General features: G+C 71.3%; 52 protein-coding genes (2 of these 52 cut by a window edge). 32 read left to right on the top strand and 20 right to left on the bottom strand.

The genetic code is table 11. The features are described from left to right. The 5 genes from AB0L06_RS10280 to AB0L06_RS10260 all read left to right on the top strand — a co-directional run. Positions 1–1,162, top strand: the 3' portion of a protein-coding gene (locus AB0L06_RS10280; protein WP_500230644.1) for a hypothetical protein. Its footprint begins 659 nt before the window's first position; the window shows 1,162 of its 1,821 coding nt (coding positions 660–1,821); its start codon lies beyond the left edge, outside the window; the stop codon is at positions 1,160–1,162. Between the two features lie 293 nt (positions 1,163–1,455). After that, a complete protein-coding gene (locus AB0L06_RS10275) occupies positions 1,456–3,264 on the top strand; it encodes a fatty acyl-AMP ligase (RefSeq protein WP_500230643.1) in 1,809 nt (602 codons plus the stop codon). 43 nt (positions 3,265–3,307) lie between these two features. Further along, entirely contained in the window at positions 3,308–5,992 is a 2,685-nt protein-coding gene (locus tag AB0L06_RS10270; RefSeq protein ID WP_500230642.1) for an MMPL family transporter, read from the top strand. After that, positions 5,982–7,010, top strand: a complete 1,029-nt coding sequence (locus AB0L06_RS10265) for an alpha/beta hydrolase (RefSeq protein WP_500230641.1) — start codon at positions 5,982–5,984, stop codon at positions 7,008–7,010. Before AB0L06_RS10270 ends, AB0L06_RS10265 begins: the two co-directional genes overlap by 11 nt. A 101-nt stretch (positions 7,011–7,111) precedes the next feature. After that, a complete protein-coding gene (locus tag AB0L06_RS10260) occupies positions 7,112–7,804 on the top strand; it encodes a TetR/AcrR family transcriptional regulator (RefSeq protein WP_500230640.1) in 693 nt (230 codons plus the stop codon). On the opposite strand, the gene AB0L06_RS10255 is transcribed toward AB0L06_RS10260, so the two are convergent. Next, entirely contained in the window at positions 7,771–8,349 is a 579-nt protein-coding gene (locus AB0L06_RS10255; protein ID WP_500230639.1) for a TetR family transcriptional regulator, read from the bottom strand. The genes AB0L06_RS10260 and AB0L06_RS10255 overlap by 34 nt on opposite strands. Before the next feature lie 158 nt (positions 8,350–8,507). On the opposite strand from AB0L06_RS10255, the gene AB0L06_RS10250 reads away from it, so the two are divergent. Beyond that, positions 8,508–9,113 (top strand): hypothetical protein, encoded by a 606-nt coding sequence (locus AB0L06_RS10250; protein WP_500230638.1) that lies wholly within the window; start codon positions 8,508–8,510, stop codon positions 9,111–9,113. Positions 9,114–9,211: 98 nt separating this feature from the next. Here the strand turns inward: AB0L06_RS10250 and AB0L06_RS10245 are convergent, their stop codons facing one another. After that, positions 9,212–9,439, bottom strand: a complete 228-nt coding sequence (locus tag AB0L06_RS10245) for a hypothetical protein (protein ID WP_500230637.1) — start codon at positions 9,437–9,439, stop codon at positions 9,212–9,214. Between AB0L06_RS10245 and AB0L06_RS10240 the strand changes: the two genes are divergently transcribed. Both AB0L06_RS10240 and AB0L06_RS10235 read left to right on the top strand, forming a co-directional pair. Beyond that, positions 9,438–9,833, top strand: coding sequence for a hypothetical protein (locus AB0L06_RS10240; protein WP_500230636.1), 396 nt, complete (start codon positions 9,438–9,440; stop codon positions 9,831–9,833). The two genes, AB0L06_RS10245 and AB0L06_RS10240, sit on opposite strands and share 2 nt — an antisense overlap. A gap of 195 nt (positions 9,834–10,028) precedes the next feature. After that, complete coding sequence (locus AB0L06_RS10235; RefSeq protein ID WP_500230635.1) at positions 10,029–11,918, top strand: Vgb family protein; 1,890 nt, start codon at positions 10,029–10,031, stop codon at positions 11,916–11,918. 60 nt (positions 11,919–11,978) lie between these two features. Here AB0L06_RS10235 and AB0L06_RS10230 read toward each other — a convergent pair whose 3' ends face one another. Together AB0L06_RS10230 and AB0L06_RS10225 are read right to left on the bottom strand one after the other, a co-directional pair. Continuing rightward, entirely contained in the window at positions 11,979–12,461 is a 483-nt protein-coding gene (locus tag AB0L06_RS10230) for an ATP-binding protein (protein WP_500230634.1), read from the bottom strand. Beyond that, complete coding sequence (locus AB0L06_RS10225; RefSeq protein ID WP_500230633.1) at positions 12,458–12,796, bottom strand: hypothetical protein; 339 nt, start codon at positions 12,794–12,796, stop codon at positions 12,458–12,460. Before AB0L06_RS10225 ends, AB0L06_RS10230 begins: the two co-directional genes overlap by 4 nt. Before the next feature lie 153 nt (positions 12,797–12,949). Here AB0L06_RS10225 and AB0L06_RS10220 point away from each other — a divergent pair, with 153 nt between their 5' ends. The 4 genes from AB0L06_RS10220 to AB0L06_RS10205 are packed head-to-tail and all read left to right on the top strand — an operon-like array spanning position 12,950 to position 14,592. Then, complete coding sequence (locus AB0L06_RS10220) at positions 12,950–13,789, top strand: Scr1 family TA system antitoxin-like transcriptional regulator (RefSeq protein WP_500230632.1); 840 nt, start codon at positions 12,950–12,952, stop codon at positions 13,787–13,789. Continuing rightward, positions 13,786–13,989: a DUF397 domain-containing protein gene (locus AB0L06_RS10215; RefSeq protein WP_500230631.1), complete on the top strand. Its 204-nt coding sequence runs from the start codon at positions 13,786–13,788 to the stop codon at positions 13,987–13,989. The genes AB0L06_RS10220 and AB0L06_RS10215 overlap by 4 nt, the downstream gene beginning before the upstream one ends. 60 nt (positions 13,990–14,049) lie before the next feature. After that, positions 14,050–14,322 (top strand): DUF397 domain-containing protein, encoded by a 273-nt coding sequence (locus AB0L06_RS10210; protein WP_500230630.1) that lies wholly within the window; start codon positions 14,050–14,052, stop codon positions 14,320–14,322. Between the two features lie 9 nt (positions 14,323–14,331). After that, complete coding sequence (locus tag AB0L06_RS10205; protein ID WP_500230629.1) at positions 14,332–14,592, top strand: hypothetical protein; 261 nt, start codon at positions 14,332–14,334, stop codon at positions 14,590–14,592. Positions 14,593–14,724: 132 nt separating this feature from the next. Here the strand turns inward: AB0L06_RS10205 and AB0L06_RS10200 are convergent, their stop codons facing one another. Further along, complete coding sequence (locus tag AB0L06_RS10200) at positions 14,725–15,948, bottom strand: glycosyltransferase (RefSeq protein WP_500230628.1); 1,224 nt, start codon at positions 15,946–15,948, stop codon at positions 14,725–14,727. A 9-nt stretch (positions 15,949–15,957) separates the two neighbouring features. After that, positions 15,958–17,571, bottom strand: coding sequence for an MFS transporter (locus AB0L06_RS10195; protein ID WP_500230627.1), 1,614 nt, complete (start codon positions 17,569–17,571; stop codon positions 15,958–15,960). A 215-nt stretch (positions 17,572–17,786) separates the two neighbouring features. On the opposite strand from AB0L06_RS10195, the gene AB0L06_RS10190 reads away from it, so the two are divergent. The 4 genes from AB0L06_RS10190 to AB0L06_RS10175 all read left to right on the top strand — a co-directional run bounded on the left by AB0L06_RS10190 (position 17,787) and on the right by AB0L06_RS10175 (position 27,333). Continuing rightward, on the top strand, positions 17,787–24,329 hold the full coding sequence (locus AB0L06_RS10190; RefSeq protein WP_500230626.1) for an SDR family NAD(P)-dependent oxidoreductase: 6,543 nt from the start codon (positions 17,787–17,789) through the stop codon (positions 24,327–24,329). A 24-nt stretch (positions 24,330–24,353) separates the two neighbouring features. Further along, positions 24,354–25,670: a crotonyl-CoA carboxylase/reductase gene (gene ccrA, locus AB0L06_RS10185; protein ID WP_500230625.1), complete on the top strand. Its 1,317-nt coding sequence runs from the start codon at positions 24,354–24,356 to the stop codon at positions 25,668–25,670. A 136-nt stretch (positions 25,671–25,806) separates the two neighbouring features. Then, positions 25,807–26,349, top strand: a complete 543-nt coding sequence (locus tag AB0L06_RS10180; protein ID WP_500230624.1) for a nuclear transport factor 2 family protein — start codon at positions 25,807–25,809, stop codon at positions 26,347–26,349. 117 nt (positions 26,350–26,466) lie between these two features. Next, positions 26,467–27,333, top strand: coding sequence for an alpha/beta fold hydrolase (locus tag AB0L06_RS10175; protein ID WP_500230623.1), 867 nt, complete (start codon positions 26,467–26,469; stop codon positions 27,331–27,333). Positions 27,334–27,363: 30 nt separating this feature from the next. Here the strand turns inward: AB0L06_RS10175 and AB0L06_RS10170 are convergent, their stop codons facing one another. Continuing rightward, complete coding sequence (locus AB0L06_RS10170) at positions 27,364–27,633, bottom strand: helix-turn-helix domain-containing protein (RefSeq protein WP_500230622.1); 270 nt, start codon at positions 27,631–27,633, stop codon at positions 27,364–27,366. A 340-nt stretch (positions 27,634–27,973) separates the two neighbouring features. Here AB0L06_RS10170 and AB0L06_RS10165 point away from each other — a divergent pair, with 340 nt between their 5' ends. From AB0L06_RS10165 to AB0L06_RS10155, 3 genes are all read left to right on the top strand, one after another. Continuing rightward, the gene (locus tag AB0L06_RS10165) at positions 27,974–28,945 is read left to right on the top strand and encodes a zinc-binding dehydrogenase (RefSeq protein ID WP_500230621.1); all 972 of its coding nucleotides are present in this window, start codon (positions 27,974–27,976) and stop codon (positions 28,943–28,945) included. A 123-nt stretch (positions 28,946–29,068) separates the two neighbouring features. Then, positions 29,069–30,442 (top strand): thioester domain-containing protein, encoded by a 1,374-nt coding sequence (locus tag AB0L06_RS10160; RefSeq protein WP_500230620.1) that lies wholly within the window; start codon positions 29,069–29,071, stop codon positions 30,440–30,442. A gap of 360 nt (positions 30,443–30,802) precedes the next feature. Next, entirely contained in the window at positions 30,803–32,221 is a 1,419-nt protein-coding gene (locus AB0L06_RS10155) for a thioester domain-containing protein (protein WP_500230619.1), read from the top strand. A 111-nt stretch (positions 32,222–32,332) separates the two neighbouring features. Here AB0L06_RS10155 and AB0L06_RS10150 read toward each other — a convergent pair whose 3' ends face one another. Next, positions 32,333–33,169: an NAD(P)H-binding protein gene (locus tag AB0L06_RS10150; RefSeq protein ID WP_500230618.1), complete on the bottom strand. Its 837-nt coding sequence runs from the start codon at positions 33,167–33,169 to the stop codon at positions 32,333–32,335. Between the two features lie 104 nt (positions 33,170–33,273). Here AB0L06_RS10150 and AB0L06_RS10145 point away from each other — a divergent pair, with 104 nt between their 5' ends. Together AB0L06_RS10145 and AB0L06_RS10140 are read left to right on the top strand one after the other, a co-directional pair. Continuing rightward, a complete protein-coding gene (locus AB0L06_RS10145; protein ID WP_500230617.1) occupies positions 33,274–34,206 on the top strand; it encodes an AraC family transcriptional regulator in 933 nt (310 codons plus the stop codon). Positions 34,207–34,377: 171 nt separating this feature from the next. Next, positions 34,378–35,418, top strand: a complete 1,041-nt coding sequence (locus tag AB0L06_RS10140; protein WP_500230616.1) for a dipeptidase — start codon at positions 34,378–34,380, stop codon at positions 35,416–35,418. A gap of 43 nt (positions 35,419–35,461) precedes the next feature. Here AB0L06_RS10140 and AB0L06_RS10135 read toward each other — a convergent pair whose 3' ends face one another. Further along, a complete protein-coding gene (locus AB0L06_RS10135) occupies positions 35,462–36,049 on the bottom strand; it encodes a TetR/AcrR family transcriptional regulator (RefSeq protein WP_500230615.1) in 588 nt (195 codons plus the stop codon). Positions 36,050–36,131: 82 nt separating this feature from the next. On the opposite strand from AB0L06_RS10135, the gene AB0L06_RS10130 reads away from it, so the two are divergent. Together AB0L06_RS10130 and AB0L06_RS10125 are read left to right on the top strand one after the other, a co-directional pair. Then, positions 36,132–37,025: an NmrA/HSCARG family protein gene (locus tag AB0L06_RS10130; protein WP_500230614.1), complete on the top strand. Its 894-nt coding sequence runs from the start codon at positions 36,132–36,134 to the stop codon at positions 37,023–37,025. A gap of 218 nt (positions 37,026–37,243) precedes the next feature. Continuing rightward, positions 37,244–38,665, top strand: coding sequence for a thioester domain-containing protein (locus AB0L06_RS10125; RefSeq protein WP_500230613.1), 1,422 nt, complete (start codon positions 37,244–37,246; stop codon positions 38,663–38,665). A 137-nt stretch (positions 38,666–38,802) separates the two neighbouring features. Here the strand turns inward: AB0L06_RS10125 and AB0L06_RS10120 are convergent, their stop codons facing one another. Continuing rightward, a complete protein-coding gene (locus tag AB0L06_RS10120) occupies positions 38,803–39,279 on the bottom strand; it encodes a GNAT family N-acetyltransferase (protein ID WP_500230612.1) in 477 nt (158 codons plus the stop codon). Positions 39,280–39,477: 198 nt separating this feature from the next. Between AB0L06_RS10120 and AB0L06_RS10115 the strand changes: the two genes are divergently transcribed. Continuing rightward, positions 39,478–39,888, top strand: a complete 411-nt coding sequence (locus AB0L06_RS10115; protein WP_500230611.1) for a DUF4259 domain-containing protein — start codon at positions 39,478–39,480, stop codon at positions 39,886–39,888. Positions 39,889–39,995: 107 nt separating this feature from the next. Here AB0L06_RS10115 and AB0L06_RS10110 read toward each other — a convergent pair whose 3' ends face one another. The 3 genes from AB0L06_RS10110 to AB0L06_RS10100 all read right to left on the bottom strand — a co-directional run bounded on the left by AB0L06_RS10110 (position 39,996) and on the right by AB0L06_RS10100 (position 41,306). Further along, complete coding sequence (locus tag AB0L06_RS10110; protein WP_500230610.1) at positions 39,996–40,178, bottom strand: DUF397 domain-containing protein; 183 nt, start codon at positions 40,176–40,178, stop codon at positions 39,996–39,998. Between the two features lie 130 nt (positions 40,179–40,308). Next, entirely contained in the window at positions 40,309–40,494 is a 186-nt protein-coding gene (locus AB0L06_RS10105) for a DUF397 domain-containing protein (RefSeq protein WP_500230609.1), read from the bottom strand. Continuing rightward, entirely contained in the window at positions 40,491–41,306 is an 816-nt protein-coding gene (locus AB0L06_RS10100; RefSeq protein WP_500230608.1) for a helix-turn-helix domain-containing protein, read from the bottom strand. Before AB0L06_RS10100 ends, AB0L06_RS10105 begins: the two co-directional genes overlap by 4 nt. 105 nt (positions 41,307–41,411) lie before the next feature. Here AB0L06_RS10100 and AB0L06_RS10095 point away from each other — a divergent pair, with 105 nt between their 5' ends. After that, positions 41,412–41,849 carry an ATP-binding protein gene (locus AB0L06_RS10095; protein WP_500230607.1) on the top strand — a complete coding sequence of 146 codons (438 nt, stop codon included), beginning with the start codon at positions 41,412–41,414 and terminating at the stop codon, positions 41,847–41,849. Positions 41,850–42,083: 234 nt separating this feature from the next. Next, positions 42,084–43,022 carry an SDR family NAD(P)-dependent oxidoreductase gene (locus AB0L06_RS10090; RefSeq protein ID WP_500230606.1) on the top strand — a complete coding sequence of 313 codons (939 nt, stop codon included), beginning with the start codon at positions 42,084–42,086 and terminating at the stop codon, positions 43,020–43,022. Here the strand turns inward: AB0L06_RS10090 and AB0L06_RS10085 are convergent. Next, on the bottom strand, positions 43,010–43,555 hold the full coding sequence (locus tag AB0L06_RS10085) for a TetR family transcriptional regulator (RefSeq protein WP_500230605.1): 546 nt from the start codon (positions 43,553–43,555) through the stop codon (positions 43,010–43,012). The two genes, AB0L06_RS10090 and AB0L06_RS10085, sit on opposite strands and share 13 nt — an antisense overlap. 85 nt (positions 43,556–43,640) lie before the next feature. Between AB0L06_RS10085 and AB0L06_RS10080 the strand changes: the two genes are divergently transcribed. Together AB0L06_RS10080 and AB0L06_RS10075 are read left to right on the top strand one after the other, a co-directional pair. Next, positions 43,641–44,177, top strand: coding sequence for a hypothetical protein (locus AB0L06_RS10080; protein ID WP_500230604.1), 537 nt, complete (start codon positions 43,641–43,643; stop codon positions 44,175–44,177). 26 nt (positions 44,178–44,203) lie between these two features. Then, positions 44,204–44,848, top strand: a complete 645-nt coding sequence (locus tag AB0L06_RS10075; protein WP_500230603.1) for a hypothetical protein — start codon at positions 44,204–44,206, stop codon at positions 44,846–44,848. Positions 44,849–44,918: 70 nt separating this feature from the next. On the opposite strand, the gene AB0L06_RS10070 is transcribed toward AB0L06_RS10075, so the two are convergent. Beyond that, positions 44,919–45,338: a MarR family transcriptional regulator gene (locus AB0L06_RS10070; protein ID WP_500230602.1), complete on the bottom strand. Its 420-nt coding sequence runs from the start codon at positions 45,336–45,338 to the stop codon at positions 44,919–44,921. Positions 45,339–45,409: 71 nt separating this feature from the next. On the opposite strand from AB0L06_RS10070, the gene AB0L06_RS10065 reads away from it, so the two are divergent. Then, positions 45,410–46,777, top strand: coding sequence for a DHA2 family efflux MFS transporter permease subunit (locus AB0L06_RS10065; RefSeq protein ID WP_500230601.1), 1,368 nt, complete (start codon positions 45,410–45,412; stop codon positions 46,775–46,777). Positions 46,778–46,817: 40 nt separating this feature from the next. Beyond that, complete coding sequence (locus tag AB0L06_RS10060) at positions 46,818–47,288, top strand: GNAT family N-acetyltransferase (RefSeq protein ID WP_500230600.1); 471 nt, start codon at positions 46,818–46,820, stop codon at positions 47,286–47,288. Positions 47,289–47,295: 7 nt separating this feature from the next. Here AB0L06_RS10060 and AB0L06_RS10055 read toward each other — a convergent pair whose 3' ends face one another. Beyond that, complete coding sequence (locus tag AB0L06_RS10055) at positions 47,296–47,940, bottom strand: hypothetical protein (protein WP_500230599.1); 645 nt, start codon at positions 47,938–47,940, stop codon at positions 47,296–47,298. Between the two features lie 617 nt (positions 47,941–48,557). Between AB0L06_RS10055 and AB0L06_RS10050 the strand changes: the two genes are divergently transcribed. Continuing rightward, the gene (locus AB0L06_RS10050) at positions 48,558–49,079 is read left to right on the top strand and encodes a helix-turn-helix domain-containing protein (protein ID WP_500230598.1); all 522 of its coding nucleotides are present in this window, start codon (positions 48,558–48,560) and stop codon (positions 49,077–49,079) included. A 26-nt stretch (positions 49,080–49,105) separates the two neighbouring features. Here the strand turns inward: AB0L06_RS10050 and qcrB are convergent, their stop codons facing one another. Next, positions 49,106–50,773 carry a cytochrome bc1 complex cytochrome b subunit gene (qcrB, locus tag AB0L06_RS10045; protein WP_500230597.1) on the bottom strand — a complete coding sequence of 556 codons (1,668 nt, stop codon included), beginning with the start codon at positions 50,771–50,773 and terminating at the stop codon, positions 49,106–49,108. 284 nt (positions 50,774–51,057) lie between these two features. Between qcrB and AB0L06_RS10040 the strand changes: the two genes are divergently transcribed. Further along, positions 51,058–52,332: a PucR-like N-terminal domain-containing protein gene (locus tag AB0L06_RS10040; protein ID WP_500230596.1), complete on the top strand. Its 1,275-nt coding sequence runs from the start codon at positions 51,058–51,060 to the stop codon at positions 52,330–52,332. 90 nt (positions 52,333–52,422) lie between these two features. Here the strand turns inward: AB0L06_RS10040 and AB0L06_RS10035 are convergent, their stop codons facing one another. The 3 genes from AB0L06_RS10035 to AB0L06_RS10025 all read right to left on the bottom strand — a co-directional run. Next, positions 52,423–53,475, bottom strand: a complete 1,053-nt coding sequence (locus tag AB0L06_RS10035; RefSeq protein ID WP_500230860.1) for a sensor histidine kinase — start codon at positions 53,473–53,475, stop codon at positions 52,423–52,425. 2 nt (positions 53,476–53,477) lie between these two features. Then, entirely contained in the window at positions 53,478–54,167 is a 690-nt protein-coding gene (locus AB0L06_RS10030) for a response regulator transcription factor (RefSeq protein ID WP_500230595.1), read from the bottom strand. Between the two features lie 188 nt (positions 54,168–54,355). After that, positions 54,356–55,774, bottom strand: the 3' portion of a protein-coding gene (locus AB0L06_RS10025; RefSeq protein WP_500230594.1) for a glutamate-cysteine ligase family protein. The gene runs 63 nt beyond the window's last position; the window shows 1,419 of its 1,482 coding nt (coding positions 64–1,482); the start codon falls outside the window, past its right edge; its stop codon occupies positions 54,356–54,358.

Raw genomic sequence — 55,774 nt, 5'->3', positions numbered from 1 at the left:
GCGTCTGGACGGAACCAATTCCGGCCCGACCATAAAGGGGGAGAGCCAGCGGGTGCCGAACGCGCCGGCCCCTGGGAGCGCGGACGACTCCGCGCCCGGGCCGAGCGCCACCGAGGCGCCGGCCGGTGGCGCGACGACGACCGTCGTCCCGGCCGTGCCCGATCGGCCGGAGAGTTCTCCGGCCTCGCAGGCACCCAACTCCGCCGGCCAGCCGAGCGGTACGTCTCCGCAGGTCACAGCCCCGAACGGGGGCGGTGTTCCGCAGGCGGGCGGGCCCGGTGCCGTCGCTCCGCCCCTCGTCGGCGCGCAGAGCGTGAGGCCGCGCGGATCGCGCCCGCATGTCGGTGGTTCGCATGCCGGTGGTGGCCACAATGGTCGGCCGCGCGCCGTCGTCCCGGACGCCGGTGAGGTTCGGCCGCGTGCGTTGCGCGGGGGCGTTCCGCAGGTCGGTGGGATGGGGGCCGTGAGGCCGCCGTTCGCGGGTCCGCGTCTTAGGGGGCATCACGGGCGGCATAGCCGGTGGGTGCGCAAGGGGCGTGTCCCGGCTCTGTACGGGCCGCACACTGTGATGCCCCAGGGGCCGGGGGCCGCCATGCTGCAGGGGCCGGGGGCCGCCATGCCCCAGGGGCCGCAGGTCCAGATCCCGGGGCCGGGGACGCCGCCCGCGCTGGGGCCGCAGGCTCCGATGCCGCATGAGAACGTGAAGCCGCTCGTTCCGCAGGCGCCGTTCGGTCCGGCCGGGCCGCCCGCTCTGGGGGTGCCCACGCCATCGACTGCGCCGTCCGGGATTCCGATGCCGACGCCGCCGTCCCAGCAGGGCCCGATGGACATGCCGACGATCGGGGCCGGCGTCCCGCCGCAGGGCGGTGGGCTCCTGTCGACGATCAGGCCCGGGAACGGCCTCGGAGGGCCCGCGGCGCAGAACGACGTGCTGCCGGGGGCCGGGGACTCGCAGATGACGCTCGTCTCGCCGATCAGCGACATCAAGGACGCCCGGGACTGGGCCGTCGTGCTCGGGATCGTCCTGGTCGCCGAGATCGTGCTGCTGTGGGGAGTGGCGTGCCTGTCGCTCCTGCGGCGCCGGATGACTCTCAGCCGTCCCGGCGCGCCTTCGGACGACACGGGCGAGCGGGGTGTTCGGCCCCGCCTTCGCCGGTCCTGAACTGCGGAAACCGCGTCAAGGTGACCGGCCGGTTCGTCCGCGGGTGACATCGGCGTTGCGCACTTTTTGATTAGGCCTGCTTGTCACCGGAGTGACAAAGCCGGTCGGCGGTATGTGCGTCGAGGGTGATGCCCGTGGGGCTACCATCCGGTAGCTTCACGCTGCACGCTCCTTCGCCGCCACGACAACGCGACCGCCGGGACACCGGCGAACCGCCCGGCGGCGCGCACGTCCGCCGACGGCGTTCCGGCCCCGCGGCCGCCGTCCGGCCCATCCCCCCAGGAGTTGGATCCATGGCACTGGGCTCGCTGCTTCCCGAACTCGCGCCCGGAGGCTCCGGCCGGGTCCCGCTGATCGAGCGGGTGGCGCGCTGGGCGAGGGAGAAGCCGGACGCCCCGTCCTGGACGTTCGTGGAGTACTCGTCCGACCCGTCCGGGAACAGGACCACGCTGACCTGGGCGGAGACCGACCGGCGCGCGCGGGCCGTGGCGACCCGCCTGCGGCGGGCGGCGGAGCCGGGGGACCGGGTCGCGCTGCTGCTCCCGCAGACGCTCGACTACATGATGACGATGCTCGGCGCGATGTACGCGCGCGTCGTCGCCGTCCCGCTGTTCTCGCCCGACCTGCCCGGATACGCCGACCGGCTCATCGGCGCGTACGCCGACGCCGAGCCGGCCGTGATCGTCACCTCGCGCGGCTCGCTGCCGCAGGTGGAGCGGTTCCTCGCCGACCACGACGTGCCGCGGCCGAGGGAGATCGTGATCGCCGAGGACGTCGACGCGTCCCTGTCCGGCGCGTGGGCGGACGAGCCGATCGGCTTCGACGACCTCGCCTACCTGCAGTACACCTCCGGCTCGACGCGCCGTCCGGCCGGGGTGGAGATCACGCACGGGAACGTCACCGCGAACGCCAGCCAGATGTGGGCGGGCTGGGCGCCCGAGCGGCCCGATCCGGAGCTGGTCAGCTGGCTGCCGCTGTTCCACGACATGGGCCTGATCGCGACGATGGCGATGCCGCTGGTGTTCGGCGACCACGTGATCTACACCGACCCGATGGCGTTCATCATGAACCCGATGCGCTGGATGCGGCTGATCGCCGAGCGTCCGAACAAGAACGTCTACACGGCCGCGCCGAACTTCGCCTACGAGTACGTCGTCGCGCACGCGACCCCGCAGAAGCTGGAGGGGCTGGACCTGTCCGGCCTCGTGACCTGCCTGAACGGCGCCGAGCCGATCCGTCCGGCGACGCTCACGGCGTTCGCGGACAAGCTCGCGCCCGCCGGGCTGCGGCGGGGCGCGCAGGCCCCCGGCTACGGCCTGGCCGAGGCGACCGTGTTCGTGTGCGCCGCGGCCGGGGACGCCCCGCCGAAGGTGATCACCGTCGACCGGGAGGCGCTCACGCGGGGACGGGCCGTCCAGGTCGCCGAGGGCGCGGCGAACGCCAACCCGCTCGTCTCCTGCGGATACCCCGTCGGGCAGGTCGTCGCGATCGTCGACCCGGAGACCCGCCGCGAGCTGCCGGACGGCGAGGTCGGCGAGATCTGGGTGCACGGACCGAACACCTCGCCCGGCTACTGGCGCAACTCCGAGCGCAGCCAGGAGACCTTCGGCGGACGCCTCGCCGAGCCCGGCGGCCTGCCCGAGGGCCCCTGGACGAGGACCGGCGACTACGGCATCGCGCACGAGGGCGAGCTGTACGTCACCGGCCGCATCAAGGACCTCATCATCGTGGACGGCCGCAACCACTACCCGCAGGACGTCGAGCTCACCACCGAGGAGGCGCACCCGGCGGTCCGCGCCGACCATGTCGCCGCGTTCGCGGTGCCGGGCGGCGAGACCGAGCTGCTGGTGGTCGTCGCCGAGCGGAACCGGCGGGTGCCGCTCGCCCGGCTCGACCTCGCCGAGGTCGAGAACGCGGTGCGCGGCGCGGTCAACGTCGAGCACGAGATGAGCGTCCACGAGTTCCTGCTGATCGAGCCGGGTGGCGTGTCGCGCACCTCGTCCGGCAAGATCGCCCGAGCCGCCACCCGGCAGCGGTACCTCGCCGGGGAGCTGGCCACCACCGAGGCCAGGCTCGCCACGCGGGCGGCCGCGGGCCGATAGCGTCCCCGGAACCGGGGACGCACGAGGAGACTTCAGGAGGGTCATGCTCGGGGGGCTGGGCCGTCTCATCCAACGGCAGCGCTGGACCAGCCTCGTCCTGATCCTGCTGATCACGGTGTTCGCGGCGCTCTGGGGCGCGGGCGTGCTGTCGAAGTTCAAGCAGGGCGGGTTCGAGGATCCCAAGGCGTCCTCGACGACCGTCGCCAAGCTGGGCTCGACCTATTTCGGCAGCACCAACCCCGACGTGCTCGTCCTGTACAAGAGCGACACGATGACCGTGGACGACCCGCGCTACCAGGCGGCGGTGCTCTCCACGGTCGCGCGGCTGCCGAAGGCGAACGTCAGCCAGATCATCTCCTACTGGTCGTTCGAGAAGAGGTCGGACGCCGACAACCTCACCTCGCGCGACCGGCACGAGACGATCGTCTCGCTGAAGATGGCCGGGACGAGCGACACCAGGCGCGGCGAGAACTACCTCGAGGTCAAGGACCACCTCAAGGCGCCCGGCCTCGACACCCGGCTCGGCGGCGCGTTCCCGCTCGGCACCGAGTTCGGCACCCAGGTCGTCACGGACATCGTGCACGCCGAGACGATCACCGCGATCCCGCTGTTCGTCCTGCTCGTGCTGCTGTTCGGCGCGGTCACCGCGTCGCTGCTGCCGCTGGTCGTCGCGATGTTCTCGATCCTCGGCGGCCTGGCCGTCCTGCACCTGGTGACCTACGTCGCGGACGTCACGTCGATGGCGCTGGAAGTCGTCACGATGATGGGCGTCGGCCTCGCCATCGACTACTCGCTGTTCGTGGTGAGCCGGTTCCGCGAGGAGATGGAGCACGGGCAGCTCGCCGCCGGCCTGCCGCCCGGGAAACCCTGGACGCAGGGCGCGACGCGGGCCGACCGGCGGGCGGCGAAGCAGGCGCACCGGGCGCTGCCGCGAGACGAACGGCGGACCGCCCGCAAGGAGTACAAGAGCGCGCTCAAGCCGGTCGTGCGCGGCGCGCTCGGCCGGACGCTCGCCACCGCCGGACGGACGATCATGGTGTCCGGCGTGACCGTCTCCGCCGCGCTCGGCGGGCTGCTGCTGTTCCCGCAGATGTTCCTGCGGACGATCGGCCTCGCCGGGATCGCGACCGTGATGGTCGCGGTGTTCGGCGCGACCGTCCTGCTGCCGACGCTGCTCGCGCTGCTCGGCCCGAAGGTCGAGTTCGGGCGGATGCCGTGGCGGCGGCCGAGCGCCCGCCGCGACCCGGACAGCGGCTTCTGGTTCCGGCTCGGCAGCAGCGTCATGCGGCGTCCGCTGCCGTACTTCGCGGCCGTCGTGGTGATCCTGGGCGTGATGTTCGGGCCGTTCCTGCACGTCCAGTTCGGGGCGGTGGACGCGCGCGTGCTGCCGAAGGACAGCCCGTCCCGCGGGGTGCTCCAGACCGTCCAGAGCCACTTCCCGAACCAGACGGCCGAGCCGATCGACGTCGTCCTGTCCGGGGACCTCGTCCCGCGGCACTGGGCGCCGTCGAAGAAGGGCGACAACATCCCGCCCTTCCTGGAGGACTTCCGCAAGCGGCTCGCCGCGATGCCGGGCGTCACGGACGCCAAGTTCACCGGCTACGCGGGCGACTACCCCGGTGTCCGGATCTCGGTCACGCACAAGTACCAGCCGATGGACGAGCACGCCCAGCGGCTCGTGAAGGACATCCGGCACCTGACCCTGGCCAAGGACGGCGTGCCGATGCGCATCGACGTCGGCGGCAGCACCGCGGGCCAGATGGACCTGATGTCCAGCCTCGTGCGCACCCTGCCGAAGATGGCGCTGTTCGTCGGCGCCGCGACGTTCCTGCTGCTGTTCATGTTCTTCGGCTCGATCGTGCTGCCGCTCAAGGCGATCGTGATGAACGTGCTGTCCATCGGGGCGTCGTTCGGCGCGATCGTGTGGGGCTTCCAGTACGGGCACCTCGCGGGCGTCCTGGACTTCACCCCGACGGGCAGCGTCGAGGCGACCTCGATGATCCTCATCCTGTCCGTCGTGTTCGGCCTGTCGATGGACTACGAGGTCTTCCTGCTCTCCCGGATCCGCGAGGAGTGGGACCGCACCCACGACAACCGCACCGCCGTCACGCGCGGCATGCAGCACACCGGGTCGATCATCACCAGTGCCGCGCTGCTGTTCCTCGTGGTCATCGCCGGGTTCTCGATGGCCGGGATCACCGTGGTCAAGCTGATCGGCGTCGGCATGTTCGTCGCCGTCGTCGTGGACGCGGTGCTCGTCCGGTCGATCCTCGTCCCGGCGACGATGCGGTTCATGGGACGGGCGAACTGGTGGCTGCCGGGCTTCCTCGCCGGGCTGCACGCCGCCCTTGACCTGCGGGAACGGGACGAGCCGCCGGGAGCGCCGCTTGGCACGGCCGCCGCCTCGCGGCCCGAGGCCGCGATCGCGGTCGACTGGAAGAGCACGCCGACTCCCGCCGCGCAGCAGCCCGCGGCGGTCGTGCAGGAGCTCGCGGCGGTCGTGCAGGAGGCCGCGTCGGCCGCGCAGGAGGCCACGCCTCCGGTGCCGCGCCCGGGCACGTCGGAGGCGGCGCCGGACGCGTCCGCGGAAGGCCCCTGGCGGCCCTGGGCGGACGGGCGGCCGGAACCGGGAATCGCTCGTTCGGCCGACACAAAGCGTGAGATAGTGCCCAACCACGATGGTTCGGGCTGGAGCTGGAACACCGTCAAGGAGAACGATGAGTCGTAAGCCGCGTCGCCCTCTCTCCCGCACGATGGCGACGGTGGCCGGGGCCGCCGTCGCAGCCGGTGCGCTTCCCCTGCTCGGCGCGGCCGGGACGGCCGAGGCTGCGACCTTCAAGAAGGCCGACGACGGCGCGTCCATCGCCTCGTACAAGTGGCTGAACACGGGCAAGACCGCCTTCGACTTCACCGTGAGCTCGCCCGCGCTCGGCGCCAAGCGGAACGTCCGCGTGCTGCTGCCGAAGGGCTACAAGTTCTCGTCCACGAAGGCGTGGCCGGTCGTCTACGCCTTCCACGGCGGCAACGACACCTACGTGTCGTGGACGCGTAGTTCCGACATCCAGAGCGTCGCGTCCAAGTGGGGCGTCATCGTGGTGATGCCGGAGGGCGCGAACGGCTCCTACACGAACTGGTTCAACTACGGGAAGGGCGGCACCCCGCGCTGGGAGGACTTCCACATGCGGGAGGTCCGGCAGCTCGTCGAGCGGAACTACCACGCGGGCGCGTCGCGCGCGGTCATGGGCATCTCGTCCGGGGCGCAGGGCGCGTGCACCTACGCCGGACGGTACCCCGGCGAGTTCAAGTTCGCGGCGTGCTTCAGCGGCATCCTGTCGATGAACCTGCCCGGCATCCCGGCGCTGCTCATGTACACCAACACCCGGGAGGGCACCGACCCGTACGCGATCTGGGGCATTCCGCGCATCAACCAGGCGAACTGGGACGCGCACGACCCGGTGAAGCTGCTGTCCAAGGTGCGCGGGACGAAGTTCTACGTTTCGGCGGGCGACGGCTCGCCCGGACCGTTTGACAAGCCGGGCACCGCGCCGTGGGACCTCGGCTACCTCAGCGAGAAGGCCGTCAACCCGACCGTCCAAGACTTCGCGAACCAGGCACGGAAGCTGCACATCCCGATCACGTCGCACATGTACGGGCCGGGACGCCACTCGTGGCCTTACTGGAAGCGCGAGATGCACTCCGCGTGGCCGCAGATCATGCAGTCCATCGGGGCCAAGCCCGTCGCCTGACCTGGGGTCCGGTTCGTCCGCGCGTCTCGGGGGAGCGTGCCTTCGCGTTCGGCAAGTAGGGTGGACGCGACGGCTCGTGAGCGGAGGAGCGCGCGGACGCCATGTTGGGGCTCCCGGAAACACCACTGCCCGGCACCCGGTCGGCACTGGAACCGGGCCGGGCCATCAAGCCCGGACGCCACGGGCTCCCGCCGGAGACGGTGGCGGCCATCCAGCGTGACCGGCTGATCGACGCGTTCGTCCAGGTCGTCGCCGAGCGCGGCTACGCGGGGGCCACGATCGGCCGGATCACCGACGCCGCGGGCGTCACCAAGAAGACGTTCTACACGCACTTCACCGAACTGGACGACTGCTTCCTCGCCGCCTACGAAGGCGGCACGGAGATCGTCCTGGAGGGCATGGCGGCCGCGTTCGCCGCCGAGCGCGGCTGGCCCGAGGGCATCCGCGCCGCGCTCCGGACCGTCCTGCGCATGCTGGCGGACGCCCCGCCGTTCGCGCGCATGGCGATGGTCGAGGTGAACGCGGCGGGCCCGCGCGTCCGGCGCGCGCGGATCGAGTGCATGGAACGCTTCCGCGCGTTCTTCGCCGGTCCCGGCGAGGTGTCGGTGCCGACCGTGGTGGCGGACGCCGTCGTCGGCGGCGTCTACAGCGCCATCTACGTCCAGATCGACAAGGGCGAGACGACCGATCTGCCCGAACTGCTGCCCCAGCTCACCTACTTCGCGTTGATGCCGCTCATCGGACGCCGCGCCGCCGCCCGCTACCTGGAGGCGGCTCCCGAGGTCGCGAAGTAGCCGAGCGCGAACGCGGCGAGCGCGGGAGCGAGGTCGGGGAGTTCCCGCGTCCGGCCCGCGGCGACGCTCGCGTAGACCGTCCCGTAGAGGCCGCCGATGATCGCGTCCCGGACGACGTCCGGCAGCACCCCGGCGCCGGGGCACCGGAGCACCGCGCGCAGGCCGCTGAGGAACCGGACCCGCTCGCGGCGGACGCGCGGACCGGCCGAGCTGACGTCCAGGACGCAGGCGTGCGCGTGCTCGGGGGACGCGGCGATCATCGCGAGCACGGTGGCGAGCGCGGCGGAGAACCCGGCGCGCCAGTCGGATCCGGCCGCCCGGAACGCCGCGTCCGCGCGCGTCCGCAACAGGCCGGTGGAGTGCCGGTACAGCGCGACGAAGCAGTCGTCCAGGTCGGTGAACCGGGCGTGGAAGGCCGCCTCGCTCAGCCCGGCGGCGGCGGCCACGTCGCGGGGGCTCGTCCGGGAGTAGCCGCGCGCGGCCACGGTGCGCGCGAAGGCGCCGAGGAGTAGCTCGTGTTCGTGTTCGTGATCGGGTGTCGTCATCGAGGGCTCCGCTTCGGACCGCCGCTCCCCGGCGTCCGGATCCGGACGCCTTCCTGACTCAGGTTGACATGAAACACCACTTGGTTTCTAGTGGCTCTCAGAACAGCCGCATCCGGCCGGTGCATCCACCCCACCCGTCCCGAGAGAGGACGCAGCACATGCCTTCGCGGATCATCAGCACGGCCCTGGCCACCGCAGCCGCCACCACGGGCCTCGTCGGCCTCGCCGTTGCCCCGGCCTCCGCCGCCGGCGGCATCTCCCCGGTCAGCACTCACATCACGGCCACCAGCACCAACGTCAAGTTCGCCGGATCCCTGGGCGGGCTGTTCAACTTCTCGGTCACCTGCGCCACGGCGACCGTCCAGTTCGACACCCCGGCCTCGGGCTACGGCCCGGTGAACCTGAACCCGGCCACGCCGGGCAACCCCAGCTTCATCAACTGCAAGGACAACTTCGGCGGAACCGCGACCATCACGCCGCACGGCGTCTGGACGATCTCCGCCACCGGTGGGACCTCGCCCACCGTCACCGTCACCATCCCCACCGGAGGGGCGACCTTCACCACCTCCACGCTGCCGGGCTGCACGGTCACCGCCGCGCCGTCCGCGCCGGCGCCGATCAGCGGTCCGTACACCAACCCGCCGACCGCCTCGATGGCCCTCAGCGCCTCGGTGCCCTTCTCCGGGGTCGGCTGCGGTTCCCTCAGTCCGACCGGAAGCGTGACCGGCACCTTCACTACGAGCCCGGCGGTCACCATCACCTGACCCTCGCCTGAACGGGCCGTCCGGCGACCCCGGGCGGCCCGTCCTGCCTTCCGGCATGACAAGCGGCGCCTCCGTGCCATCGGTCCGGCGCCCTCACATCATCTGCTCTTGGAGAGGACACGGGGCATGGCTTCGCGGATCGCTGGTTTCACTATGGCCGTCACCGCCGCCACGGCCGGGACGGTCGCCCTCGCGGCCGGGCCGGCCTTCGCCGGAGGCGGCATCACCCCTTCCAATACCGCGGTCGTGGCGGTGAGTGCCGGTACCACCTTCGAAGCCTCGATGTCGTCCCTCCCGTTCACGATGAGCTGTTCAGTGGCGTCCATGGCGTTCACCACCCCGGGCTCGGGCTACGGCCCGGTCGACATGTCCCTTCCGACCTTCGGCACCAGTACGGCGCCGTGTAAGGACAACTACGGCGGCATCGTGACCGTGACGGCCAGCGGCGCGTGGACTCTGACCGCCGCTCCCGGTGTGCCGGCCACGGTCTCAGTGACCATCCCGCAGGGTGGGCTGGACATCCGGACGTCGACTCTCCAGGCGTGCTGGTTCACCGTCGCCCCGAAGGGGCCGGTGACGATATCCGGCGTCCTCGCCAATGGTCAGATCAGCTTCAAAAATGTCCCGCTGCCCATCTCCAACTCCTGTGCCTCGTCGTTCGGCTCGACCATCACCTTGTCCGGCGGCTACACCACGAGTCCCGCGATCGGCGTTTCGTGAGCCATTCCAGGCAGGGCCGCCCGCCGGTCCGGGGGCCTTGTGTCTGTCTCGGCGGGGCGGACGTGGTGGGGCGGGTGCGGTTGACAGCGGGGTGCGGAATGGCCGGTTGAGGTCGCTGTGCGGTGAATGTCTTGACCTGAGACACCCCCAGGTTTCTATTGGGGCCCACGGATCTTGACTGAAGGAGGCGATGGCATGCGCCGTCGACGCAATCGCGCCGCGGCCGTGGCGCTCACGGCCGTCCTCGGCACGGCCCCCGTGGCCCTGCCGTCCGCCGCCCACGCGGCGGACCCGACCGAGTTCGGGCTCTCCATCCCGGACGTCACGCCGACCGGAATCGCGGCGGCGAGCGGTGGCGGCGCCTGGTTCACCGAGACCCAGGGGGGCATCGGCCGGGTCGACGCGAACGGGAAGATCACCGAGTACCCGGTTCCGAGGAACTCGGCCAAGGGCACCGGGTTCCCGGACGCGATCGCCACCGCCTCCGACGGCGCGGTGTGGTTCACCGACGTGTCCGGCCAGGTGCCGAGGGTCGGACGGGTCGACCCGTCGACCGGCGCGGTGTCGACGTTCGAGCCGTCCGCGGACGCGCTCCCGAACGCGAGCATCAGCGGGATCGCGGCGGGCGCGAACGGCGCCATGTGGTTCGCGACCGGGTACAACGGGTCGATCGTGAAGATCACGGCCTCGGGTTCGGCGGGCGTCCTCACGACCTTCGCCACCGGCCTCACCCCGTACTCGGTGACCGTCGGTCCCGACCAGGCCGTGTGGTTCACCTCGCAGGACGGCCAGATCGGACGGCTCGACCCGGCGACCGGCGCGGTCACCACCTACGCCCCGCCCGGCGCGGTGGGCGGAGCCCCCTCGCTCGGCGAGATCACCTCGGGCGGCGGCAAGGTCTGGTTCACCGAGCCGGGCAACGGCAAGATCGGCTCGGTGGACCCGGCGTCCGGGCAGATCACCGAGTACGCCGTGCCGACCAGCGGCGCGCGCCCGACCGGCCTGACGGTGCGTCCGGACGGTTCGGTCTGGTTCACCGAATCGTCCTCGTCCAACATCGGCATGCTCGACCCGACCAGCGGCCAGATCAGTGAGTACCCGCTGCCCGCCACCCTCTCGGACCCGTTCCGGCTGACGAACGGGGCGGACGGCAAGATCTGGTACACCGCGCCCGGCCGGGGCCGGGTCGGCTACGTGGATCCGGCCGACCCGCCGTCCGGCTTCCCGCACTCGGCGACGCCCGGGTACGGTCCGGGCTTCCCGACCATGGTCTCGGCGACCCAGAACCGCTGCCCGAGCAGCAGCCTCTGCATCTCGCAGGTCACCACGGGCGGCAACACGAAGATCGGGTCGTTCGCGCTGGCCCTGCCTCCCGCGGCGATCCGGATCACCGGGTACATCGGCGCCCCCGACTCGACCGGCAACCCCGTGCTGAACCCGCCGGTGAGCGGCAAGCAGTTCGAAGGCACGCCGGTGGACGTGCCGGGTGGCATGATCGGTCAGCTGCCGCTGATCGGCCCGATCCTCGGCAAGAGCCCGGCGGCGATGTGGGCGGTCAACAAGCTCACCGTGAGCCAGACCCTCGCCGGGCCGGTTCACGTCCTGCAGGTCCCCGGCGGGTTCGGCGCGGACACCAGCATCAACATCCACCTCAACAACGACCTGCTCGGCGCGAACTGCGTGATCGGCCCGGTGCACGCCACGCTCTCCCCGACCTTCACCGGCGGCAGCTTCCTCAACGACCCGCAGCTCGGCTGGGCGGGCGGCCAGATGGAGATCAACGCGCCGATCGCCATCCCCAAGGCGCACGGCTGCGGCCCGTTCAGCATCCTGGACGGCGTCATCAACCAGATGATGGGCCTGCCCTCGCCGGCGGCGAACAACAGCATGAACCTCACCGGCATCCTCACCTTCGGCATCGGCAGCAACGCCTCCAACGTGCCGGACTCGTTGAAGGCCAGCCCGTCCAACCCGACGGTCGCCAAGCTCCGCGCCGCGCTCCAGGCCCAGACCAAGAAGCGCGCCGCCAAGCCCGCGGCCCACATCGCCAAGAAGCACACCTACAAGCTCAAGGCCCGCCACTGACCCAACGTGGCTTCTAGCCTGAGCGAGGGACCAGCCTGCGAATCCCAGGCTGGTCCCTCGCTATGAGGCGGCAGACAGAGAGAGGTCGAACGGGTCGGCGAGCGGCTCGTCCAGCGCGACCTCGATCCAGACCCTGTGCCCGAGCGCCGGGCTGCCTTCGACCCCCATCCGCTGGACCAGCTGCGACACCGTGTACAGGCCGCGTCCGCTCGTGGCGAGCAGGTCCACCGGTTCCAGGACGGTCGGGACGCCCCGTCCGCCGTTGTCGACCACCGCGATGTAGGCGGGATCGTCGTACACCAGCTCAAGACCGAACCAGCCTCCGTCCTCGCAGGTGCGCGTGTGCCGGATCGTGTTCGCGGTCAGCTCGGCGACCGCGAACTCCACCACGTCCATGCATCCCGTTCCGGCGAACATCTGTGCGGCGAAGTCCCGCGCGGCCACCGCCTCCTCCGGACGTCCGGCGAACGTGCGCCGCCACCGCATCTCGTCCGGCCCCCACAGCCACTCGCCCGCCGATCCCCTTCGAACGCTCGCCATCATGCGTCCGGGGTGTGCTCGGCGTGCTTGCCCTTGAGCCACACGAGCACCGACTGAAGATCGTCGGATTCGGCGATCCACTCGCCGCCGTCGCCGTAGAACCACGTCCTGCCATCATCGCCCGCTCGCGTTCCGTGGAAAACGCGGGACGGAGCGCGGCGTCCACGATCGAGCCGGACGTAGAAGTTCCGTCCGTTGTCGCAGGTGCTGATCTCGACGGGCAGCCGGTGAGCGCTCGCCGCGCCGTGCAGCACGACCAGCCGCGGATCCGGTTCGCCGTGAAGGCCGACCAGCGGCGCATTGGATAGCGGATCGTTCGGTCGATCGAGACTGGCCATGGGAAATCTCCGTCCTCGAAAACGCGGAAACCACCCTCAGAGTCTGTGACGGTGTGCCTACGCTCGGCTACGAAGCACAGCAAGGACCGCAGCAAGCGATGCCCGGTGATTCCCAAGCCAGGGCGTCTCTGCCGACTCCCCGGAGGTCACGACGTGCCGAGACGAAGCCCGCCGATCCAGCCCCACGACCTGCCCACCTTCTTCGCCGCGCAGCTCCGGAAACGTCGCAGCAAGGCCGGACTGTCCATGGACGCCCTCGGCGACGAGATGGGCTACACGGGCACCTGGATCTGGCAAGTGGAGAACTGCGCCGAGAAGCCGTCCCGCAAGTTCGGAACGGACTGTGACACGTACTGGCAGACGGACGAATGGTTCGAGGACTTGGCCAAAGCCATCGAACGGCCCGGCGAGCCTGCTCCGGCCCCGGTTCCCGGCTTCGACGAGTTCCAGGCACGGGAGCTTCAGGCTTCCTCAATCCGCAGGTGGGAGGCCGATCTGATCGCGGGTCTTCTCCAGACCGAAGATTATGCGCGGGCGGTTTGTACCTCCGCCCAGCGCACGGCCGCGCAGACCGACGCCATGGTGCGGGGACGCATGGAACGCCAGGCGGCAGTCCTCGACCGCGACAATCCGCCGCGCCTGTGGGTCGTCCAGGACGAGCACGCTCTTCGCTCGGCGGTCGCGCCGCTCGAAGTGATGCGCGCTCAGTGGCAGCACCTCATCGAGCTTGCCAGCCGTCCTCGGGTGCACCTCCAGGTCGTTCCGGACGGCATCGGCTACCACGAGGGAAAGGAAGGCTCGTTCACAGTCCTGAACTTCGAGCACGGCACACACGACGTCGCCTACATGGAAGCGGGCGGCCATGGCCAGTTGCTTGAGGAGGTGGAAACGGTAGCCTCCTATGCGGAACGGTTGGAGTTGATCAGGAACGTCGCGCTGACGACGTCAGCGACGATCGAGCTGGTCACGGCCCTTTGGGAGAGCAGCCAGTGAACACCGACCCCACTCGCACCACGTGGCGTAAGAGCACCTACAGCGGCGGCAGCGGCGGAGAGTGCGTCGAAGTCGCCGACCTGGCACCCGTCATCGGCGTCCGCGACTCGAAAGACCCTCACGGTCCGCATCTGACCCTCGGTCCGGCGCAGTTCGACACACTCATCGATGTTCTGAAATCCGGCCGGTTCGACCGATAGCGGTCAGCCGGTCATCGCCAGGCAGCGACCCAGGTCACCATCAGATCTGGAGGGCAGTCGATGAACATGGATCCAGCTCGTGCAACCTGGCGTAGGAGCAGCTACAGCGGCGGCAGTGGCGGGCAGTGCGTCGAGGTCGCGGACTTGCACGCCATCTGGCGTAAGAGCAGCCACAGCGGTGGTAGCGGCGGAGACTGCGTCGAGATCGCCGACTTGGCGGCCGCTATTGGCGTTCGTGACTCCAAGGACCCCGGTGGTCCGGTCCTGGTGGTCTCCCGGGGCGAGGCGGTTGAACTGATGAATCGCGTCCGGCGTCGTGGTGGGCGAGTCTAGGGTCGTGGGATGAGCAACCTGTGGCGCTGCTACACCTGGCAGGGACCGGTGGACTCGGGACGGGGCGACGCCGAATCGGTGGAGGACTGGAACAGTCCTGAGGGCGCGGTGGAGTTCCTGCGCGGACACCTGTCGGCGCAGGGCGACTACTCCAGCGATGCGCTCGTCGACGCCCTGACCGAGCTTCGCCAGGGTGCTCCGGTGAGGTTGCACCGCGGCCTCAACAACGGGGACACCCTTCATCTGGAAGTGGTCCCGGAGACCGTCTGACCGCTCGTCGTTGGCCCCGTCGCGTTCGCGCGGCGGGGCCGCTTGGTTTGTGGGGGTGACGTTTCACAGCTCGGCTTGGGCGCGAGGGGCGACGGCGGCCTCAACGTCATGGGGCTGCCTGGTGGTGTGTGGCTACAGGTGGTCTAGGAGTTCGACGGCTCGGTCGACGCCGTTCTCGGCGCGGAGGCGGGCGCCCAGGTCGGCGGCGCGGGTGCTCATTGTTTCGCTGGTTGTTGCTTTGCGGATGGCGGCGGCGAGGTTCGGGGCGGTCAGGGTTTTGAAGGGGACGGGGCTTGGGCCTGCGCCCAAGGCGGTTACTCGGTCGGCCCAGTAGGGCTGGTCGCCGAAGAACGGGGTGATGACGGACGGGACGCCTGCGCGGAGGCCGGCGGCCGTCGTGCCTGCGCCGCCGTGGTGGACGACGGCGGCCGTGCGGGGGAAGAGCCAGGTGTGCGGGACGTCCTGGACGGCCAGGATGTCGTCGTCCGAGGTCGCCGGGTCGCCCTGGACGATCCCGCGGACGCCTGCCAGGCGGAGGGCGGTCCGGACCGTGAGGTCGGTCAGGCGGGCATCCTTCGGGACCATGCTGCCGAAGCCGGCGTAGACGGGCGGCGGGCCGTCGGCGAGGAAGGCGGCCAGGTCGTCCGGTGGGGTGAAGCCCGGGTCGTCCAGCGTCCAGTAGCCGGTGAGGTGGACGTGGGCGGGCCAGTCCGGCGGGCGGGGGACGACGTGTTCGCTGAAGCAGGCCAGGACGAGGGGTTCGTCGCGGGGTGCGCCTCGGAGGGGGAGCGGGGGCAACCCCAGGGACTCGCGGCGCCAGGGGTTGAGGAACGGGCGGGAGAGCTGCCAGGCGATCTGGTCGACGGCCGTGAAGCTCGCGCGGTTGCCGGGGCCGCCGAGGGAGCGCGGGACGAAGGGGTGCGGGAACGCGCCGGTCGGGTGGCTCGGCTGGAAGTGGATCAGGGCCCACGGGACGTTCAGGTGCTCGCCGATGTGGCGGGGGAGCAGGCCGAGCGTGGGGCCGAGGAGGAGGTCGGCGTCCTTGGATCCGGCGAGGCACTCGTCCAGGAGGCGGCGGGCGGCGGGGCCGAGGATGCGGCGGAATCCGGTCAGGAAGCGGACCGGGTTGCGGCCGCCCGCGAGGAGTTCCTGGCCCGCGTCCGAGGTGAGGATCTCGGTGGGGTCGACGGTCAGGGGCGCGAGGTCGAGGCCGGCGGAGTGCGCGAGGGGCGCGTAGCGGGCGCTGGCGACGAGGCGGACCCGGTCGCCGCGGGCGGCGAGGGCGCGGCCGAGGGCGACGCACGGCTGGATGTCGCCGCGGGAACCGGCGGCGAAGATGACGATCGTCCGGGGCATCGGTGTCTCCTACCAGGCGTCGCCGCGGGGGATGCGGTGCGGCCCGGTCGCGGTCGCCTCGCCTTCCTCGGGATCGTACGGGCGGTACCAGCCCTCGGGGGGAGGGGGGAAGCCGCGGCGGACGTTCTCGTCCAGGTAGGAGTGCAGCGCGGAGTGACCGCGTCGTGGAGCGGTCTCGTGTCCGAGGCGTGATGGGTTGCCTGCCGCGACCAGCACGTCCTCCTGGACGGGCGCGGACGCCGACTCCCGCAGTTCGTGCTTGCGCGGGAGCGTGGTGGCGCTGATCAGGCCGCCGACCGCGACGAGGGCCGCGCCGAGGAGCAGGCCGGACGAGATGCCGTGGCGGAAGCGTTCCATCGCCGCGGCCGACGCGTGTCCGGGCAGGTCGTGGATCAGGACGCCGACGATCGCGATGCCGAACGCGCCGGACGCCTCGCGGATCACGTTGAGGATGCCGCTGGCGACGCCGGTCCGCTCGTCCGGGATGGCCTTGAGGACGTACATCGCGAGCGGCATGACCAGCGCGGACCCGGCGCCGACGGTCAGGACGCCGGGGAGCAGGTCGGTGTAGCCGTCGCCGCGCCGGATGAGCGAGAACCAGGACATGCCGAGCGCCATCAGGCCCATGCCGGCGCCGATCGTGATCCTCGGGCCGGCGCGTCCGGCGAGCCAGAACGCGACCGGGGTCAGCCCCACGATGACGAACGCGGCGGGCAGCAGGACCAGGGACGACTCGAGCGCCGTGAAGCCCAGGTAGTCCTGCATGAAGGTGGCCGAGTAGAACAGCAGGGCCGTGAAGCCCATGCCCTGGAGCATCTGGGACAGCAGCCCGCCGACGAACACCCGGTTCCGGAAGAAGCCGAGGCTGATCATCGGGTCGGGCGCCCACCGCTCGACCATGACGAAGCAGGCGGACGCGACGACGGCGAGCGCGAACACGCCCAGCACGGGACGGGCCGCCCAGCCGTCCCGCTGGACGGCCTCCAGCCCGTAGACCAGCGCGAACAGCGCCGTCGCGGAGATCAGGACGCCCGGCATGTCCACCCGGGCGTTCGCGTTCTCGGCCTTGGACGTCAGCACCACCGCGCCGAGCACGATCACCAGGATGCCCGGGACGATGTTGACGAGGAAGATCCAGTTCCACGACCAGTAGGTCACGATGGACGCGCCGATCGGGCCGCCGAGGGCGGTCGCCGAGCCGCCCGCCGCGACCCAGACGATCGTGCCGAGCGACCGCTGCCTGTCGGTGCGTCCGACGGTGACCATGACGAGGGTCGCGGGGAGCGCGAGCGCGGCGCCCGCGCCCTGCAGGACGCGCGCGAGGATGAGGATCCCGGCGTCCGGGGCGAAGCCGCAGACCGCGGACGCGGCCGTGAAGATCGCCATGCCGGTGGTGAAGCCGACCCGGCAGCCGTAGATGTCGGTGATCCGGCCCCCGGCGACCATCAGGCACGAGAACATCAGCATGTAGCCGGTCGTGACCCACTCGGCGGCCGATCCGGACATTCCCAGGTCGCGGCGGATCGTCGGGATCGCCTGGATGACCACCGTGTTGTCCATGGTGGTCACGAAGGCGCTGACGGTGACGACGAGCAGTGCCCACCGGTATCGTCCTCGGGTCACGTCGGCCGCCGCTTCCCCCCGTTGAGCGTGAGTGGTATTGGTGCCCAACTATCCCATCTGCCCACTTTGCTTGCCAGTGGGTCTTGTCATCGGCGTGACAAGTGGCCACTGAGAAAAGTGGCCTGTGTGCGCATCGTGAGCCGGTCAAAGTAGGACATCGTGGACCTCCTTCCGTGCCGCACGAACGATCCCGCGTTATTGGGGGAACCCCGCAGATGCACTCCCGTGAGGGAATCGGCGAGGACGCGATCCGCCGGTACCTGGTCGAGCAGATCGCGCTCCGCTCCCACGTCGAGCCCTCCGAGGTGGATCCCGACCGTCCGCTGGAGGAGTTCGGGCTCGCCTCGCGTGACGCGGTCGCGGTCGCGGGGGAGCTGGAGCAGCTGCTCGGCCGCGCGCTGCCCGCGACCCTCGTCTGGGAGCACCCCACGATCAACCGGCTGTCCGCCGCGCTCGCCGGACGCGCCGAGACGCCGGTCCCCGCGCCCGCCGTGGCGGTCCGCGCGGACGAGCCGATCGCGGTGGTCGGCGTCGGCCTGCGGATGCCGGGCGGCGACCGCGACCTGACCGGCGCGGACGACTTCTGGCGGTTCCTCCTCGGACGCGGCGACGCCGTCCGCGAGGTCCCGGACGGCCGCTGGGACCCGTTCGACGACGGATCCCCCGAGGTCGCGGACCTGCTCGCCCGGACGACCCGGCTCGGCGGCTTCCTCTCCGACATCGCCGGTTTCGACGCCGGGTTCTTCGGGATCACCCCGCGCGAGGCCGCCGTCATGGACCCGCAGCAGCGGCTCGTCCTGGAGGTGGCCTGGGAGGCGTTCGAGCACGCGGGCCTCGCGCCCGCCGCGCTGCGCGGCACCCGGACGGGCGTGTTCGTCGGCGTCTCCGCGCCCGAGTACGCGGCGTTCACGGCCTCTGACCTGGCGTCCCTGGAGCCGTTCACGGCGACCGGCGCGGCCCTCAGCGTGATCGCCGGGCGCCTGTCGTACCTGCTGGACCTGCGCGGGCCGTCCATGATCGTGGACACGGCGTGCTCGTCCTCGCTGGTCAGCGCGCACCTGGCCGTCCAGGCGCTGCGGACCGGCGAGGCGGACGTGGCGCTCGCGTCCGGCGTGAACGTGCTGCTCTCGCCGACCGTCACGATGACCTTCGACCTCGCGGGCGGGACGGCGTCCGACGGGCGCTGCAAGGCGTTCGACGCGAGCGCGGACGGCATGGTCCGCGCCGAGGGCTGCGGCGCGGTCGTCCTGAAGCGGCTCTCCGACGCCGAGCGGGACGGCGACCGGGTGCTCGCGGTGATCCGCGGCTCCGGCGTGAACTCCGACGGACGCTCGAACGGCCTGGTCGCGCCGAACTCCGAGGCGCAGAAGGCGCTGCTGCGCGACGTGTACGCCGCCGCCGGGATCGACACCCGCGAGGTCGACTACGTCGAGGCGCACGGGACGGGCACGTTCCTCGGCGACCCGATCGAGGCGAAGGCGCTCGGCGAGGTGCTGGGCGCGGGGCGCGACGCCGATCGTCCGCTACTGCTGGGCTCGGTGAAGTCGAACCTCGGGCACATGGAGGCGGCGGCGGGCGTCGCGGGGCTGGTCAAGGCCGTCCTCGCGCTGCACCACGGGGTGATCCCGCCGTCCAACCACTACAAGGAGCCGAACCCGCACATCCCGTTCGACGACCTGCGGCTCGCGGTCGTCGGCGAGGAGACGCCGTGGCCGCGGCGCGGTCACGCGCGCCGGGCGGGTGTGTCCGGTTTCGGCTTCGGCGGGACGAACGCGCACGTCGTCCTGGAGGAGGCCCCGGCCGCCGAGGTCACGCGCGAGGACGTTCCGGTTCGCCTTTACCCGCTTTCCGACACGTCCGAGGACCGGATCCGCGCGTACGCGTCCGAGCTCCTCACCTGGCTCGATGGACGCGATGTCGCGGACGCCGACCTTGCGCGGACGCTGCGCCTGCGCGACGGACGCGGACGCGCCCGTGCCGCCGTCGCCGCCCGCGACCGCGCCGGGCTCGTCGACGGCCTGAAGGCGCTGGCCGAAGGGCGTCCGCACCCCGGGCTGGTCAGCGGGACGGCCGTCGGGGTTCCGGGACATCCGGTCTGGGTGTTCTCCGGGTACGGCGCACAGCGGACGGGCATGGCGCAGCGGCTCCTGGAGGAGGAGCCCGCGTTCGCCGAGGCCATCGACGACCTGGACGCGCTGTTCGCCGACGAGGGCGGCCCCGAGCTGTGGGCCGTCCTAGAGGAGGGCGAGCCGATCGAGGGCGGCCCGGCCGTCACGATGCCGCTGCTGTTCGCGATCCAGATCGGGCTCGCGCGCATGTGGACGGCGTACGGCGTCACGCCCGGCGCGGTCGTCGGGCACTCGATGGGCGAGGTCGCCGCGGCCGTCGTCGCCGGGAAGCTGTCCCTCGCGGACGGCGTCGAGGTCATCTGCCGCCGCTCCCGGCTGCTGTCCCGGCTGGTCGGCGGCGGTTCGATGGCGGTGCTCGGCGCGTCCGCCGCCGAGGTCGCCCGCCTCGCCGACGGCCTGGACGATGTGCATGCGGCCGTCCACTCCTCGCCGAGGCAGACGGTCGTCACGGGCGACGCCGAGCAGGTCGCGACGGTCGTCGCGCGCGCCGAGGCCGAGGGCCGCCTCGCCCGCCTGATCAAGGCCGAGGGCGCGGGCCACTCCCCGCAGGTCGACACGCTCCTGCCCGACCTGCGCGAAGCCCTCGCCGAGGTCGGCGCGAAGCCCGGGACCCCGTTCGCCGATGGCGTTCGCCTCTACACGACCGCGCTCGACGACCCGCGCGCCGACGTTCCGATGGACGCGGACTACTGGGCTCAGAACCTGCGCAACCCCGTCCGGCTCACGGACGCGATCGCGGCCGCCGCGGACGACGGTTTCCGGACGTTCATCGAGGTCAACGCGCATCCGATCCTCGCGCACGCGGTCGGCGAGACCCTGGACGGCGTCGGCGCGTTCGTCACCCACACGCTGAAGCGCGCGCCCAAGGGCCAGGAGACCGACGACACCCTGACCTTCCACGCGCAGCTCGCCGGGCTCGCCGCGCACGGGTACCGGATCGCGGCGCCCACCGACGGCGCGGTCATGGACGTGCCGTCCGCGCCCTGGCGGCACGAGCGGCACTGGATCGACACGTCCCGGACGCGCCGTCGCGGCGCGGGCCGCGACGAGCACCCGCTGCTCGGCGCGCACGTCGAACTCCCCGGCGAGGAACGGCACGCCTGGCGTGCCGACGTCGGCACGGACGCCCAGCCGTGGATCACGCCGACGCTCGGGCTGAACGTCCTGCCGCCCGCCGCGTTCGCCGAGATGGCGCTCGCCGCCGGAGCCGAGGCGCTCGGCGTCGAGTCCGTGCGTATCAACAGCCTGTGGATAGAGAAGCCGCTCGCGCTCGACGCGTCCACGACGGTCACGACCACGTTCGGCGAGGACGAGCAGCGCGTCGAGATCCACGCGCTCACCCCCGCCGGAACCTGGACCCGCCTGGCCAGCGCCGACGTCGGCGAGGACCACCACACCCCTGCGCCCCCGCTCGACGGCCCGGCGACCGAGATCGCGGCGGCCGAGCGCGGCAGCCGCCACTACCGCCTGCACCCCGAGGTCTTCGAACGGGCACTCGGCGTCCTTTACGCGGAGGTCGACGGCGACGTCCTCGTCGAGACGATCGGCGGCCTGCGCGTGCACGGGCCGACGCACCGCGGCGGGCACGTCCGCGCCACCTTCGACGGCACCCATGGTGACCTGCGGATTCTCGGTCCGGACGGTCAGGTGCTGGTAGAGGCCACGGGCATCACGCTGCGCCGCGTCGAACGTGCCGACCTGCCCGTCCCGCTCTCCGGCAAGCTCGCCGAGGTCGTCTGGGACGCGTCCGAAACCCCCGAAGCGGTCGTGTCCGAAGCGTCCTGGTTGCTGCTCGCGGACGACGCCGACCCGTTCGCGGCGTCCGTCGCGGACGAGCTGGAGCGCCGCGGCCACACCGCCACGCGCGCTCCGATCGGCACCACGCCGTCCGCCGACGTGCACGGCGTCGTGCTGCTGCCCGGCGACCTCGCCGACGAGGACCTCGTGCTGACCGTCGCGCGCACGTCCGTCGCGACCCCGGACGGCCCGCGCCTGTTCGTCGCCACCCGTGACGCGCTGCCCGTCCTGCCCGGCGAGTCCGGAAGTCTCCGGCAGGCCCACGTCCGCGCGATCACGCGCGTCCTCGCGTTCGAGCGGACCGTCCAGCGCGCCACCCTCGTGGACGCCGCCCGCGCGGAAGACCTGGTCACAGAACTCCTCGCCGACACCCCGTCCCGCGAAACCGCCTACCGAGCCGGCACCCGCCACACCGCCCGCCTAGCCCCCGCCCAACTCCCCACCCCCAACGCCCGCGAGGCTGTGGACACCCGCGAGGTTGTGGACGCTCGCGCGGTGGGTGATGCACATGCGGGGGCCGACACGGCCGCCGGGCCCGACGGCCGTGCGGTGGGGCGGAGGCGGCGGCGGGTGGTGCGGCGTGGGGGGGCTTACGTCATCACCGGTGGGTACGGCGGGATCGGGCTGGTCACGGCTCGGATGCTGGCCGAGCGCGGGGCCGCGCGGATCGTGTTGTCCGGACGCTCGGGACCGTCCGCCGACGCCGAGAAGGCGATCGCGCGCATGCGCGAGGACGGCGTGGACGTCGGGGTCGTCCTCGGCGACATCGCCGAGCCGGGCGTCGCCGAGCGGCTCGTCGAGGCCGCCCGCGAGGGCGGGGCGACGCTGCGCGGGGTCGTCCACGGCGCGGGCGCGATCGACGACCGCATGGTCACCGACCTCGGCCCGGACGACCTGCACCGCGTGTGGGCCGCGAAGGTGGAGGGCGCACGGGCGCTGTCCGAGGCGACCTGGGACGCCGATCTCGACTGGTTCGTCCTGCATTCGTCGGCCGCCGCGCTGCTCGGCTCGCCGGGGCAGGCCGCGTACGCCGCGGCGAACGCCGCGCTGGACGCGCTCGCCACGCACCGCCGCGCGCACGGACGCGCCGCCACGACGATCAACTGGGGCACGTGGTCACGGGTCGGCGGGGCCGCCGACCTCGCGGTCGCGGTCATCGAGCCGATCACGCCGGACGAGGGCGTGGAGGCGCTGGAGGCGCTGCTCGCCGCCGACGCGACCGCCGCCGGCGTGCTGCGGTTCGACGCGTCCGCCGCCGTGGGCCTGTTCCCCGAGGTCACGAACATGCCGTTCTTCGCGGCGCTCACCGAGGCCGTCGCGGCGGCCGCCCCGGACGCGGGCGACTGGCCGGGCATCGAGGCCGTCCGGGCGCTCGACCCGGCCGAGGCGCGCGCCCGGATCGCCGCGCAGGTCAGGTGGCGGATCGCGTCCGTGCTGGGCTTCGCGCCCGAGCGGCTCGACCCGGCCGTCCCGCTCACCGACCTCGGGCTGGACTCGCTCGTCGCCGTCCGGATCAAGAGCGGCGTCGAGTACGACCTGGGGCTGACCGTCCCGGCGTCGGTGCTGCTCAAGGGCGCTTCGGTGGACGTGTTCGAGGAGTGGGCCGCCGAGGAGCTCGGCCTCGCCGGCGCCCCGGCGCCCGCCGCCGCGACGGCCGTGTCGAACGCCGAGTCCGGGTACGTGATGGCGCGCGACGCCGCCGAGCGCCTGGCCGTCCGGTTCTTCGAGGACGTCCTCGGCCTCGACCGGGTCTCCGTCGTCGCCGACTTCTACGCCGACCTCGGCGGCACGGCCGAGAAGGCGGACGAGGTCGTCGCCCTCCTCCTCAAGGAGCTGGGCCGGGAGGTCGGTCGGGGTTGGTTGGTCGGGGAAGATGGAGAGGCGACCAGAGGAGAGCTGTTCGCGACGCCGACCGCCGAGCACGTCGCGGAGTACATCCGCGCGGCGGACGAGGAGGCCGCGCGGCAGATCGTCCGGCCGCTGAAGCCGTCCGGGGACCGCCGTCCGATCTTCATCGCGCACCCGGCGGGCGGCACGACCGCCTGCTACCGGCAGCTCGTCGACCTGCTCGGCGACGACCAGCCGGTGTTCGGGCTCGAGCGGTTCGACGACGCGCCCCCGGTCGAGGAGCGCGCGGCCCGCTACGTCCAGCAGATGGTCGAGGCGCAGCCGGACGGCGCGTTCCGGCTGGGCGGATGGTCGTTCGGCGGCGTCCTCGCCTACGAGACGGCGCGTCAGCTGCGCGAGGCCGGACGGGACGTCGAGTTCGTCGCGCTGTTCGACGCGGGCCTGCCGCTGCCCGTGGACGACGAGTCCGACACCCTCGCCCGCCGGTTCGCCGCGTTCACCGAGTACATCAACGAGACCTACGACCTGGACGTGGCGCTCACCTACGAGGAGCTGTCCGGCCTGTCGGAGGAGCAGCAGTTCGCGCTGGTCATGGAGCGCGCGGCGCCGCTCGCCGAGCTGATCCCGCCGGCCGCGCTGCACCACCAGCTCACCTCGCACCAGGACACCCGGTCGCTGGAGGCCTACGAACCCCGGCCCTACGACGGCCGCGTCATCCTCTACTACGCGCCCGAGGAGACCCCCTGGGCCGTGAAGGACGCCCGGTACGTCCTGGACGGGATGAACGGGTTCGGCCCCCTCTGCCCCGCCCTGGAGAAGGTCGTGATCCCTGGGGTGCACCACCTGAACCTGCTCGACCCGCCCGGCGTGGAGATCCTCGCAGCCCACCTGGACGGGCAACTCGCCGCCGACGCAGCCGACGCCGCCGACCCCGTTCCGGGAGGAGCGCCGAGCGGCTCGGCGGACCTGTCCCCGGCCCACTGACCCCCCCCGCGGAGGAATCCCCCCATGTCCGATCTGCTCGAAGCCGTCCGGTCCGGCGCGTCCGGCCGCGAGCTGGCCGAGATCGACCTGCCCACGCGGTACCGCGCCGCGTTCACCCGCAAGGACGAGGTGGGCATCTTCGCAGGGCAGGCCGACAAGGACGTCCGGCGGTCGATGCACGTCGGCGAGGTCGAGATGCCGGAGATCGCGCCGGACGAGTGCGTCGTCGCGGTGATGTCGGCGGCGATCAACTTCAACACCGTCTGGTCGGCGATCTTCGAGCCGGTGCCGACGTTCGCGTTCCTCGAGAAGTTCGGACGGCAGGGCTGGTACGGCGCGCGGCACGACCTGCCGTACCACGTGCTCGGCTCGGATGGCGCGGGCGTCGTGGTCCGCACGGGCGCGGGCGTGAAGCACTGGAAGGTCGGTGACCGGGTGGTCATCTCCCCGTCCTACGTGGACGAGGAGGACCACGGCTCCTACGACGACGGCATGATGTCCGAGACCCAGCTGGCCTGGGGTTTCGAGACCAACTTCGGCTCGCTCGGCGACTTCTGCGTCGTCAAGGCGAACCAGCTCGTCAAGAAGCCCGCCCACCTGACCTGGGAGGAGGCGGGCTCCAACACGCTGTGCGCCGCGACCGCCTACCGCATGCTCGTCGGGACGCACGGCGCCCGCATGAAGCAGGGCGACGTCGTCCTCGTGTGGGGCGCGACGGGCGGGCTCGGCTCGTTCGCCACGCAGCTCGTGCTCAACGGCGGCGGGATCCCGGTGGCGGTCGTGTCGTCGGAGGAGAAGGCGGAGATCGTCCGGGCGCAGGGCTGCGAGCACGTCATCGACCGGACCCGGCTCGACCTCGGTGAGGGCGGGCTGCGGAACCCGAAGGCGGGCCGGATCCTCGGCGAGGCCATCCGCGGCCTGGTCGGCGAGGACCCGGGCATCGTCTTCGAGTACCTCGGCCGCGAGACGTTCGGCACCTCGGTGTACGTCGCCAAGCGCGGCGGCAAGATCGTCACCTGCGGCTCGTCCACCGGGTACCGGCACGAGTACGACAACCGGTTCCTGTGGATGCGGCTGAAGAGCATCATCGGCTCGCACGGCTTCAACTACCACGAGGCCGTGCAGGTCAACCGGCTGTTCGGGCTCGGCATGATCCACCCGACCCTGTCCCGGACGTACGCCCTCTCCGAGGCCGGCGAGGCCACCCGGGCCGTCCAGACCAACGAGCACGTCGGCAAGGTCGCCGTCCTGTGCGGCGCGACCGCCGAGGGTCAGGGCGTCGAGAATCCGGCGCTGCGCGAGCGCATCGGCGAGGAGAAGTTCCACCTCTTCCGCCGCTGATTCCGCCACTGATTCCGTCCCTGAGGCCATCGCCGGGGCCGCCGGTCACCTTCACCGGCCCCCGATCGATCACTTTGTGTCAATCTTCTGCTACTTTCAGTCACTGAAAGGATCATCGCCCGGACGGAGACAGGGCATGGCGCTACCAGAACCGACCGTGGAGGCCCGGCTCACCGCCCTGGCCGACCACGCCGAACTCGTCACGCTCCTGGACCGCTACGCGCGCGCCCTGGACGAACGCACCCTCGATTCCCAGGCCCTCGCCGCCCTGTTCACCCCGGACGCGACCGTCAGGCTGCCCACGGAGGAGTACGCGGGCCTGACCGATGTGTCCCAGTACCTGCTCGCCTCCATGGCCACGTCCGGGACGACCCAGCACATGTACGCGAACCACCTCGTCGAGCTGAAGGGCGACGCGGCGTCCCTGCGCGTGAACTCCAACGCGACGTACGTCATCCTCGGCAGCGAGAGGGTCTACATCGCGGGCTCCATCATCACCGGGACCGCCGTCCGCACCCCCTACGGCTGGCGCCTGAAGTCCCTGGCCTTCACCCCGACCTGGGACACCCTCGCCACCTTCCCGACCGGCGGGGACGCCAGGCCCGCCGAAGCCGACGCGTCCGCCGAAGCCGACACATCCGACGAAGGCGACGCGTCCGACAGAGGCGACAAGGATTAGCTCGTCTGTTTTCCCGCGGGATGTCGATATGACGGCGGCGGCTCCGACCAACGGGTGAAGGGCCCGCCAGGGGCCCGGTGATGGAACCGATGAGTTTCCAAATCCGCAGGAGTCGATATGGACATGACCACGCACACGCTCGAGACGGCCGGAGCGGACCTCGTCTACGACGTCCAGGGCCCGCTTCCCACCGCGGACGGACGCCCGCCGCTGTTCATGATCGGACAGCCCATGACGGCCGAGGGCTTCCGTGCGCTGGCGCCCCACTTCCCCGACCGCACCGTGGTCACCTACGACCCGCGCGGCCTGGGGCGCAGCGTCCGCAAGGACGGCCGCACCGACAACGACCCCGCGACCCAGGCCGGCGACGTCCACGCGATCATCGAGGCGCTGGGCGCGGGCCCGGTCGAGATGTTCGCCAGCAGCGGCGGCGCCGTGACCTCGCTGGCCCTGGTCACGGCCCACCCGGACGATGTGACGACCCTGGTGGCGCACGAGCCGCCGATGATCCCCGTCCTCCCCGACGCGGACGCCGCCGGACGCGCCCGGGCCGCGGTCCAGGACGCCTATGAGGCCAAGGGCTTCGGCACGGGCATGGCCGCGTTCATCGCGATGACGTCCTGGCAGGGCGAGTTCGACGACGCCTACTTCGCCCAGCCCGCCCCCGACCCGGCCGCTTTCGGCATGCCGTCCGAGGACGACGGCAGGCGCGACGACCCCCTGCTGTCCGACGCGTCCTCGGCGGTCATCGGCTACGACCCCGACGTCCAGGCCGTGCTCGCCGCTTCCACCCGCGTCGTGATCGCCGTGGGCGAGGAGACCGGCGACGCGTTCACCGGTCGCACCGCCCGGGCGATGGCCGCCCTGCTCGGCCATGAGGCCGCCGTGTTCCCCAGCCACCACGGCGGCTTCGGCGGCCCTGAGGGCGGCTACCCCGGAAAGCCCGAGGCCTTCGCCCGCAAACTCCGCGAAGTCCTGGCCTGAATCCGAGGCGGCCGCTCCGCTTCGCCGGCCTCAGGCCTCGTCGGTGAACGTGACGGTCAGCCTCGTTCCGAGCACGTGGGCCAGCCGGCTGAGGACCCCGATCGCGGGTATGGGCCCACCGGTCTCGAGGCGGGACAGGGCGGGCTGGGTCATCCCGGCCCGCCCGGCCAGCTCGACCTGTGAGAGCCCGAGTGCCAGCCGCCTTTCGCGGACCGCGCTTCCCAGCTCCTGAGCGAGCCGGGCCTCCTCGCGCCGAGCAGCGAGTTCCCACCTGCTCTGAGGGGCGCGACCACCGTTCATCTTCCTGTCGTCCTTTCGTGCTCCCGCCCGGTTCGCCCAAGCGGGAGAGCCCCGCCCGTGGACGGGGTGTGGGGTGGGTGGGGTTAGAAGGTTCGCCAGAAGTCGTAGTCGTGGGTGTGGTCGAAATCGGTGGGCCGGACGGCGCCGGGGGCCGCCGTCGTCGTCGCGGCGGTCGTCGCCCATCGATTCTTCATCCGTCCTCCTCCGGCCCCTCAGCCTGGCGATGTGGCGACGCCGGCGCCATGGGGCTTTCCCCCAGGTCGGGGGTGGAGTTTCGTCCCCCTTGACCTCAAGTTCTCTTGAGGTTGCAGGCTGGGATCCTCGAGCGAGGGGAGTGGGCATGCGGGTGGCACAGGTGACGCGTTTCGGCGGTCCGGAGGAGCTGGTCACGGCCGAGGCGCCGGACCCGGCGGCCGGGCCGGGGGAGGTCGTGGTCGACGTCGAGGTCGCGGGGATGACCTATGTCGAGACGCAGATCAGGCAGGGTGTCGGCAAGTGGCACGCCAAGCCGTCCCTGCCGTACGTCCCGGGAGGTCTGGTCGCCGGACGGGTCAGCGAGGCCGGCGACGGGGTGGACGCGTCCTGGCTGGGACGTCGCGTCCTGGCGCGCATCGGTGAGAGCGGCGGGTTCGCGGAGCGCGCGGTGGCCCAGGCCGCCGAGCTGTTCCCCGTCCCGGACGACCTGGGCCTGCCGGAGGCCGTCGCGCTGTGCAGCGACGGCCGCACCGCGCTGGGCCTGGTCGAGACGGCCGGGCTCGTCCGCGAGGACGTGGTGCTGGTGGAGGCGGCGGCCGGGGGTGTCGGGACGCTGCTGGTGCAGCTGGCGCTGGCCGCGGGCGCGCGCGTGATCGGCGCGGCGCGGGGGGAGCGCAAGCTGGAGCTGATCCGCGAGCTGGGCGCGGACGCCGCGATCGACTACTCCGAGCCCGACTGGACGAAGCAGGTGCTCGAAGCGACCGGGGGTACCGGCCCGACCCTGGTCTTCGACGGCGTCGGCGGCGAGATCGGACGCGCCGCCTTCGGGGTCACGGCGCGCGGCGGACGGTTCTCCGTCCACGGAGCGGCGAGCGGGGACGCCACGTTCGTCGACCCCGCCGAAGCGGACGCGCGCGGCGTCACGGTGATCGGTATCGAGCAGCTCCGAGGTTTCGGCCCCGACCTGGACCGATGGGCTGGAGAAATGCTGGAAAAGGCCGCAGCCGGAACAATTCATCCGATCATCGGCCAGACATTCCCGCTCGACCGCGCCGCGGACGCGCACGCCGCCATCGAGAACCGAACGGCACTCGGCAAGACACTTCTGATCCTCTGACCGCCCCACGGAATAGCGCGCTCGTCAACGACCGGCCCCCAAGATCGCCAATTGAGGGTGCATGGGACATGATGGGACCGCCCCCCTGAAGATGATCGACGAATCGAATGGGGGATGGTGCTCATGAATGGCCTTTCGCGCCGTTCAGGGTGCGTGATCGCGGCGGCGCTGGTGTTCCTGTCCTTGTGCGTCTCGCCGGCGTCGGCCGGTGTCGATCCACGCCACTGGGACCTGGGGCCGCGCGCCCGTGCGGATCTACCGCCCACGGCGGAGTTCAGCCTCATCGCGCTCGGGCCCGGCGGCGAGATCACGGGCTACGTCGGCCCCGACACGGTCGACCCGCTCAACGGCTACCCGTCCAGCGGGTACGACACGACCGGCTTCGACCGCTTCGACCTTCCGTACGCGGGCATCATCCAGGGCGCCAAAGCGGACGGCACGCGGGTGCGCACCTACTGCCTCGACCTCGAACACGAGGTGTGGGGCCGGATGGCGTACAGGTACGGCACGTGGAGCGAGACACAGGTGGTGAACCTCGGATACATCTCGCGTGCGATCCACGACTTCTACCCGAACACCGACGAGCCCGCCGGGCTCACCGACGAGGAGAAGGCCACGGCCGTCCAGGCGGCGATCTGGTTCTTCTCCGACAGGTACGTCCTCGCCGACACCGACCCTATGTTCTCCGTGACGTCCGCCATCGTCGCGCGAGTCCTCCAGGAGGGGCCGCTGCCGGAGCCGCCGCCTCCGTCGCTGACGATCAGCGGCCCGGACAGCGTCCACGCGGGTGTCGTGTCGGGCCCGTTCAGGGTCGAGACCACCGCGCCGCGGGCCGTCGTCACCATCACCGGCGGTGAGATGTTCGCGGACGCCGCGGGCACGCGGCCGATCCCGAGCGGGACGGAACTGGCGGCTGGCGAGGCCTTCTACGTGCGGTCGCCCGAACCCGGGCAGCTGAGGCTGTCGGCGAGTGCGACCGCCGCCCATCAGGTCGGCAACGCCGCGGTGTACGTGCGGGACGCCGCGGGGCAACCGGACTTCCCGGAGCAGGGCCAGAAGATCATCCTCGCGCAGGACGACCCCGTGGACCTGACCGCCGACAAGGACGTCGAGGTCACCGAGGCTCCGCCGGTCCCACCGGTCCCGCCGGTGCACAGGCCGTCGATCTCGGTGGAGAAGCGGGTGCGTCCGGGCGCCTACCACCGGCCCGGCCAGGTGCTGCACTTCAGGGTCAAGGTGACGAACACCGGTGACGTGGCGCTGAACGACGTCCGTGTCGACGACGGCCTGTCGAGGGTGCGGTGCCCGCGGACGACGCTGGCGCCGGGGCGGTCGATGTACTGCACCGCGACGTACCGCGTCACGCGGAGGGACCTGCGGCGCCGGTCCGTGAGGAACTGCGCCGTCGCGATGGCACGGCCTCCGGAGTCGGAGGGAACCGTCAAGTCCCGCCGCGCGTGCGTGCGGGCGTACGGGCATGTTCCTGTGACCGGCTAGGTCACGCCCGGGGAGGGGCCCATGGTTCATCGACGCCGATGGACCGTGGGCCCTCTTTTCGCACCCGCCGCCGATCTCGTCGTTCGTGCCACGCCCGGGAGTCGAAGACGATCGGTGAAATCCCTGCCGATCCCCCTGTGCCGGCCCCCTGTGCCGCCCTCGGCGAAGTGCGCTCGAGGTAAATCGTCATGGCGGCAAGGCAAAATTATGTTCGGCGTTTCTTCATCATCCGCCCGTCCTGATAGGTGATCGAAGTCGCGCGTGGCAGCATCGCCGCTACCCCCCCAAAGATGATCGACGAATCGACGAAATGAATGGGGGACGATGCTCATGGATGGCCTTTCACGCCGTTCAGGATGCGTGATCGCAGCGGCACTGGTGTTTCTGTCCTTGTGCGTCTCGCCGGCGGGGGCGGGGGTCGAACGGGACCCGCTCCCGACGCGCGGCCGTACGGACCTCCCGGCGCGCAGCCGTACGGATCTCCCGGCCACGGCGGACTTCCGCCTCGCCCGCCTGGGACCCGGTAGCCACCTCAGGGGCTACGTCGGCCCCGAGTCGCTCGACCCGACGAAGGGCTACCTGGCCGCCGGATACGACCGGACCGGCTTCCACCGCCGTGACCTCGCGTACGCGGGCCTCCGCCAGGGGATCAGGGCTGACGGCTCTCGTGTGCGCACCTACTGCTTCGACCTCGCGCACCCCGCGCGGGACCGGATGGCGTACCGGTTCGGCACGTGGGGCGAGGCGAAGGTGCCGAACACCGGCTACGTCTCGCGCATCATCCACAACTACTACCCGAACACGAACCAGCCCGCCGGGCTCACCGCCGGGGGTAGGGCCGCGGCCGTTCAGGCGGCGATCTGGTTCTTCTCCGACCGGTACGTCCTCGACGGCCGCGACCCGCTGTTCCCCGCGACATCCGGAATCGTCTCCCGGGTGCTCAAGGACGGGCCGATGACCGAGCCGACGCGTCCGGGCGTGGCGATCAGCGGTCCGGAGCACATCCGCGCCGGCGCCGTGTCGGGCCCGTTCACGATCAACACCACCGCGGACAAGGAGACCGTCAGGCTCACCGGCGGCGAGATGTTCCTGGACGCCGCGGGCACGCGCCCGATGACGGCCGGGGCGGCGATGAGGACGGGCGCGCCCTTCTACGTGCGCTCCGCCTCACCCGGGCACCTGAGGATGTCGGCGACGGCGAGCATCACCTACCCGGTCGGTCAGGCCGCGGCGTACGTGCGGGACGTGGCGGGGCAGCCGAACTTCCCGGAGCGGGGACAGAAGATCATCCTCGCTCAGGAGGACTGCGTGCCCGTGACCGTCCTGAGGGACATCGTGGTCGACGTGCCGCAGCCGGTGCTGGCGCCGGTACCGCCGGCGCCCGTGCCGGTGCCGGTGCCGGCGCCCGTGCCGGTGCCGGTCGTGCACAGGCCGTCGATCACGGAGGAGAAGACGGTGCGTCCGGGCACCTACCACCGGGCGGGCCAGATCCTGCACTTCCGGATCAGGGTGACGAACAACGGTGACGTCCCGCTCGACCGCGTGTCGGTGGAGGACCACATGCGCGGCCTGTCGGCCGTGCGGTGCCCGCGGACGGACCTGATGGCCGGCCAGTCGATGGTCTGCACGGCGAACTACCGGATCACGATGCGGGACCTGATGAGGAAGTCCGTCAGGAACTGCGCGGTCGCGAGGGGCCGGAACGCCGCGACGGGCGTCTACGTGACGTCCCGCCGCGAGTGCGCCCGGTCCTACGGGAACGTTCCCGTGACCGGCTAGGCACGACACCTCGGTGAGGGTGTCCAGGTTCAACCGAACCTGGGCACCCTCTCTTCTTTTCGCGCCCACCTTCCAGAGCCTCCTAGCCGGACCGCCGGACCCCCGGAGGCGTCACCGCCACAGGGCGGCGTTCTCGTCGGCGTAGGACTTCAGGGACCGGGGCGGGCGGCCGGTGATCCGCTCGACCGTGTCGGTCACGACGGCGTTGCCGCCATCGCGGATCAGCTGGAACAGGCCCTGCTGCCAGGTGATCTGCCCCTCGTTCAGACCGTTCTGCCGCATGGCGTCGCCGAACCGGTCGGGTGTGAGGGGCGTGTAGCGCAGGTCCCGGCCGGCGGCCTCTCCCAAGATCCCCGTCACCTGCCGGAGGGTGAGGACCTCGGGGCCGGTGATGGTGTGGATCATTCCGGCATGGCCGTCCTCGGTGAGCGCGGCGGCGGCGACCTCCGCGACGTCACGCGTGTCCACGAAGCCCACCTCGGCCTCGGCGGCCGGGAGCGCCAGCGCGCCGTCCTCGCGGAGGGAGGTCGCGAAGCCCGCGCCGAAGTTCTGGTGGAACCAGTTCGGCCGCAGGACGGTCCACTCCTTGCCCGAGGCCCGCACGTCCGCCTCCCACGTGGTCATCGGGACCGTGTCGGGCATCCGGTCGACGCCCAGGACCGACATCAGGACGACTCGGCGCAGGTCCGGCGCGGCGGCCACGAACTCGCGGACGAGACCGGGCTCATCGGGCCTCATGTACGGGCCGACCACGTACAGGCCGTCGACGCCCTCCAGCGCCGGGGCCCACGTGGAGCGGTCGGCCCAGTCGAAGCGCACGGGCTCGACACCGGGGACGGCCGTCCCCGGATCGCGGCTCGCCGCGCGCGTCGGCACATCGCGGGCCACCAGCGCGTCCACCACGTCCCTGCCGGTCTTGCCCGTCGCTCCCAGCACCAGAACGGTCATCGTGTTCCTCCTCGGATCGCATCTTCCGAGAAGGACAGTAGGGTTCACGGCCCGGACGATGAATGCCTGCAAGTCCGGGATTCATGTCTTAGAGTCCTGGAGTTGTGGACGTTCTCACTGACGCGCTCGCCGCGATGCGGACGGGCCGAACCCGCGCGGTCCGCACCGACGTGCACGCTCCCTGGGGCCTGCGCTTCTCGGCGGCCGTCGGCACCACCTTCCACGTCGTGCTCCACGGCACCTGCTGGCTGCTGGCCGACGGGACGGACCCGCTCGAACTGGGGCCGGGTGATGTGGTGTTCCTGCGTGAGGGCGGCGGCACGCACTCCCTCGCCGACACCCCGGGAACGCCGCTGACCGACTTCCGTCCCCAACGCACGGAACCCGATTCGCCGATCGGACACGTTCGCGTCGAGGGGCCCGGAGCGCACTCGGTTCTGCTCTGCGGCGCGTACCAGCTCGACCGGACCCGGCCGCATCCGCTGATGAGGGACCTGCCCGAGCTCCTGCACCTGCCCTCGAGGGGCGCGGAGCTCGGTCACCTCGTCGGCCTGCTCGCGACGGAGGTCGACCGCGACCGTCCGGGCCGGGACGGCATCGTCCCCTCGCTGGTCGACGCGATGCTGCTCTACATCCTGCGCACCTGGGCGGACGAGCGGGCCGGCGCGCCCGGATGGGCCCACGCGCTCGCCGACGGGGCGATCGGGCAGGCCCTGCGCGACATCCACGCCCGTCCGTCCGTCCCGTGGACGGTGGAACGGCTGGCCGCACGCGCCGGACTGTCCCGCTCGGTGTTCGCCCAGCGGTTCACCGCCCTCGTGGGCGAGCCTCCGGTGTCGTACCTGACCTGGTGGCGCATGACCAGCGCCGGCCGGATGCTGCGCGAATCGGACGCCTCGCTCAGGAGCGTGGCCGAACGGGTCGGCTACACGTCCGAGTTCGCCTTCGCCAAGGCCTTCAAGCGCGAGTACGGCGTGGCGCCGGGCACCTACCGCCGAACGCGCCCCACCGCCGACCCGCGACCCGCCCCACACTGAGACCGGCGAGCCCCATCGGGGAACATCTCGGTGTGCGCGAAGCGAGGCATGGCGACTCCCCCCGATGGTTCGCCACCATCCTCGTCCGCGCCCTCGCCGGAGTCCTGGGGTGACTCCCGAGCCGGACGAATGGCCATAAGCTGCGGCTATCGGGCGTAGAAGGGAACCTAGATGTTCGCTGAACTCCATCGTCGTGCGGTCGTCGCCGACACCCACAACGACCTCCTGATGGGCGTGGCAGCCCGTCCGCCCGCGATGTGGGCGGGGTTCTTCCGGGAGCGCTGGCTGCCCCAGCTGCGCGACGGAGGCGTGGACCTGCAGGTTCTTCCGGTCTTCATCGACGAGCAGTTCCGTCCGGAGGGGTCGCTGCGCGAGACCCTCCGGATGATCGAGGCCGCGCACGTGCTCGCCGAGGGCAACGCCGACGAGGTCAGCCTGTGCCTGGACGGCGAGGAGGTCGACCAGGCGCTGGCGGACGGGAAGATCGCCCTGGTGCTGGCCCTGGAGAGCGCCCCCGGCCTCGACGCGAACGTCGAGCTGTTCTCCACCCTGCACCGACTGGGCGTGCGGGTGGCCTCGATCGCGCACTGGGGCCGGACGCCCCTGGCCGACGGCAGCGGCGAGGACGCCACCGGCAGCCGCCTGACGGCCGCCGGGGTCGCCGCGCTGGCCGAGATGGAGCGGCTGGGCATGATGTTCGACGTCTCCCACCTGGGAGCCTCGGGCGTCGCCCACGTCCTGGAGCTCGCGACCCGTCCGGTCATCGCCACGCACTCCTCGGCCCGCGCCCTGCGCGACCACCACCGCAACCTCACCGACGACCAGCTCCGCGGCGTCGCCGCGACCGGCGGCGTGGTGTGCGTCAACTTCCTCGCGGGCTTCCTCAGCGCCGATCCCGCCGAGTGGACCGTGGACCGCCTCGTCGACCACATCGAGCACGTCGCGTCCGTCGCGGGAATCGACCACGTCGGCCTCGGCCCCGACTTCGTTCGCGAGCTCCAACTCGAACTCACCCCGCCCTGCTGTGAGGGCATGGTCGCCATGGCCGGTTTCGACGTCAAGGCCGTCGTCCCCGGCCTGGACGGCCCGCGCGGCCTGCCCCTGGTCACCGAGGCGCTCCTCCGCCGCGGCCACTCCGAACCCGACATCCAGAAGATCCTCGGCGAGAACGTCCACCGCCTCTTCCAAAAGGAACTGGGCCGCCCCGCCTGACACCACGCACCGCACCGGCCATGCCGATGGCCGGGGGCAACGTTCAGTCGCGCTCGGACGGTGCGCGGAAGCCTTCGAGAGTGAAGGTGAGGATTCGGTCGGCTTGGGCGGGGGTGCTCTGCTCGCCTGCCCAAGCCGCGGCGTTGACCAGCGCGTACAGGTCGGAGGCCGTGACGTCCGGACGGATCTCGCCTGCCGCTCGTGCTCGTTCCACCAGTTCCTCGCTGGAGGCGAGTACCGCGTTGCACGCTTCGTGGAGTTCGGACGTCTCGTCCTCGATGGCCTCCATGAGCATGGCGCCGAGTCCTCGGTAGGTCGCGGTGTGGGTCATCGCCGTCCGCGCCCAGGAGGCCAGGCCGTCGAAGGCGGACGGGGCGGCGAGGAGTTCGGCGCCGGTCGAGGCCAGGGCGTGCATGCGGTCGCGCATCAGCGCTTCCAGCAGGGCCCGGCGGGTCGGGAAGTGGCTGTAGAGCGTGCCGTTGGCGACCCCGGCGCGGCGGGCGATCTCCTCCAGGGAGAAGTCGGCGCCGTGCTCGGCGAAGGCGTCCGCCGCCTCGGTGAGGAGCCGCTCGTAGTTGCGACGCGCGTCCGCGCGCATGCGGCGCCTGGGGGCGGGCGTGCCGGTGTCCATGAACCCTCGCTGGATAAGTTGAGGCTGTCTCAAGTATGTTTCTTGAGGCAGTCTCATTTTAACTTGTCCGAGGAGTACAGGCATGTCCGTGGAGCATTCGTCCGTCGCCGACGGGACCGTCCTGGTCACCGGGGCCACCGGCAGGCAGGGTGGAGCCGCCGCAGCACGCTTGCTGGCCGACGGCCGTCCCGTCCGCGCTTTGGTCCGGGACCCCGCGGCTATGGCGGCACGTGAACTGGCCACTGCCGGTGCCGAACTCGTTCAAGGCGATCTGGACGATCCGGACAGCCTCAAGGTGGCCATGGCGGACGTCCACGGAGTCTTCGGCGTCACCCCGGACGACCTGGACGCCGAGCGCGAGATCCGGCGCGGCCGCCACCTGGTGGAGGCCGCCGCCGCGTCCGGCATCGCGCATCTGGTCTTCGCCTCGGTCGGCGGCGCCGAGCGGGGCACCGGCATCTCCTACTGGGAGAGCAAGTGGGCCGTTGAGCAGCGCATTGCCGAGCTCGGCGTCCCGGCCACCGTCCTGAGGCCGGTCCGCTTCATGGAGAACCACGCCATCCCCGGGCTGGGGCTGGGCGGCATTTCCGCCGACGGCGTCCTGCGCCATCTGTTCGCGCCGGACGTGCCCGTGCAGCTGATCGCGGTCGACGACATCGGAGCGTTCGCCGCCCTCGCCTTCGCGAACCCCGACGCGTACCTGGGCCAGGCGCTGGAGCTGGCGGGCGACGAACTCACCCCCGAGGCCACCGCCCGCGTGATCAGCGGACGCCTCGGACGCGAGATCACGTATGAGCAGGTCGCGGGCGAGGAACTGAACCTGAGCGAGGACGCCGCCCGCGCCTTCAGCGGACAGCACGGCCTGTGGCGCGCCGACATCCCCGCCCTGCGCGACCGCCACCCCGGCCTCCTGGACTTCCCCTCCTGGCTCGACCAGGGCGGCACCGAATCCATCGCCGCCCTCTTCACCGACTGACCCCGCGCGTCGCGGATCCACCGGTCCGGCCCGATCATCCAGCGGCCGGACCGGCCCACCCGAACCGCCCTCCGCGGGCACCGGCCGGACCTGAGGACGTCGGCACGCAAAGAAATGTGCAGAAGGTGTTGATGATCCTTCCCGCTTGATCGTGAACCGATGCCGTCCGAGGAATAACCGTCGCAGCAGAAAGATGATCTATAGGTCGATGGGGGGCGATGCGCGTGGACGGATTGTCGCGTCGTTCAGGGTGTGTGGTCGCGGCGGTGCTGCTGCTCTTCTCGGTGTGCGTCTCACCGGCGGCGGCCGGCGTCCGTCCCGGCGGTCAGCCGAGGCACGTCCGGGCGAGTCACCCGGCTGAGAGGCACGTCCGGGCGAGGCTCCCGGCCAACACGGACTTCACCATCACAGGCCCGGGAGCCGGCACCGGCGTCGCGGGCTTCATCGGCCCTGATTCGCTCAACCCGCTGGACGGATATCCGACCTGGCCGATCGAGTGGGACCAGTACACCCGCCACGACGTCGATTTCGCGGGCATGATCCTCGGGCAGAAGCACGACGGCACCCCGTTGCAGCTCTACTGCATCGATCTCGATCACGTGGTGCAGTACGGGACGTCGTACAGGTTCGCCCCGTGGAGTGAGGCGGAGGTCCCGAACCTCGGGTACATCTCGCGCATTCTTCACGACTACTACCCGAACACGAACGAGCCCGCCGGGCTCACCCCCGACTATGTGAAGGCCGTGGCCGTCCAGTCGGCGATCTGGTTCTTCGCCGCGAAGTACTTCCTCGCCCCGGTCCCGCCGATCTTCGACGCGACGTCCGAGATCGTCAACCGGGTTATCGCCGAGGGGCCGCTGCCGCCTCCCCAGGTTCCGGAGCTGAGGATCAGCGGCCCGGACGGCATCCAGGCGAACGTCGTCTCGGGCCCGTTCACGATCCACACCACGGCGGCGAGGGCGGCCGTCCACATCACCGGCGGTGAGATGTTCGCGGACGCCGCGGGCACGCAGCCGATCCCGAACGGGACGGAGCTGAGCAACGGCGAGACCTTCTACGTGCGATCCGCCGAACCCGGCCGGGTGAGACTGTCGGCGACGGCGCAGGCCGTCCGTCAAGCGGGCGAGACCGGGCTGTACGTACAGGACACGGACGACCCGGAGGCCCCGGCGGAGGGCCAGAAGGTCATCCTCGCGACCGACGTCAACATGAACCTCGACGCCCACAAGGAGGTCGAGGTAACCGAAGGTCCGCCGGTACCACCCGTACCGCCGGTACCGCCGAAGCACAAGCCGTCGCTCAAGATCCAGAAGTGGGTGCGTCCGGAGGCCTACCACCGTGCGGGCCAGGCGCTGCGCTTCCAGTACAAGGTGACCAACACCGGTGACGTCCCGCTGGACCGCGTGCTGGTGGACGACCCCAAGCGTGGCCTGTCGGCGGTGCACTGCCCGCAAGGTTCACTGCGGCCGGGCCAGTCGATGATCTGCACGGCGACGTACCGAGTCACCAAGAAGGACCTGAGAAACCGGTCCGTCAGGAACTGCGCCGCCGCGAACGGACGAGATCCGGCATCAGGCACACCCGTCAGATCCCGCCGCGCATGCGCCCGCGCCTACGGAGCCATCCCAGTAACCGGTTAGACAAGACACCCAGAGGGGTGTCCGGACCCAAGGTCCGGACACCCCTCTTCACGTACTCAAACGGTCCATCGCTCGGCTGCGATGTTGGCGAGGCAAGGTGACGGGCCGCCCCTGGTCTCCGCCAAAACATGTGTTGCCTAACCGCGTGGTCGGACCGCGTTCTTGATGGCGGACGGGCCGACGAACTCGGCGGGGAGGGCATCCATAAGGATCTCGTCGCAGCGGTCGCCGAGCCAGTACCCGGACTGGCGACGGACCCCGCTCCTCCGGAATCCGGCCTTCTCGTACGCGCGGATCGCGCCGACGTTGGGTGCCAGGACGGCGAGATGGACGCAGGCCAGGTTCGTGACGTGCCAGGCGTAGTCGAGGGTGAGCCGGGTCGCCTCTGTGCCGATGCCACGACCTCGGGCCGGTGCCCCAATCTGGATGAAGAACTCGGCGGTACGGACGTGGTGGTCGACGAGCAGCGCAGTGGCGCCGACAGGGACGGACGGCCCGTCGGCGCTGGTGTCGTAGACGGTGAATCGTGCCTGGTCAGCGGTGCCGCGAGCTTGGTGCTGGTAGCCCTCCCTGCGGTTCTCGAGGGAGTCGGGGGTCTGCCGGCCATAGCCCACGAGGGCCCCTGGATCCTGCTCCCACCGCCAGTACGTGTCGACGAGGTCGGCGCGGAACGGGCCGAGCCCGGCACCATCCCCAACGAGCCACAGGATCGGATCATGCGTCTGGCCGCTGTCGCCGGCTCAGGGATGAGCCTCGCGCTGTCAGAGCCGCCTCCTACGCTGAGCGCGTGCCGAGGTGATCAAGGAGCAGTGGTGGGAACTTGGGGTGCGGGGCCGTTCGAGAACGACCAAGCCGCCGACTTCGGCGGCGACCTGGATGATCTGGCAGAGCGGGATCGTCCGGCGGCGATTCGGGCCGCGTTGAATGCGGTGGCGATGGAAGTCGAATACTTGGACGCGGACGACGGAACCGATGCCGTCGCGGCTGCGGCGATCGTGGCCGCACAGTGTGCCGGTGGCGCGACGGTCGGCCTTGAGCACTACGGCCCGAAGGGGACGATCCCGCCGCTGCCCGCTGAGCTGCGTCCCCTGGCGGTCCAAGCCCTTGACCGGGTGGCCGGTGAGAACTCCGAGCTGGCGGACCTGTGGGCCGATGCCGACGACCAAGAGTGGCTCGAGCACGTCCGTCGGCTGAAGGAGATCCTGTCGGCGGCCTACCTGTAGATCGGCGAGCGCAACGAAGGGAGCGCGCCCGGCCGGCCCGATCACCGGAGCGCCTCCGTCCCAGCAGGTCGGCGGCACTTGGGCGATCCGGCTGGGCTTGGCACGGGTCATGCCACGCTGCGGCGAATGGCCTCGGTCAGGCGGAGTAAGTCGGCGCGGCGGAGGGTGAGATGCCCGGCGTCAGGGGCCTTGCTGTCGCGGACGCCCACGGCCTCACCCAGGTCCGCGAGTTCGATGCAGCTCCCGCCCGCGCCGCTCTCGCTGTAACTACTCCTACGCCAGGTATCCACAGACTCCTCCTGCCCAGCAGGATTCCGGAGCGTCGGCACTGGCTCGATGACGTTGTACCGACCACCCAACCTGATCCCATTTGGGGCAGTCAGGCAAGGCCCTTCCGGTGATCAGGCTGGACGGGGCCGGTCAGTCCTTCGCGCTGCGGATGGCCTCGGTCAGGCCGCGTAGGTCAGCGCGGCGGAGGGTGAGGTGCCCGGCATCGGGGTTCTTGCTGTCACGAAGGCCCACTGCGCTGCCGAGGTCGGCCAGCTCGACGCAGGTTCCGCCCTGATCCTGGCCTTCGCTGTGGGTGCTCTTTCGCCAGACGATCATGCATCCTCCCGCAGGCTCATCAGATGCTCGCGGGTCTGATTCTCGTTCCAGGCGCGTGCCGCGAGACGGTCGAATTGTAGTCCGGCGCGGAGGGCGACGGTCTGATCGTCGATTGCTCGGCCGACTTCCAAGGCGCCACCTGCAAAGACCATGAGCCGCCGCCCGAGAAGCCTGGTCCACCAGAAGGAACCGTCGATTCCGACGTGAGGAGTGGATGAGTCCGGGAGCATCCGCACGGAAACGTGCAGAGTTTCGGATACTTCCAGAAGGTGGTTGATCTGGGTGCGCATGACCCGGGTGTCGCTCATGGGGCGAAGTGCGGGAGTGTCGAGGAGGAGCCAGATCTGTGGGCCGTCCTTCAGGATGGCGGCCTGATGCTCCATCCTGCGCGTCACGGCCGCGTCCACATCCTGGACGTTACCCGCCGCGTGACCCGCCCCGAGCAAGGCTCGGCTGTAGTCCTCCGTCTGGAACGGGATGGGGATGAAGTGGGTGTTGAAGATCTTGTGCTCCACTCCGGTGCGCTGGGAGCGCTTGACCCGCTGAGGCCAGGTGGGGTCGGGGCCGAGCTGCGCGTAGAACTGGAGTGTTGAGAACAATCCACCGGTCTGCCAAGCGGCATCCAGCTTCTTGCAGTCGCCACTGTCGAGCTGCTTCTCGCCTGTCTCGTACTTGGAAACTTGGCCAATCGAGCAGCCAAGGATTTCCGCGACCTCGTGCTGGCGCATGTTCTTGTGAACGCGCATGTGGCGCAGTTGGCAACTGATGAGGTCGTAGATCGAGTTGCAGGGGTCGGGAGGTGGCTTGACCATGATCGGCCCCCTGGGGGTGCTCGGGGTTTTCCGATGTTGTCGGCAACAGTGACAACGGTAGTCGGATGACGTCAGGGTGTGAGGCAGAACGCTGGAATTCGCGCCATGGGGACGGGTCCGATGATTCCGAAAGTTCCTGTGGGAGAAGATTGGGAAAGGCTGGTCATCTGCCGGTTCGAGGCGGATTTGTCCGCCGCTGGGAAAGCGCGGCGGCGGGTGGGGGAGGTGCTGCGGGGGTGGGGGCACGATGCCCTGGAGGACGACGCGGCGCTGTGCGTGTCCGAGCTGGTCACCAACGCGCTGAACTGCGGCGCGACCGAGATCCGCGTGCTGGTCGAGTTGCACACGGACGTCCTGGTCGAGGTCGCGGTCTGGGACGACGGCCCCGGGTGCCCCGAACTCCAGAACCCCGACGAGAGCTGCGAGACCGGACGTGGGCTCGGCATCGTCCAGGCCCTGTCCACTTCGTGGGGCAAACACGGCTCGGCGGACGGCGGCAAAACCGTGTGGGCGCGGTTCGTCTCATTGGGCGCCGACGCGTGATCGCGGCCGTCGATCCCGTCCAGGCATCGGTGCTGCTCGGGTGCGTGCTGGGTGGGGCGTGTGCGGGTGCGTCGCTTGCCGGTCTTCTCTTCTACATGCTTCGCCCCCGTCCGCCTGGACGGCACCGTCCGCGCCCCTGACCGCGACACCGAAGTTGTCACGTCGGACGGCTTTGAGGTGTCCTGCGTTGGGCGTTTTGACCTGGAGTGCGCTCCAGTTTCTAGCGTCTTGGGCATGACGTGGGAACAGCAGCACAAGCTTGGTTCGGGGTTCGGCGCGCACAGCACGGCGCGGGACGTCCTCGCCGGGATCGACCTCACTGGAAAAACCGCGCTCGTCACCGGGGGCTACTCCGGGCTCGGGCTGGCGGGGGCGCAGGCGCTCGTCGAGGCGGGGGCGCGGGTCATCGTCCCAGCTCGCAGGCCAGATACGGCTCGGGAGGCGCTTCGGGACGTGCCGCGCGCGGACGTCCATGAACTCGACCTCGCCGACCTGAAGAGCGTGCGCGGATTTTCCGATCACCTGCTCGAGGACGGCCGGACGCTCGACATCGTGATCACCAACGCCGGGATCATGGCGTGCCCGGAGACGCGGGTCGGGCCCGGCTGGGAGGCGCACTTCGCGACCAACCACCTTGGGCACTTCGCGCTGGTCAACTGCCTGCGTCCGCTCTTCGGGGACGCGACGCGGGTCGTCTCGGTCGCGTCGTCCGGACACTTCCTGTCGGGCATCAGGTGGAGTGACCTGCACTTCGACGGCGGGTACGACGGATGGCTCGCCTACGCCCAGTCGAAGACCGCGAACGCGCTGTTCGCCGTGCAGTTGAACACGCTCGGGGTGCGGGCGTTCGCCGTCCACCCCGGCAGCATCCTCACGCCGCTTCAGCGGCACGTTCCGCGTGAGGACCAGATCGCGCAGGGGTGGATGAGCGAGGACGGCACCCCGGCCGAGGGCTTCAAGAGCCCGGAGCAGGGCGCGGCGACCGCGATCTGGGCCGCCACGTCACCGCTCCTGGACGGCCTCGGCGGGCTCTACGCGCAGGACTGCGACATCGCCGAGCCCGCTACCAGCAACGACATGCTGGTCGGCGGCGTCATGCCGTGGGCTGTGGACGCCGACGACGCGGCGCGGCTCTGGGAGATCTCCGCCGATCTGACCGGTCAGGGCAGGTAGGCGGCCAGCAGGTCGTTCACGTACGCGCCGGTGTCGGAGGGGGCGGCGCCGATGCGGGCGAGCGCGGCCGTCCCCAGGTAGGTCGCGTAGACGGCGGTCGCGCGGTGCCGGGACCGCTCCTCGGTCATCCCCAGTTCGCGGAACGACGCCTGGAGGACTTCCAGCCGTCGCCGCGTGACCCGTCCCGCGACCTTCAGGACGGTCGGGTCCGTCTCGCCGCCGGTCAGCCGCAGTGCGAGGTCGGCGCCCCCGGTGGACAGGGCCAGCCGGAACAGGGTGCGCATCCGGCCGACCGGGTCCGGGATGTCCGCGAGACGGGTCGCGACCTGCTCGGTCTGCTCGCGTTCCCACAGCTCCAACGCCGCGTCCAGCAGCGCCGCCCGGTTCTCGAACAGCCAGTAGAAGCTCGACTTGGACGCCTTGAGCCGCGCCGCGACCGGCTCCACCGCGACCGCGGAGGCCCCTCCCTCGGTCAATGCCGCGAGCGCCGCGGCGGCCCAGTCGTCCCGGCTGAGTCGGGCGGTCCGTGGCATGTCTCACGCTCCCTTGTTCTGGACGGTACCGTACAGTCTAGATTCTGTACGCATCCGTTCAGAACGTTCGGAGGGGACCGCGACCATGGACTGGATCCTGGACCGCCTGCTGCCCGACCCCGATTTCCGCACCCGCTACACCCGCCGCATCGACGCCCCACCCGACGCGGTCTGGCGCGCGCTCCTGAGCGTCGGCGTGGACGACCTCCCGGTCACCCGCGTCCTGATGACCGCCCGAGCCCTCGGCCGCCGCCCGGACGGGGGCGCCCTCGTCGACCGCTCCCCGATGCCCGAACTCGAACGCGAGGAAGGGCGCGAGCTCGTCGTGGGACGCGTCGCCCAGTTCTGGAAGCCGCGCTCGGTCCCCGGCCCGCCCGAGACCGCGAAGGTCGAGGGCTTCGAGGCGTTCGCCGCCCCCGGCTGGGCCAAGGCCGCGGTCGGCCTCCAACTCACGCCGCACGGCGGCGGCACGATCCTGACCGCCGACACGCGCGTCACGGCGACCGACCGGCGCAGCCGCCGGATCTTCTCCTTCTACTGGTCCCTCATCCGCCTCGGCGGCGCGGGCCTGATCCGCCTCGAACTCCTCTCCGCCACCGCCCGCCTCGCCGAAGGACGCTGAGGCGCGTCCAGTCAGGAAAACCATCGATGAACCGCCGATCCCGCGTGGGTTCCGCACTCCTCGCCGGCGCACTCCTGGCCGGTGCCGCGACGGCATGCGGGACGGATTCCAAGCCGTCCAGTAAGCCGAGTTCGATCGCATGGGAGAAGCTGCGCCCGGACGAATTCCAGAGTGCGCCCGACCCGCAGAAGCTGTTCTCTCCGGAACTGTGGGCGACTCTTCACGACCCCGAGAGCCCGCTGTCCGGATGCAAGCACACTCCGAGTCCAGGGGTCGACCTATGGGACTGCTCCCTGCCCGGGCATGAAGCGGAAAACGGGGAGAGGCAAGCTGCGACGGTCACTCTGACGGAGTACGGGCCGACCTCCGACTGGACTCCGGTCGCGCACGCGACGGCCGTGTTCGAGCAGGATCACATGACCTATCCCAAGACCCCGCTCTCCTCCCAGACCCCACTCGGCGACCAGGTCTACGAAGTGCCGCCGAACGTTTCGCAGGTCAACCCCCACGGCCTCAATTTCCGCATGCGCAACGTCATCGTGGAGATCCTCGCCAGGATCGACAAGAGCGGCGACAAGGGCGACGAGACGGTCCTGCACGCCGCGCAGCGCGCTCTGGCCTGGAACGTGGCCACCGACCTCTCCCATGGCCTCACCCGCCTTCGTCCCTGACCGTCGGCGCGCGACCTTCGCGGGGGCGGGGTCGAGGTCAAGGACGCCTTCCGGGTGCTGGCGCGGCGGGTCAGTCCTCGATTTTGAGGAGGGTGGCGAGGCGGTCGAGGAGGGCGAGGGTCTCGGGGACGTCCGTGGTGGCGTCGGCGAGGGCGGGTTCGAGGGGCGCGTCCCGGATCACCTTCGCGCGGGGCGAGACGTCCGCGTTCGGGTGCAGCAGGGTGCGGCGCCGGTCGGACGGGTCGGGCTCGGCGCGGACGGTGCCCGCGTCGCGCAGCCGGGCGACGCAGTTGGAGACCTGGCTCTGGACGAGGCCCGTGCGCTTGGAGACCTCGGTGACCGTCGTGCCCGGATGGTCGCGGATGTCGTCGGCCACGACCAGGACGGTGCTGGTGCTCGTCGGGTGCTCGCCGACGCCATCGGTCGGGATCGCGGCCTCGGCGATCTTCTGGAGGCGGCGGCCCAGCAGGTACAGCTCCGTGACGTTCACGCCCCGAGATTACATCACTCAGAGATGCATCTCTCTTGATGCATCTCAAAAGATGCATTACGGTCGTCGGCATGACGAAGTGGCGCGGCAACCCCTGGGCCGTCCTGGCGACGCTGTCCCTCGGGTTCTTCATGACCCTGCTCGACATGACGATCGTGAACATCGCGATCCCGGACGTGATGCGCTCGCTGCACACCGGCCTCGACCAGGTCGTCTGGACGGTGAGCGGGTACACGCTCGTGCTCGCCGTCCTGCTGGTGACGGCGGCGCGGCTCGGTGACCTGCGCGGTCAGCGCACGCTGTTCGCGGCGGGCGTCGTCGTGTTCACCCTCGCGAGCGCGGCCTGCGGACTCGCCCCGGACATCGGGACGCTGATCGCCGCGCGGGTCGTCCAGGGGATCGGCGCGGCGATGCTCACGCCGCAGACCATGGCGCTGATCATCACGACCTTCCCGGCGGACCGGCGCGGCACGGCGCTCGGCGTCTGGGGTGCGGTCGCGGGCGTCGCGACGCTGACCGGGCCGACGCTCGGCGGGATGCTGGTCAGCGCGGCGGGCTGGCGCTGGGTGTTCCTCGTGAACGTCCCGGTCGGCGTGCTCGTGCTGGCGATGACCGTCCTGTTCGTCCCGGACGTCCGGACCGGACGCGCGCACCGCCTCGACCTGCCCGGCGTCCTGCTCTCCTCCGCGGCCCTGACCTGCTTCACCTTCGCGCTCATGGAAGGCGACCGGTACGGGTGGAACCTGTGGATCTGGGGGCTCATGACGGCCGGCGCGCTGCTCGGCGGCCTCTTCCTCCGGCACCAGGCCGGACGCCAGGACCGCGAGCCGCTGATCCCGTTCGAACTCTTCCACGACCGCGGATTCGCGCTGATGACCGGCCTGATGGGCGTGATCGGCGCGGCGCTGATCGGGGCCGTCCTGCCGCTCGGGCTCTTCCTGCAGCAACAGCTCGGCCTCAGTGCCGTCCACGCCGGGCTCGCGCTCGCGCCGTCCCCTCTCGTGTCGCTGATCGTGTCCCCGTTCGCCGGACGGATGAGCGACCGGATCGGCGGACGCCGCGTCCTGCTCGCCGGGCTGCTCGCCTTCGCCTCCGGACTGGCCCTCGTGGCCCTGCTGATCAGCGGAGACGCGCACGCCTGGACGTTCACCGCGCCGCTCATGCTGATGGGCTTCGGCACCGGCTGCATGATCGCGCCGCTCTCCACCGAGGCGATGCGCGGCGTCCCGCCGAGGCTCGCGGGGGCGGCGTCGGGGGTCGGCAACTCCGTCCGGCAGCTCGGCTCGGTGCTCGGCACCGCCGCGACCGGCGCGCTCATGGCCATCGGGGGGCCGCTCACCGGAGTCCACCTGGCGCTCGCGCTGCCGATCGTCCTGCTCGCGCTCGCGGCGGGCGCCCTGGCCCTCACCCGACCCCGTCCGGTTCCCGCCGTCGCGTGAGTCGGTTCAACTGTCGTCCGCTTCACGTACTTTGCACGCTATGGAACTGCTGGTGTCCTCCTACGCCGATCCGGTCGTGCGGAAGCTGATCGACGAGCTCCAGCAGGAGTACGTCGTGCGCTACGGCGGTCCGGACGAGACGCCGGTCGACCCCGCCGAGTTCGCCGCGCCCCTCGGCCACTTCGTCATCGGACGCGTCGGCGGCGACCCCGTCGCGTGCGGCGGATGGCGCGCGCACGACGCGTCCGAGCCCGGCTTCCTGAACGGGGACGCCGAGGTCAAGCGCATGTACGTCGTGCCCCGCGCCCGCAACCGTGGCCTCGCGCGGGAACTGCTCGCCGGGCTCGAGACGGCGGCGCGGGCGGCGGGACGCGGGCGGATGGTCCTGGAGACCGGCATCGCGCAGCCGGAGGCGATGGCGCTGTACGCCTCGTCCGGATACGAGGAGATCGAGAAGTTCGGCTTCTACCGATGCTCCGAGTCGAGCCGCTGCTACGGCAAGACCCTCTGAGACCCGCCTACGCCGAGACGGGGTGCCCGGCGATCCGCAGGTGGCGCTGCGGGCGGGCGACCCAGGCCCAGCCGACCTCCTCGCTCTCCTTGTTGGCCAGGTCGATCTCGAAGAACTCGGTCGGCGGGATCAGCGTCCGGTGCGCGAGGACGAAGTTGCGGTAGAGGAATCCGCTCATCACGAACCCCAGGTCGGTGCCGTGCCCGGCGACCAGGTCGCGGAAGGCCGGGGCGTCCAGCATCCGCGCGAGCCGGACGAAACCGTCCCCGTCCAGGCCCGCGTCGTCCCGCAGGACCAGGCCGACCGCCGCGGCCGCGCGCAGCTGGAGCCGTCCGTCCTCCGTCCGCGACTCGTTGAGCGAGCGAAGCCGCCGGTCCAGGTGCTGGACGAGTTCACCGGCGAGCAGCCCGCAGTCGGCGTCCGGCGGCGCGGCCAGCACCAGCCCGTCGCCGGTGTCGCGGGACGAGCAGTGGTCGAGCGGCAGTCCGATCGCGGCGAACGCGGTGCGCGCGACGTCGTGCATGTCGTTCCGCAGGACGGCCCGGACGGTGTCGGAGCGGCGGCCGTAACCGACCACGTCCAGCCCGAACACCGCCCGCGGGACCGGATGGCCGGGCAGCCCGGCCGGGTGGGGCGATCCGTTCTGTTCCATCGTCATCCCTCAGCGGGCCGGCGAGAATGCGCCGCCGGAAACGCGCCCTCCCGGGTCCACTCCGGGAGTGACCGCCAGCATGGAACGCGACGCCCCGGGATCCGGCCGGAACGAACGTCGTCGGCACGAACGCGAACGAAGTCGAACGGGCCTTCGCGCGGCGGAGAATGACCGGCAGGTGACAGATCCGGGCATTTCGGATGGATGGTGGCGGCGGGCGCACCAGGCGCTCTGCCGCCACAGCACTGCGCGCCGGCCCGCCCGCCGCCGGGGCCGCCCGGTCAGGAGCGCCCTCGGAAGGAGCGGGTTCGTGTCACCTGACACATCTCCGCCCCGCGTTGATTATCGCGCATGCCCGCAAAGTGACTGTCCGCTTTAAGGTGGTTTATGGTTCATGATCAAATACCGGGAGGTATTCACCCCTTGCGACCCCCGCGGAACGGAAGAGGATCCATCTACCGGGGTGTTGATTTCTCCCCCTTAGGCATCTCGTTCGAAATGCCGACATGATGCTGATCTCTGAGCCATGATTTCGTGGCATCGAGGCCATGTGACGGCCGCCACCGTCCGGCGCCTCTTGACGAACGTCCGGTCGGACACCTGTGGGAGGAGCTCACATGCGTGCGAAGGGGGAACGCGGCGGCATACCCGGATCCGCCCGCGCGGAAGCGCGGCGGGACGGTGAGGACGGCGCCCGCCCGTCCGACGAACGCCGTACAGCCACCGAACGCCTCGAGGCCGACGAACGCCGCACTGTCGCCGAACGCCTCACGGCCGCCGTCCGCTCGGCCGCCGAACGCCTGGCCGGCGCCCTCCAGCGCTGGGCCCGCCGAACCCCGTCCGAAGCCCTGTCCGGACGGCCCGGCCTGTCGGAGCGTCCGGACCCGTCCGCCGCCCGGACCACCGCCGAGTTCGCCGAGCAGCTCCGCCGCCTCAAGCGCTACCGCGGCGCGTCCTACCGCGAGATGGCCAGGCTGAGCGGCGGCACGCCCGTCGTCTCCACCCTCTCCCAAGCCGACAAGGGCGAAAGGCTTCCCAGCGAACGCACCCTCCGCGCTTACCTCCGCGGCTGCCGCCTGGACGAGGACGCCATGACGCCCTGGCTCGAAGCCCGAGGCCGCCTCGCCATGGACGACTGAGCCGCACCGATCAGGAGCGGCGCCGATCAGGTGTCGGAGTGCTCGGTGAGGGCCGGGTGGGGGTCGGCCGGTGGGGTGGCCAGGTCGGCTCGGAAGTGGTGGTTCAGGCGGGCGCGGAGGCGGCCCCGGAGGGTGCGGGACTCGGGGGGATCGATGCCGTGGTGTTCGGCGCGGCCGATGGGGACGGCCGCAGGAGGCCGGGGGTCGGTGATGGGGGCCAGGCGTTCGGGTGGGAGGGGTTTCTCGACCTCGATGTACTCGCCGGACGGGAGGAGGCGGATGATGCCGGTCTCCAAGCCGTGTTCGACGAGGGCGCGGTCGCGCCGCTGGAGGCCCAGGCAGACGCGGTAGGCGACGACGTAGGCGAGGACCGGGCCGAGGATGACGGCGACGCGGAAGAACCAGGTCGTCCAGAAGAGGGGGACGTCGAAGGTCTTCGCGATGATGTCGTTGCCGCCCGCCGCCCACAGGACGCCGTAGAAGACGACGCCCGCGAAGCCGATGCCGGTGCGGGGCGGGACGTCGCGGGGACGGTCCAGCAGGTGGTGGATCTCGTGGTCGCCGGTGACCCAGCGCTCCACGAACGGGTAGACGGCGAGGCCGGTGAACAGGACGCCGGGGACGACCAGGGCCGGGACCAGCACGTTCAGCGCGAGGGTGTGGCCCCACGCGCTGATCTCCCAGTTGGGCATCATCCGCAGCGAGCCCTCCAGCCAGCCCATGTACCAGTCGGGCTGCGAGCCCGCGCTGATCGCGCCCGGGTCGTAGGGGCCGAACAGCCAGATCGGGTTGATCTGGAAGAACGTCGCGAGCAGCGCGCAGACGCCGAAGACCCACAGGAAGAACGCCGTGGTCTTGGCGACGAAGACGGGGAAGAACGGGTAGCCGTACTGGGCCCGGTTGGTCGCGCCCTTGCCCGGGAACTGGGTGTGCGTCTGCCGCCAGGTCAGCACGACCGCGTGCAGCGGGATCAGCGCCAGCAGCAGGCCCGGGATCAGCAGGATGTGGATGACGTACAGCCGCGGCACGATGTCGGTGCCGGGGAACTCGCCGCCGAACAGGAACATCAGCGCGTAGCTGCCGACCACCGGGACCGACAGGATCACGCCCTCCAGGATCCGGATGCCGGTGCCGGAGAGCAGGTCGTCCGGGAGCGAGTAGCCGAACAGGCCGTTCACCATGACCAGCATGAACAGCAGGATCCCGATCAGCCAGTTCAGCTCGCGCGGCTTGCGGAACGCGCCGGTGAAGAAGTTGCGCAGCAGGTGGATGACGATCGCGCCGAGGAACATCAGCGTCGCCCAGTGGTGGATCTGCCGGATGAGCAGCCCGCCGCGCACGTCGAAGCTGATCCGCAGGGTCGACTCGTACGCCTCGCTCATCCGGACGCCGCGCAGAGGCACGTACGAGCCGTCGTAGTTCACCTCCTGCATGGACGGGACGAAGAACAGCGTCAGGAAGACCCCGGTCAGGAGGATGACGAGGAAGGAGTAGAGGGCTATCTCGCCCAGCAGGAAACTCCAGTGGTCCGGGAAGGCCTTGCGCATCGCGACGCGCAGGAACGGCGCCCCGCCGAAGCGGTCGTCGAGCGCCCGTCCCGCTCCGCGCAGTCGTTGGGGGGCCGCCCTCGGAGCGTCACCACGCGCTCTCGCCGAGGAGGTTCCGTCCGGGCGCCGGGGGGACGAATCGGTCACCGCTGCCTCCAGAACCGGCGGCCGGCCGGAGCGGGGGCGTCAGCGGCCGCCTCTCGGTTTCACCTGGCCTTTCCACTGTCGCACCGACGTGCGGGCCGTTCCAGGGGAAGATTTCGTCCAACCTCGTCAAGCCGGACGGCCGAATCTGGTCGGGTCTCGCCATGGACTGACAGGGGACCCCTGGTACTGATCATGATTTTCCCCACACTAGACTCAAAAGTCAGCAATTTCCCCGTGTGTAGCGATAGGGAGCACGGAGAGTCATCGGACCCGTGGGGAGCGGAGTGGCGGAGGACGCGACGGGCGGGTACGGACGCCCCTGGACCGACCTGCCCAGGGAGCTCGCCGACCACATGCGGCCCAACCTGGACGAGGTCGCCGACGACATGATCGCCGAGATCCAGGGCCGGGTCCGCGAGTACGACCGTCCGGGCGACGGCCCCTACTCGGGCACGCTGCGGCTCGCGGTCGAGCGCGTCCTGCACCACTTCGTCGAGCGGGTCGCCGACCCCGGGCACGAGCCCGGCGGGGTCGCCGACTTCTTCCGCGCGATCGGACGCGGCGAGGCGGGCGAGGGCCGCAGCCTGGACGCCATGCAGTCGGCCATGCGGGTCGGCGGGATGATCGCCTGGCGGCGGATCGCCGACGGCGCCGCCGTGCTGGACGTCGACCCGCGCACGCTCGGCGCGGTCGGCGAGGCGCTGATGCTCGTCCAGGACGAGCTGGCCGCGGCCGCCGCCGAGGGGTACGCGCAGGCCAAGGCCGCCGTCGCGGGCGAGATGCAGCGCCGCCGCAAGCGCCTGCTCGACCTCATGTTCGCCGACCCGCCCGCCGCGCCGGAGGCCATCGCCGACCTCGCCGCCGCCGCGCACTGGCCGGTTCCGCGCACGGTCGCGGCGGTCGCGCTCGGCCGTCCGCCCGCCGGGTCCAACCACCCGGCCTTCCCGCCGGACGTGCTGTCCGACCTGACCCGCCGCACGCCCAGCCTGATCGTCCCGGACCCGGACGGCCCCGGCCGCGCCCGCCTGATCGACCGCGCGCTCGCCGGGACGCACGCCGTCGTCGGCCCGACCGTCCCGGTCGTCGAGGCCGCCCGCTCGGTGCAGTGGGCGCGCAAGACCCTCGCGCTGGTGGACCGCGGCGTCATCCAGACGGACGGCGGCGTGGTGCGCAGCGTCGAGCACATGTCCACGCTGATCCTCTTCCAGGACGAGGACCTCATCTCGTCCCTCGCCGCGCTCCGCCTCGCCCCGCTCGCGCACCTGCGCGTCAGCCAGCAGGACCGCCTCGCCGAGACGCTCCTCGCGTGGCTCCAGTCCGGCCGCAACGCCAACGAGGTCGCGATGCGGCTGCACGTCCACCCGCAGACCGTCCGCTACCGGCTGCGCCAGCTCGAGGAGCTCTTCGGCGACCAGCTCCTCGACCCCGACCAGCGCTTCGACCTGGAGATCGTCCTGCGCGCCCGCGCCCTGCTCGCGGGCGGCGCCGGCGAGCACCTCCTGGACGCCGCCCACGAGGCCGTCGGCGAGACCGGCGAGATCGTCACCCTCCGCCGCTAGGACGCGTCTCAAAGCCACCTGCCCTACTGCGCGACGCCCAGGCGCGCACCTGGCCGCCGCTCGCCACGGGCGCCGACTTTGAGGCACGCCCTAACCGCCGGGAGCGCGGGCGGGGAGGGAGACGCGGATGCGGCAGCCGCGCGTGGTGTCGACGACGCCGATGCGGCCGCCGTGCATGTCGACGACCCAGCGGGCGATGGCGAGGCCGAGGCCGGTGCCGCCGTCCGGGGTGGCCGCGCCGGACGCGCCGCGCGAGAACCGCTCGAACACCCGCTCACGCTGGCCCTTCGGGATTCCGGGGCCCTCGTCGGAGACCTCCAGGACGAGCGCGCCCGTCCCGTCGCCGGGACGCGCCGTGATCATGACCACCCCGTCGGACGGCCCGTGCCGGACGGCGTTGTCCAGCAGGTTCGCGAGGACCTGGTGCAGCCGGTCGCGGTCGGCGACGCAGCTCAGCCCGGGAGCGATGTCGGCCTTGACCGGGGTGTCGGGGAACGCGGCGGTCACCTCGTCCACGAACCCGGCGACGTCGAGGACGCCCAGGTCGAGCGGGACGGCCCCGGCGTCCACCTTGGACAGGTCGAGCAGCTGCCCGACCAGGCGGCCGAGCCGCTCGGTCTGCTCCAGCGCGGACTCCAGCACCTCGGGGCTCGCCGGGGTGACGCCGTCCGCGACGTTCTCCAGGACGGCGTGCAGCGCGCTGATCGGGGTGCGCAGCTCGTGCGACACGTTCGCGACGAACTCCTGCCGCTGCCGGTCGACGGCGGCGAGGTCGGCGGCCATCCGGTTGAACGCGCGGGCGAGCTCGCCCACCTCGTCCCGCGACGTGGACCGCACCCGGCGCGAGTAGTCGCCGCGCGCCATCGTCCGCGCCGCCGCCGTCATCTCGCGCAGCGGCGCGGTCATGCCGTGCGCGATGAGCTGCGTGATGACCAGCGCGATGACCATCCCGACCGGGCCCGTCTCGCGCGCGCGGAACCCCAGCGGGTACCCCCACAGGACGATCGCGATCGCGATGCAGGCCGTCACGACGACCAGGACGCCGAGCTTGACCTTGATCGACCGCAGCGGGTCCAGCGGGCGCGGCAGCCGCTCCCACGCGCGCTCGGCCGACTCCTGCTTGCGCCGCATCCGCTCCCACACGCTCAACCGCACGGACCTTCGGCCTCCAGGCTGTAGCCGACGCCGTGGACGGTGCGGATGAGGTCGGGGCCGAGCTTGCGGCGCAGCGCCTTGACGTGGCCGTCGACGACGCGGGTGCCGGACGCGTCGGCCCAGTCCCAGACGTCCTCGAGCAGGACGGCGCGGGTGAGGACAGCGCCGGGGTTGCGGGCGAGGCAGGCGAGCAGGTCGAACTCGGTCGGGGTGAGGTGGACCTCCGAGCCGTCCCGGCGGACGCGGCGGGAGCGCTCGTCGATTTCCAGCGGGCCGAGCCGGGTGACGGGCTCGGGCGCGGACGACGTCAGCGTCGCGGCGCGCTCGACGCGGCGGAGCAGGGCGCGGATGCGGGCGACCAGCTCGCGCATGCTGAACGGCTTGGTGAGGTAGTCGTCCGCGCCGACGCCGAGCCCGACGAGCTTGTCGGTCTCGGCGTCGCGGGCGGTGAGCATCAGCACCGGGACGGGACGGTCCGCCTGGACACGGCGGCAGACCTCCAGCCCGTCGAAGCCGGGGAGCATGACGTCCAGCACGATGAGATCGGGTGAGGTCTCGCGCGCCCGCGCGACGGCGGACGGCCCGTCCGCGGCCGTCTCCACCGCGAAGCCCTCGGCGGACAGCCGGTCGGCGACCGCCTTGGCGATGGTGGGCTCGTCCTCGACGACCAGGATGCGCATGCCCCGACCCTAGGAGCGCGGTGCGCGCGCTCCCGGGGCGGGTTGTGCGGATCCTGTGTCGATCATGGTCCCGCGTCGCTCGCGGACCGCGTTGGTCACGGTCCCGCGTGGGTCACGGGCCCGCGTTGATCGCGGATCCCGCCTCGATCGGACACGGCGCTGTGCCGATCGAGCGTCCGGTGCGGGGATCAGGGACCGATCGGCCAGGTGTGCACGGGTTCGTTGGTGTTCATATGGCCGACGTACGTCCGGACCATCTCGCGCAGCGCATCGGGACGGCGCGGCCCGATGCGCTCCTCGATGGCCTCGACGGTCGCGGTCTGCCAGTCGGCTCCGGTGCGTCCGGCCAGGCAGCGGCCCTCGATGATGCCGAGCAGCCGGTCCCGGCGGGACGGTTCGACGCCCCAGCGGTCCAGGCCCTCGTGGGCGAGCGGGAGCAGGCGGCGCAGCACCAGCTCGGCCGCGGGCACCTCGCCGAGGCCGGGCCAGTACAGGCGCGCGTCGATGCCGTCCCGGGCCGCGCGGAGCAGGTTCTCCCGCGCGGTCGCGAACGACATCCGGGACCAGACCGGGCGTTCCTCCTCGGCGAGGACGCGCAGCAGGCCGTAGTAGAACGCGCCGTTGGCGACGGTGTCGGCGACGGTCGGGCCGGCGGGCAGCACGCGGTTCTCCACGCGCAGGTGCGGACGGCCGTCCACGACGGCGTAGATCGGCCGGTTCCAGCGGTAGATGGTGCCGTTGTGCAGGGCCAGCTCGGGCAGCTCGGGGATGCCGCCGCCGTCGAGCACGGCCTCGGGGTCCTCCTCCTCGCAGATCGGGAGCAGCGCGGGAAAGAAGCGGGTGTTCTCCTCGAACAGGTCGAAGACCGAGGTGATCCAGCGTTCGCCGAACCACACCCGGGGCCGGACGCCCTGGGCCTTCAGCTCGTCCGGACGGGTGTCGGTGGACTGCTCGAACAGCGGGATCCGGGTCTCCCGCCAGAGCCGGTGGCCGAACAGGAACGGCGCGTTCGCGGCGAGCGCGACCTGCGGCCCGGCGATGGCCTGCGCGGCGTTCCAGTGCGCGCCGAACCGGTCGGGGCTGACCTGGATGTGGAACTGGACACTGGTGCAGGCGGCCTCCGCGGAGATGGAGCCGATGTGCGTGCTCAACGGCTCCGGGCCGTCGATGGCGATCCGGATCTCCTCGCCGCGCGCCGCGAAGATCTCGTCGTTGAGCAGCTTGTACCGGTTGTTGGTCGACAGGGTCTCCTCGCCGATGTCGGCGCGGCGCAGCGTCGGCAGGATGCCGATCGCCACCAGTTCCGCGCCGACCTCGCCCGCGCACGCGTCGGCATGGTTCAGATGGTCGCGGACCTCCTGCTCCAGCTCGTGGGTGTTGTGCCCCCCGAGCTCACGTGGCGGGATGTTGATCTCCAGGTTGAACTGGCCGAGCTCGGTGTCCCACGCCGGATCGGCGATGGACTTGAGCACGTCGGCGTTGCGCATCAGCGGATCGCCGGCGGCGTCGATCAGGTTGAGCTCGATCTCCAGCCCGATGTGCGGACGCTCGAAGTCGAACTGCGACTCGCCCAGCATGCGGGCGAGCACGTCGAGGTCGCGCCGCAC

It is taken from the genome of Spirillospora sp. NPDC052269, from assembly GCF_040679435.1.
Classification (GTDB): Bacteria; Actinomycetota; Actinomycetes; order Streptosporangiales; family Streptosporangiaceae; genus Spirillospora.
This window is presented reverse-complemented; position numbering and strand designations above follow the sequence as displayed.

What these genes read in the sequence shown, in the direction of transcription:
- AB0L06_RS10225 (WP_500230633.1), bottom strand. Translation starts at nt 12,796, where the DNA reads ATGGCCAGTCTCGATCGACCGAACGATCCGCTATCCAATGCGCCGCTG.
- AB0L06_RS10205 (WP_500230629.1), top strand. Translation starts at nt 14,332, where the DNA reads ATGAGCAACCTGTGGCGCTGCTACACCTGGCAGGGACCGGTGGACTCG.
- AB0L06_RS10100 (WP_500230608.1), bottom strand. Translation starts at nt 41,306, where the DNA reads ATGGTCAAGCCACCTCCCGACCCCTGCAACTCGATCTACGACCTCATC.
- ccrA (WP_500230625.1), top strand. Translation starts at nt 24,354, where the DNA reads ATGTCCGATCTGCTCGAAGCCGTCCGGTCCGGCGCGTCCGGCCGCGAG.
- AB0L06_RS10245 (WP_500230637.1), bottom strand. Translation starts at nt 9,439, where the DNA reads ATGGACGCCACTGAACAGCTCATCGTGAACGGGAGGGACGACATCGAG.
- AB0L06_RS10210 (WP_500230630.1), top strand. Translation starts at nt 14,050, where the DNA reads ATGAACATGGATCCAGCTCGTGCAACCTGGCGTAGGAGCAGCTACAGC.
- AB0L06_RS10090 (WP_500230606.1), top strand. Translation starts at nt 42,084, where the DNA reads ATGACGTGGGAACAGCAGCACAAGCTTGGTTCGGGGTTCGGCGCGCAC.
- AB0L06_RS10170 (WP_500230622.1), bottom strand. Translation starts at nt 27,633, where the DNA reads ATGAACGGTGGTCGCGCCCCTCAGAGCAGGTGGGAACTCGCTGCTCGG.
- AB0L06_RS10085 (WP_500230605.1), bottom strand. Translation starts at nt 43,555, where the DNA reads ATGCCACGGACCGCCCGACTCAGCCGGGACGACTGGGCCGCCGCGGCG.
- AB0L06_RS10260 (WP_500230640.1), top strand. Translation starts at nt 7,112, where the DNA reads ATGTTGGGGCTCCCGGAAACACCACTGCCCGGCACCCGGTCGGCACTG.
- AB0L06_RS10265 (WP_500230641.1), top strand. Translation starts at nt 5,982, where the DNA reads ATGAGTCGTAAGCCGCGTCGCCCTCTCTCCCGCACGATGGCGACGGTG.
- AB0L06_RS10180 (WP_500230624.1), top strand. Translation starts at nt 25,807, where the DNA reads ATGGCGCTACCAGAACCGACCGTGGAGGCCCGGCTCACCGCCCTGGCC.
- AB0L06_RS10275 (WP_500230643.1), top strand. Translation starts at nt 1,456, where the DNA reads ATGGCACTGGGCTCGCTGCTTCCCGAACTCGCGCCCGGAGGCTCCGGC.
- AB0L06_RS10160 (WP_500230620.1), top strand. Translation starts at nt 29,069, where the DNA reads ATGAATGGCCTTTCGCGCCGTTCAGGGTGCGTGATCGCGGCGGCGCTG.
- AB0L06_RS10140 (WP_500230616.1), top strand. Translation starts at nt 34,378, where the DNA reads ATGTTCGCTGAACTCCATCGTCGTGCGGTCGTCGCCGACACCCACAAC.
- AB0L06_RS10050 (WP_500230598.1), top strand. Translation starts at nt 48,558, where the DNA reads ATGCGTGCGAAGGGGGAACGCGGCGGCATACCCGGATCCGCCCGCGCG.
- AB0L06_RS10080 (WP_500230604.1), top strand. Translation starts at nt 43,641, where the DNA reads ATGGACTGGATCCTGGACCGCCTGCTGCCCGACCCCGATTTCCGCACC.
- AB0L06_RS10165 (WP_500230621.1), top strand. Translation starts at nt 27,974, where the DNA reads ATGCGGGTGGCACAGGTGACGCGTTTCGGCGGTCCGGAGGAGCTGGTC.
- AB0L06_RS10150 (WP_500230618.1), bottom strand. Translation starts at nt 33,169, where the DNA reads ATGACCGTTCTGGTGCTGGGAGCGACGGGCAAGACCGGCAGGGACGTG.
- AB0L06_RS10230 (WP_500230634.1), bottom strand. Translation starts at nt 12,461, where the DNA reads ATGATGGCGAGCGTTCGAAGGGGATCGGCGGGCGAGTGGCTGTGGGGG.
- AB0L06_RS10130 (WP_500230614.1), top strand. Translation starts at nt 36,132, where the DNA reads ATGTCCGTGGAGCATTCGTCCGTCGCCGACGGGACCGTCCTGGTCACC.
- AB0L06_RS10125 (WP_500230613.1), top strand. Translation starts at nt 37,244, where the DNA reads ATGCGCGTGGACGGATTGTCGCGTCGTTCAGGGTGTGTGGTCGCGGCG.
- AB0L06_RS10030 (WP_500230595.1), bottom strand. Translation starts at nt 54,167, where the DNA reads ATGCGCATCCTGGTCGTCGAGGACGAGCCCACCATCGCCAAGGCGGTC.
- AB0L06_RS10200 (WP_500230628.1), bottom strand. Translation starts at nt 15,948, where the DNA reads ATGCCCCGGACGATCGTCATCTTCGCCGCCGGTTCCCGCGGCGACATC.
- AB0L06_RS10075 (WP_500230603.1), top strand. Translation starts at nt 44,204, where the DNA reads ATGAACCGCCGATCCCGCGTGGGTTCCGCACTCCTCGCCGGCGCACTC.
- AB0L06_RS10255 (WP_500230639.1), bottom strand. Translation starts at nt 8,349, where the DNA reads ATGACGACACCCGATCACGAACACGAACACGAGCTACTCCTCGGCGCC.
- AB0L06_RS10105 (WP_500230609.1), bottom strand. Translation starts at nt 40,494, where the DNA reads ATGATCGTCTGGCGAAAGAGCACCCACAGCGAAGGCCAGGATCAGGGC.
- AB0L06_RS10175 (WP_500230623.1), top strand. Translation starts at nt 26,467, where the DNA reads ATGGACATGACCACGCACACGCTCGAGACGGCCGGAGCGGACCTCGTC.
- AB0L06_RS10240 (WP_500230636.1), top strand. Translation starts at nt 9,438, where the DNA reads ATGGCGTTCACCACCCCGGGCTCGGGCTACGGCCCGGTCGACATGTCC.
- AB0L06_RS10235 (WP_500230635.1), top strand. Translation starts at nt 10,029, where the DNA reads ATGCGCCGTCGACGCAATCGCGCCGCGGCCGTGGCGCTCACGGCCGTC.
- AB0L06_RS10250 (WP_500230638.1), top strand. Translation starts at nt 8,508, where the DNA reads ATGCCTTCGCGGATCATCAGCACGGCCCTGGCCACCGCAGCCGCCACC.
- AB0L06_RS10190 (WP_500230626.1), top strand. Translation starts at nt 17,787, where the DNA reads ATGCACTCCCGTGAGGGAATCGGCGAGGACGCGATCCGCCGGTACCTG.
- AB0L06_RS10095 (WP_500230607.1), top strand. Translation starts at nt 41,412, where the DNA reads ATGGGGACGGGTCCGATGATTCCGAAAGTTCCTGTGGGAGAAGATTGG.
- AB0L06_RS10135 (WP_500230615.1), bottom strand. Translation starts at nt 36,049, where the DNA reads ATGGACACCGGCACGCCCGCCCCCAGGCGCCGCATGCGCGCGGACGCG.
- AB0L06_RS10270 (WP_500230642.1), top strand. Translation starts at nt 3,308, where the DNA reads ATGCTCGGGGGGCTGGGCCGTCTCATCCAACGGCAGCGCTGGACCAGC.
- AB0L06_RS10065 (WP_500230601.1), top strand. Translation starts at nt 45,410, where the DNA reads ATGACGAAGTGGCGCGGCAACCCCTGGGCCGTCCTGGCGACGCTGTCC.
- AB0L06_RS10060 (WP_500230600.1), top strand. Translation starts at nt 46,818, where the DNA reads ATGGAACTGCTGGTGTCCTCCTACGCCGATCCGGTCGTGCGGAAGCTG.
- AB0L06_RS10055 (WP_500230599.1), bottom strand. Translation starts at nt 47,940, where the DNA reads ATGGAACAGAACGGATCGCCCCACCCGGCCGGGCTGCCCGGCCATCCG.